This window comes from Mucilaginibacter galii (genome assembly GCF_014635825.1).
In the GTDB taxonomy this organism is placed as follows: Bacteria; Bacteroidota; Bacteroidia; order Sphingobacteriales; family Sphingobacteriaceae; genus Mucilaginibacter; species Mucilaginibacter galii.
This window is the reverse complement of sequence record NZ_BMDO01000001.1, coordinates 634129-691799: the sequence shown is the minus strand read 5'-3', so window position 1 is coordinate 691799 and position 57671 is coordinate 634129. Positions and strand designations below refer to the sequence as shown.

Annotated in this window: 41 protein-coding genes (2 of these 41 only partly in view); 22 read left to right on the top strand and 19 right to left on the bottom strand. The window is 45.2% G+C overall.

The genetic code is table 11. The features are described 5' to 3' along the window. From IEV61_RS02985 to IEV61_RS02950, 8 genes are all read left to right on the top strand, one after another. Nucleotides 1-734, top strand: the 3' portion of a protein-coding gene (locus IEV61_RS02985; RefSeq protein ID WP_188413627.1) for a lactate utilization protein B. 643 nt of this gene lie to the left of the window's left edge; the window shows 734 of its 1377 coding nt (coding positions 644-1377); its start codon lies off the left edge, out of view; it ends in the stop codon at nucleotides 732-734. A 104-nt stretch (nucleotides 735-838) separates the two neighbouring features. Then, on the top strand, nucleotides 839-1435 hold the full coding sequence (locus tag IEV61_RS02980) for a LutC/YkgG family protein (RefSeq protein WP_188413625.1): 597 nt from the start codon (nucleotides 839-841) through the stop codon (nucleotides 1433-1435). A gap of 545 nt (nucleotides 1436-1980) precedes the next feature. Continuing rightward, nucleotides 1981-2862 (top strand): transporter, encoded by an 882-nt coding sequence (locus tag IEV61_RS02975; protein WP_188413623.1) that lies wholly within the window; start codon nucleotides 1981-1983, stop codon nucleotides 2860-2862. A 17-nt stretch (nucleotides 2863-2879) separates the two neighbouring features. Next, nucleotides 2880-3317 carry a hypothetical protein gene (locus IEV61_RS02970; protein ID WP_188413621.1) on the top strand — a complete coding sequence of 146 codons (438 nt, stop codon included), beginning with the start codon at nucleotides 2880-2882 and terminating at the stop codon, nucleotides 3315-3317. 170 nt (nucleotides 3318-3487) lie between these two features. Next, a complete protein-coding gene (locus tag IEV61_RS02965) occupies nucleotides 3488-6190 on the top strand; it encodes a glycoside hydrolase family 2 TIM barrel-domain containing protein (RefSeq protein ID WP_188413619.1) in 2703 nt (900 codons plus the stop codon). Between the two features lie 63 nt (nucleotides 6191-6253). Continuing rightward, nucleotides 6254-6427, top strand: coding sequence for a DUF3606 domain-containing protein (locus tag IEV61_RS02960; protein WP_188413617.1), 174 nt, complete (start codon nucleotides 6254-6256; stop codon nucleotides 6425-6427). Nucleotides 6428-6478: 51 nt separating this feature from the next. Then, the gene (gene ligD, locus IEV61_RS02955; RefSeq protein WP_188413615.1) at nucleotides 6479-8569 is read left to right on the top strand and encodes a DNA ligase D; all 2091 of its coding nucleotides are present in this window, start codon (nucleotides 6479-6481) and stop codon (nucleotides 8567-8569) included. A 342-nt stretch (nucleotides 8570-8911) separates the two neighbouring features. Next, nucleotides 8912-10501: an ABC-F family ATP-binding cassette domain-containing protein gene (locus IEV61_RS02950; RefSeq protein ID WP_188413613.1), complete on the top strand. Its 1590-nt coding sequence runs from the start codon at nucleotides 8912-8914 to the stop codon at nucleotides 10499-10501. 34 nt (nucleotides 10502-10535) lie between these two features. On the opposite strand, the gene IEV61_RS02945 is transcribed toward IEV61_RS02950, so the two are convergent. The 6 genes from IEV61_RS02945 to IEV61_RS02920 form a co-directional block, all read right to left on the bottom strand. Next, complete coding sequence (locus IEV61_RS02945; RefSeq protein ID WP_188413612.1) at nucleotides 10536-11561, bottom strand: LacI family DNA-binding transcriptional regulator; 1026 nt, start codon at nucleotides 11559-11561, stop codon at nucleotides 10536-10538. Between the two features lie 120 nt (nucleotides 11562-11681). After that, complete coding sequence (locus IEV61_RS02940; protein ID WP_188413610.1) at nucleotides 11682-13361, bottom strand: endo-1,4-beta-xylanase; 1680 nt, start codon at nucleotides 13359-13361, stop codon at nucleotides 11682-11684. Between the two features lie 65 nt (nucleotides 13362-13426). Further along, complete coding sequence (locus tag IEV61_RS02935) at nucleotides 13427-14575, bottom strand: IPT/TIG domain-containing protein (protein ID WP_188413608.1); 1149 nt, start codon at nucleotides 14573-14575, stop codon at nucleotides 13427-13429. An 18-nt stretch (nucleotides 14576-14593) separates the two neighbouring features. Next, nucleotides 14594-16264, bottom strand: a complete 1671-nt coding sequence (locus IEV61_RS02930; RefSeq protein WP_188413606.1) for a RagB/SusD family nutrient uptake outer membrane protein — start codon at nucleotides 16262-16264, stop codon at nucleotides 14594-14596. Nucleotides 16265-16282: 18 nt separating this feature from the next. Beyond that, entirely contained in the window at nucleotides 16283-19684 is a 3402-nt protein-coding gene (locus tag IEV61_RS02925) for a TonB-dependent receptor (protein ID WP_188413605.1), read from the bottom strand. Between the two features lie 205 nt (nucleotides 19685-19889). Continuing rightward, nucleotides 19890-21041 (bottom strand): FecR family protein, encoded by a 1152-nt coding sequence (locus IEV61_RS02920; protein ID WP_188413604.1) that lies wholly within the window; start codon nucleotides 21039-21041, stop codon nucleotides 19890-19892. Nucleotides 21042-21186: 145 nt separating this feature from the next. Here IEV61_RS02920 and IEV61_RS02915 point away from each other — a divergent pair, with 145 nt between their 5' ends. The 3 genes from IEV61_RS02915 (at nucleotide 21187) to IEV61_RS02905 (ending at nucleotide 27430) form a co-directional block, all read left to right on the top strand. Then, nucleotides 21187-21777, top strand: coding sequence for a sigma-70 family RNA polymerase sigma factor (locus IEV61_RS02915; protein ID WP_188413603.1), 591 nt, complete (start codon nucleotides 21187-21189; stop codon nucleotides 21775-21777). Between the two features lie 291 nt (nucleotides 21778-22068). Then, nucleotides 22069-24990, top strand: coding sequence for an exo-beta-1,4-galactosidase (locus tag IEV61_RS02910; RefSeq protein ID WP_229747012.1), 2922 nt, complete (start codon nucleotides 22069-22071; stop codon nucleotides 24988-24990). Continuing rightward, nucleotides 24980-27430: a beta-galactosidase gene (locus IEV61_RS02905; RefSeq protein ID WP_188413602.1), complete on the top strand. Its 2451-nt coding sequence runs from the start codon at nucleotides 24980-24982 to the stop codon at nucleotides 27428-27430. The genes IEV61_RS02910 and IEV61_RS02905 overlap by 11 nt, the downstream gene beginning before the upstream one ends. Before the next feature lie 91 nt (nucleotides 27431-27521). Here IEV61_RS02905 and IEV61_RS02900 read toward each other — a convergent pair whose 3' ends face one another. The 8 genes from IEV61_RS02900 to IEV61_RS02865 all read right to left on the bottom strand — a co-directional run bounded on the left by IEV61_RS02900 (nucleotide 27522) and on the right by IEV61_RS02865 (nucleotide 39754). Continuing rightward, nucleotides 27522-28961, bottom strand: coding sequence for a hypothetical protein (locus IEV61_RS02900; RefSeq protein ID WP_188413601.1), 1440 nt, complete (start codon nucleotides 28959-28961; stop codon nucleotides 27522-27524). A 234-nt stretch (nucleotides 28962-29195) separates the two neighbouring features. Next, nucleotides 29196-30527: a TldD/PmbA family protein gene (locus IEV61_RS02895; RefSeq protein ID WP_188413600.1), complete on the bottom strand. Its 1332-nt coding sequence runs from the start codon at nucleotides 30525-30527 to the stop codon at nucleotides 29196-29198. A gap of 7 nt (nucleotides 30528-30534) precedes the next feature. Then, nucleotides 30535-32172: a TldD/PmbA family protein gene (locus IEV61_RS02890; protein WP_188413599.1), complete on the bottom strand. Its 1638-nt coding sequence runs from the start codon at nucleotides 32170-32172 to the stop codon at nucleotides 30535-30537. Between the two features lie 55 nt (nucleotides 32173-32227). Continuing rightward, nucleotides 32228-34012 (bottom strand): hypothetical protein, encoded by a 1785-nt coding sequence (locus IEV61_RS02885; protein ID WP_188413598.1) that lies wholly within the window; start codon nucleotides 34010-34012, stop codon nucleotides 32228-32230. 9 nt (nucleotides 34013-34021) lie between these two features. Then, entirely contained in the window at nucleotides 34022-36136 is a 2115-nt protein-coding gene (locus IEV61_RS02880; RefSeq protein WP_188413597.1) for a hypothetical protein, read from the bottom strand. Next, nucleotides 36133-37671, bottom strand: a complete 1539-nt coding sequence (locus IEV61_RS02875; protein WP_188413596.1) for a BatA domain-containing protein — start codon at nucleotides 37669-37671, stop codon at nucleotides 36133-36135. Before IEV61_RS02875 ends, IEV61_RS02880 begins: the two co-directional genes overlap by 4 nt. A 121-nt stretch (nucleotides 37672-37792) precedes the next feature. Further along, nucleotides 37793-38659, bottom strand: a complete 867-nt coding sequence (locus tag IEV61_RS02870) for a DUF58 domain-containing protein (RefSeq protein WP_229747011.1) — start codon at nucleotides 38657-38659, stop codon at nucleotides 37793-37795. 108 nt (nucleotides 38660-38767) lie between these two features. After that, nucleotides 38768-39754 (bottom strand): AAA family ATPase, encoded by a 987-nt coding sequence (locus tag IEV61_RS02865; RefSeq protein WP_188413595.1) that lies wholly within the window; start codon nucleotides 39752-39754, stop codon nucleotides 38768-38770. Nucleotides 39755-39950: 196 nt separating this feature from the next. On the opposite strand from IEV61_RS02865, the gene IEV61_RS02860 reads away from it, so the two are divergent. The 4 genes from IEV61_RS02860 (at nucleotide 39951) to ispG (ending at nucleotide 44147) form a co-directional block, all read left to right on the top strand. Beyond that, on the top strand, nucleotides 39951-40577 hold the full coding sequence (locus tag IEV61_RS02860) for a DUF4159 domain-containing protein (protein WP_188413593.1): 627 nt from the start codon (nucleotides 39951-39953) through the stop codon (nucleotides 40575-40577). A gap of 64 nt (nucleotides 40578-40641) precedes the next feature. Beyond that, on the top strand, nucleotides 40642-41295 hold the full coding sequence (locus IEV61_RS02855) for an RDD family protein (protein WP_188413591.1): 654 nt from the start codon (nucleotides 40642-40644) through the stop codon (nucleotides 41293-41295). A 44-nt stretch (nucleotides 41296-41339) separates the two neighbouring features. Continuing rightward, nucleotides 41340-41891 carry an AAA family ATPase gene (locus IEV61_RS02850; RefSeq protein WP_188413589.1) on the top strand — a complete coding sequence of 184 codons (552 nt, stop codon included), beginning with the start codon at nucleotides 41340-41342 and terminating at the stop codon, nucleotides 41889-41891. Nucleotides 41892-41969: 78 nt separating this feature from the next. After that, on the top strand, nucleotides 41970-44147 hold the full coding sequence (ispG, locus tag IEV61_RS02845) for a (E)-4-hydroxy-3-methylbut-2-enyl-diphosphate synthase (protein WP_188414420.1): 2178 nt from the start codon (nucleotides 41970-41972) through the stop codon (nucleotides 44145-44147). Here ispG and IEV61_RS02840 read toward each other — a convergent pair. After that, nucleotides 44095-44580, bottom strand: coding sequence for an energy transducer TonB (locus tag IEV61_RS02840; protein WP_229747010.1), 486 nt, complete (start codon nucleotides 44578-44580; stop codon nucleotides 44095-44097). The genes ispG and IEV61_RS02840 overlap by 53 nt on opposite strands. Nucleotides 44581-44642: 62 nt before the next feature. Next, on the bottom strand, nucleotides 44643-45098 hold the full coding sequence (locus IEV61_RS02835) for an energy transducer TonB (RefSeq protein ID WP_188413585.1): 456 nt from the start codon (nucleotides 45096-45098) through the stop codon (nucleotides 44643-44645). Nucleotides 45099-45199: 101 nt separating this feature from the next. Between IEV61_RS02835 and IEV61_RS02830 the strand changes: the two genes are divergently transcribed. Then, the gene (locus tag IEV61_RS02830; RefSeq protein ID WP_188413583.1) at nucleotides 45200-46939 is read left to right on the top strand and encodes a thiamine pyrophosphate-dependent enzyme; all 1740 of its coding nucleotides are present in this window, start codon (nucleotides 45200-45202) and stop codon (nucleotides 46937-46939) included. A 101-nt stretch (nucleotides 46940-47040) separates the two neighbouring features. Here the strand turns inward: IEV61_RS02830 and IEV61_RS02825 are convergent, their stop codons facing one another. The 3 genes from IEV61_RS02825 to IEV61_RS02815 all read right to left on the bottom strand — a co-directional run bounded on the left by IEV61_RS02825 (nucleotide 47041) and on the right by IEV61_RS02815 (nucleotide 49465). After that, entirely contained in the window at nucleotides 47041-48039 is a 999-nt protein-coding gene (locus IEV61_RS02825; RefSeq protein ID WP_188413580.1) for an MBL fold metallo-hydrolase, read from the bottom strand. Nucleotides 48040-48231: 192 nt separating this feature from the next. Beyond that, nucleotides 48232-49062, bottom strand: a complete 831-nt coding sequence (locus IEV61_RS02820) for an alpha/beta hydrolase family protein (protein ID WP_188413579.1) — start codon at nucleotides 49060-49062, stop codon at nucleotides 48232-48234. A 10-nt stretch (nucleotides 49063-49072) separates the two neighbouring features. Further along, nucleotides 49073-49465, bottom strand: a complete 393-nt coding sequence (locus IEV61_RS02815) for a DoxX family protein (RefSeq protein WP_188413577.1) — start codon at nucleotides 49463-49465, stop codon at nucleotides 49073-49075. Between the two features lie 271 nt (nucleotides 49466-49736). Between IEV61_RS02815 and hemA the strand changes: the two genes are divergently transcribed. The 6 genes from hemA to IEV61_RS02785 form a co-directional block, all read left to right on the top strand. Next, nucleotides 49737-50963 carry a glutamyl-tRNA reductase gene (hemA, locus tag IEV61_RS02810; RefSeq protein ID WP_188413575.1) on the top strand — a complete coding sequence of 409 codons (1227 nt, stop codon included), beginning with the start codon at nucleotides 49737-49739 and terminating at the stop codon, nucleotides 50961-50963. A 927-nt stretch (nucleotides 50964-51890) separates the two neighbouring features. Next, complete coding sequence (gene hemC / locus IEV61_RS02805; RefSeq protein ID WP_188413574.1) at nucleotides 51891-53465, top strand: hydroxymethylbilane synthase; 1575 nt, start codon at nucleotides 51891-51893, stop codon at nucleotides 53463-53465. A gap of 109 nt (nucleotides 53466-53574) precedes the next feature. Beyond that, nucleotides 53575-54546, top strand: coding sequence for a porphobilinogen synthase (gene hemB, locus IEV61_RS02800; RefSeq protein WP_188413571.1), 972 nt, complete (start codon nucleotides 53575-53577; stop codon nucleotides 54544-54546). A gap of 262 nt (nucleotides 54547-54808) precedes the next feature. After that, nucleotides 54809-56194, top strand: coding sequence for a glutamate-1-semialdehyde 2,1-aminomutase (hemL, locus tag IEV61_RS02795; RefSeq protein WP_188413569.1), 1386 nt, complete (start codon nucleotides 54809-54811; stop codon nucleotides 56192-56194). 61 nt (nucleotides 56195-56255) lie between these two features. Continuing rightward, nucleotides 56256-57125: a sensor histidine kinase gene (locus tag IEV61_RS02790; RefSeq protein ID WP_188413567.1), complete on the top strand. Its 870-nt coding sequence runs from the start codon at nucleotides 56256-56258 to the stop codon at nucleotides 57123-57125. Nucleotides 57126-57146: 21 nt separating this feature from the next. Beyond that, on the top strand, nucleotides 57147-57671 hold the 5' portion of the coding sequence (locus IEV61_RS02785; protein ID WP_188413565.1) for a response regulator transcription factor. 183 nt of this gene lie beyond the right edge of the window; 525 of the gene's 708 nt are visible here — the first part of the coding sequence; it begins with the start codon at nucleotides 57147-57149; the stop codon falls past the right edge of the window.

Sequence of the window (57671 nt, the reverse complement as noted above, 5' to 3'; positions counted from 1 at the left end):
TTGTAGTGTGCACTAATGAGGGTAACGCCGATATGGGCGCCCATTTGGCCGATGTACATATCGCCTGCATGGGAATAGAAAAGTTGATCCCTAAGCGTGAGCATCTGGGCGTATTTTTGCGCCTGCTTACCCGCAGTGCCACAGGTCAACCCATCACTACCTACAGCAGTCATTTCAAAAAACCACGCGCAGGACAGCAAATGCACCTGGTACTGGTAGATAATGGTAGAAGCATACAATTGGGTCGCGAGGATTTTCGCAACTCGTTAAAGTGCATCCGTTGCGGCGCCTGTATGAACACCTGCCCGGTATACCGCCGCAGTGGTGGCCACAGTTACCATACCGCCGTAGCAGGCCCTATAGGTTCTATTTTAGCACCAAACTTAGACATGCGTAAGTATGCCGATCTGCCTTTTGCTTCCACGCTTTGCGGCTCATGCTCTAACGTTTGCCCGGTCAAAATTGATATTCACGATCAGCTATATAAATGGCGACAGGTACTGGTGAAAGAAGGCTATGCACCAACAGGCAAAAAGATAGCCATGCAGGTAATGGCTAAAACTTTAGCCTCGCCCACGCTGTACCATGCAGCAGGTAAAATGGGTAGGTTAACTATTAAATACGCACCTTTTGCAGTAAGCAATAAGCTTAACCCCTGGTACAAGCAACGCGAAATGCCCTCCTCTCCCGAGCAATCATTTGGAGAGTGGTACGCGAAGAACAGGAAGAAGTAAAATGACTTCTTGGTTCATAGTCGATAGTTCATGGTTTGAAAGTAACACGTAAAGCCAACTATTTTGAACCATCGATTATGAACTAATAACTATGAACTAACAGAATGAGCAGCAGAGAACAAATATTAGCAGCGGTAAAGCAGAACCAGCCCGATTTATTGCCTTTGCCCAACGTAACTCCATTTCAGGAAATTACTTATGAGGATGCTTTGGCGCAATACGAAGCTGTACTTACTGCTATAGGAGGTAAAATGTACCGCGTAAACAGCATGGAGGAGGTGAAAGCTATCATTAAAGGCAGCTACAACTCACTCGAAAAACGAGTGCTGAGCTTGGTACCCGAACTGGACGACATTGCTACCGCAGCTTATGAAATTAACCCTGCTGCGCACCATCTGGCCGATGTAGAACTGGCTATCATTAGTGCCCACTTTGCCGTGGCCGAAAACGGTTCTGTTTGGGTGACCGAAGAACTGCTGGGGCACCGTGCAGTACCTTTCATTTGCCAGCATTTGGCAACTGTGGTAAGTGCTAAAAATATTGAACCCACCATGCACCGGGCCTATACCCGTATAGGTGCCGCTGAGTATGGCTGGGGAGCATTCATTGCAGGCCCATCTAAAACGGCCGATATTGAGCAGTCGCTGGTATTGGGCGCGCATGGGCCGCGCAGTATGACGGTGTTTGTGTTGAATGATTGATTAAATAATTCATTATAATTCAAACTTATCATCTCGAACGATAGTGAGAGATCTTATTGATGCTTGCATGTTGCCTTTTAGCAGGAGTAACAGAATTTATCATTGGCACTCAAAATTATAAAATATGAGGCCAATAAGTTGATATTTGAAGTCCAGCATACAATAATTCCTGCAACTCTTTAGGCATAACTGTTAATTGCCCTACCTTTGGCAGTCTGCGGGTAAGTTCGCGTCAGTTGGCATGTTTGGCGTAAATGGGTTTCAGCATAATCGATGCCTATTTTACCCTTTATTGTTAGCCAACTTAATGGCGTGCCAGTACTGCATTTCTAAATTAGCCGGGAACATTATTTCGGCGGCAGTGTAATCAGCCATTGCTTTAGGCATATTTCCTTTTTTCTACTTGTAAAATCACCGTTGTTATGTGCTGGCAGGCGTGTTGCAGTTTAAGCAGGCGTGCCAGCATGTAAATTATACAATACAACTCATGGGAGTGAAACAGTTTGGCGTTTGCGCAGTTGCACAATAAAGAGACGCTTATGATAATGACGATTACTAAGAATGATAATACTAAGGGACTTTGGCGTACGGTAACTTTACTGATAATTGTGGCGCTGCTACAAGTTTTTTGTAATAATGCCCATGCGCAGGATACAAGCCGCAAAGGCTATACATTATTTAAACCTCTGCCAAAGGCGCTGATGCGTGAGGACATGGAAACTGACCGCCCCAATGTTACCGAAACGCCGCATACCGTAGAGGCAGGTCACTTTCAATACGAGGCCGATCTGTTTAAATTTCAACGTGAACGCACTGAAGATGAGCGGCAGCACAGCTGGCTGGCAAATCAGGCAAATTTAAAATTGGGTATATTGAGGAATACAGCCTTGCAGGTAATTGTACAAACTTACGGCAAGGAAATTAATCATGAAATTACCACCGGCGAAAAGGAGTCGGCATCGGGTTTTGGCGACATTACCGTGCGTATAAAGCAAAGCCTGTATGGCAATTATGATGGTAACTTTAGCATAGCAGTAATGCCTTATATAAAGTTCCCAACCAATACCTACACTGATAATAAAATTTATGAGGAAGGCCTTATGATACCTATGCTGCTCAAACTGCCCCATGAGTGGAAAATAGGGATGCAGCTTGAAGGCGACTATTTAAAAGATGATGAAGCACCTGCCAGGCATGCCGAACTATTGCAATCTGTAACGCTGAGCCATGTGTTATTCAAGAAACTGGAAGTGTTTAGCGAGAGCTTTTACACCTACAATTTTAAAGATCATAAAATGAACAACTTTTTAGATGCGGCGCTGGAATACGAAGTAACACACGACCTGAAGATAGACGTAGGCATTAATTACGGACTGCAAACCATGGCACATAAAGATTATTTTGCCGGTATTGCATTCAGGTATTAAAAATAATACAAAACGCTATGGACACTAAAAAAGTAATAGCAGCGGCTTTAACAAGTACCAGTTTGATGGACCTGTTCAGCGAGGCTGTATCGAAAGTTAAGGGTAGCAATTACAACGAAGCCCAAATCTTAGGTGAGTTACTTAACCGTATCACTCCTTTAAATAAAAAGCAGGCACAGGCGGCAGGGTGGGCCGGACATTATGCAGTAGGTGTGGGCTTTGCAGCCGTTTATGCGGCTTATTTAAAAGAAACCCGCCGTAAACCCATGCTGCTAAACGGCGTAATTTATGGTGCATTAAGCGGATTAGAAGGCGCGGCTATTTGGCGTGCTACATTCAAAGCACACCCTAATCCGCCGGGGGTAGATCTTAAAAATTACTACAGGCAATTAGTGTTAGCACACGTGGTTTTTGGCGTTGCGGCAGCAGCAACCCTGCGTAAAATGGGTAAGTAACCAAGCTTTTACCGAGTAATGCAAACGGATTTTTCTTGCATTTGAATTTTAAAAATCGTCTTTTTACAGGCGGAACGGGTGTTTATCCCTTCCTTGCTACAGGGTTCAAATCCTTAACATCTTTTTAAGATGTTCCTAATAAGCCGGTTGAAAATTCAATTATATATTCCATGTCTGCATTAATTAAACGCATCTTATTATTGGTGTTGAGCATGCCTGTATGCTTAAGCTTTGCACAGCAACGTATTAAAACATCGGTTAATACCAACTGGCAGTTTTACAAAGGCGATATAGCCGGTTATCCTGAAAAAGCCGCTAACGTAAAATGGGAAGCCGTAAACATTCCGCACAGCTGGAACACGGCCGATGTTACCGACGATGAAAAAGGTTACTACCGGGGCACGGGCTGGTATACCAAGGGTTTAAGTATCCCTATGACCTGGCAGGAAAAAGAGGTGAGTCTTTATTTTGAAGGAGCATCGCAAACGGCAGAGGTTTATGTGAATGGCCATAAGGCAGGTTCGCATATTGGCGGTTATACAGCGTTTAATGTGCCTATTAAAAAGTTTTTAAAGTTTGGTGCCGATGCCGTGAACACCGTTGCCATTAAGGTTGACAATAAATACGACGAAAGCATACCACCACTCACGGCCGACTTTACCTTTTTCGGAGGCATTTACCGCGATGTTTATTTGGTAGCCACGGATGCGGTTCATTTTGATACCGATAATAATGCATCTGACGGTGTATTTGTAAGCACGCCTAAGGTGTCGGCCGCAGCAGCCAATGTTAACGTGGCAGGGTCTTTTGTCAACCAATCGGGCAAGGCCAAAACCGTACAGCTAATTACGCAGATTACTGATAAGGAAGGTAAACTTATTATCCAAAAGCAGAGTAAGCTTAAAGCCGGAGCAGGGCAGAAGGTAAATTTTCAGCAGTTAATTACCGGTGTGAATAAGCCAAATTTGTGGTCGCCCGAGAGTCCTTATTTATATAAGGTTACCTCTGTTTTGGTTGATACCGATACTGGTAAGCCGGTAGACGAAGTGAGTAATCCGCTTGGTTTCCGCTGGTTCAATTTTGATGCCGCTAAAGGCTTTTTTTTAAATGGTAAGCATTACAAACTAATGGGCGCCAGTCGTCACCAAGATTATAAAGACATGGCCAACGCCCTGCCCGATGCCATGCATGTGAACGATGTGGAATTACTTAAAAATATGGGTGCCAACTTTTTGCGCGTGGCCCATTACCCGCAAGACCCAGCCGTATTGCAGGCTTGCGATAGACTGGGCATACTGGCATCGGTAGAAACACCCATTGTAAACCAAATTACTGAGAGTGAAGTCTTTGCCCAAAACTGCAAAAACATGCAGGTAGAAATGATCAAGCAAAGCTTTAACCATCCCAGTGTGGTCATTTGGGCTTATATGAACGAGGTATTGCTGCGCCTGCCTTATGCCAGCGAGCCCGAAAAGCGCAAAACTTACCTGCACAGTGTCGCTGCACTGGCTCAGCAACTCGAAGATATTACCCGTAAAGAAGATTCCTCGCGCTATACCATGATTCCTAACCATGGAGCATTTGAACTGTACAACAATGCCGGTTTAACTAAAATTCCCAAAATAGTAGGCTGGAACCTGTACCAAGGCTGGTACGGCGGCGGGTTGGAAGGCTTTGCCAAGTATCTTGACGAGCATCACCGCGTACTGCCGAACACACCCATGATCGTTACTGAATACGGTGCTGATGCCGATCCACGGGTGCATAGCCTGCAGCCGGTACGCTTTGATAAGTCTAATGAGTATGCGGTGCTCTATCATAAGGCATACATCAAAGCCGTAAACGAGCGGCCTTTTGTGATGGGTGCCGCCATATGGAATTTGGCCGATTTTAACTCCGAAACCCGCGCCGAGAGTATGCCCCATATTAACAATAAGGGCATTACCACTATTGACCGACAACCTAAAGACAGCTACCGCCTTTATAAAGCAGCCATGTGGCAGCAGCCTTATGTGGCCATAGCATCCAAGCAATGGACGTTAAGGAGCGGCATTGCTGAAGCCGACGACCGTTTGCAATGCACCCAGCCAGTAGAGGTCTTCAGTAATCAGCCTGAGGTGACCTTGATTGTTAATGGCGTACAATTGAGTACTGCCAAAACGGTAGAGCATGCCGCGTTGTTCAATGTCCCCTTCGTTAACGGCGAAAATAAGTTGCAAGCAACCACCGTAGTGAATGGAAAGACCTATACTGATGAAGCTGTTATCAACTTCAAACTCATCCCGCATACGCTGAAAAGTGAAACGATGCCCTTTACCGAATTGAACGTAAGCCTGGGCGATAAGCGCTACATTGTAGATGAAAAGCTGCAGCAAATTTGGGTACCCGAACAGCCTTACGAGTCAGGTAGCTGGGGTTATATTGGTGGCGAAGTGTATAGCATGAAAGGCAACGGCCGCATACCTTACGGCTCCGACAAGGATATTTTAGGTACGGATAATGACCCAGTGTATGAAACTCAGCGGGTTGGTATAGAGCAGTTTAAGTTGGATGTTCCTGATGGTGCTTACGAAGTTACCCTGCATTTTGCCGAATTGGTGTCTGCCAAAAAGGGGGAGGAGTTGGTTTATAATTTATCATCGGGCAGCAATGCACAGCCAAAAATGGAGGCTGCAGATAGGGCGTTCGATGTCATGATTAATGGAACCACGGTGGTGAGCGACTTGAATAATAAGAACTACCTCGAGCCTGAAAAGGCGTATAGCAGCAAGGTGGTGGTTAATGTAACTGCGGGTAAAGGTATTACTATTGGTTTTAAGCCCGTTACCGGCAAAACCATATTGAATGGCTTGCAGGTACGCAAGGTTTATTGATGCCGCTATTAACTTAAACTTTCTGCATATTAAGCTGTTCTTAATTTAATCAATTATTAGGTTATGGACAATAAGAAAGACATCGGCAGCCCCGACAGAGATCGCATTAATGTGCATGAAGAATACGAATTGCAAGATTGGGCAACATCATTAGGTGTAACCAAAGAGCAAATTAAAGAAGCTGTTGAAGCCGTAGGTACCTCGGCCCAAAAAGTACGCGAATACTTAAAAAAGTAGGAAAAACTTACGAAAAACTTCATTAATCCTCACTTTTCCCTTTTTGCAGTTATGGAAAAAAAAGTAGCCGACTCTTTAGATAAAATTGATGAGAAGCAGGGCCAATCATCTCCCGATGTTGATGTAAAGGAGCTGCTCAAACAGGTGCCAAAATCAAAAATTCCAAGAGGTATGAAACCCATGCTGGCTACTTTGGTGGATGAACCTTTTGATGACCCCGAGTGGCAGTACGAGGTGAAGTGGGACGGCTTTCGCACCATGGCATTTTTAGAGGAGGGCAAGGTGGAGTTGCTGTCGCGCAACAATAAAAGCTTCAGCGAAAAATTTTATCCCATACAGCAATTGTTAGAAAGCTGGGAATTTAACGCCGTGCTCGATGGCGAGATCCTGGTGCTGAACGAAAAAGGTGTATCCAAGTTTGGCGACTTGCAAAACTGGCGCAGCGAAGCCGATGGTGCCCTGGTGTACTACGTGTTCGATATTATGTGGTACGAGGGCAAAAATGTGATGGGCTTACCGCTTAACGAACGACAGGCCATTCTCCAAAGCATTTTGCCTCATGATGATGACCGCGTACGTGTAGGCCAGGTGTTTATAACTAAAGGGAAGGACTTTTACCACGATGCTGAAAAACTGGGGCTGGAAGGCATCATGGCCAAAAAGATCAACAGCGTTTACACGCCCGACCTACGCTCTAACGAATGGTTAAAGATCAAGGTGCATCAGCGGCAGGAGGTCATTATAGCAGGTTATACCAAAAATGAGAATACCACCAAGCTGTTCAGTTCGCTGCTGTTAGGCGTTTACCAGGGTGGAGAATTGCAGTTTGTGGGCAAGGTAGGTACCGGCTTTACCAAAAAGGTACAGGAAGAATTGATGGACGCTTTCAAGCCCTACATCGCCAAAAAGAGCGCTTTCAAGGAGATTCCGGATATCAATAAGCCGTCGCGCTTTCGGCCCGATCCGCCTAAGGCAGAGGCTACCTGGTTAAAACCCGAACTGGTGGGCGAGGTGGCATTCAGCGAAATTACCAACGATGGCATATTTCGCCAGCCATCATTCAAAGGCTTGCGACCCGATAAGGCAGCTACCGAGATAGTACGCGAAATACCGGTACATACGGCTAAAACTATAAAAGCATCGCCTGCCATCCCGAAGGAAGCGCATGCCAGTGCCTTACGCCCGCCGGAGGTTAGAGATAGGGGAACCTTACTTAACCCCAAAGATGCCAGCCAGGTACGCCCGGTTTGCGGTCACGATATTAAATTTAATAACCTGAGCAAAGTGTATTGGCCCGAAGACGGGGTAACCAAGCGCGATATGCTCAATTACTATTACCAGATAGCCGAGTATATTTTGCCTTACCTCAAAGACCGGCCGCTATCGCTCAACCGTTTTCCGGGTGGCATACATGGCCCCAGCTTTTACCAAAAGGATGTTAAGGGCAAGGCTCCTGATTGGGCTATAACTTACCCTTATACCACCAGCGATGGCAAGCACAAAGAATTTTTAGTTGGAGATGATGAAGCCACCTTGTTATGGGCCGCCACTTTGGGCTGTATTGAAATGAACCCTTGGTTTAGCCGCATACAATTGCCCGACAACCCCGACTATTGCGTTATAGACCTCGACCCCGATAAAAACACTTTTGACCAGGTGATAGAGGCGGCACTCAAAGTAAAAGAAGTGCTTGATGCGCTTGGCCTGCTCTCGTACCCTAAAACATCAGGTTCTACAGGGCTACATATTTATATCCCGCTGGCGGCGCAGTACACGTATGACGAGTCGCAGGACTTTGCCCGTAAGCTGGTGCACATTGTGAATGAACAACTGCCCGAGTATACCAGTGTGGAGCGCATGATTGCCAATCGCCATGGTAAAATGTATCTGGACTTTTTACAGAATCGCCCCGGCGCCACCATTGCCGGTCCGTACTCGCTACGCCCAAAACCGGGTGCCACGGTTTCTATGCCCCTGCATTGGGACGAGGTAAAGCCCGGTTTAACTATGAAAGATTTTACCATTTCTAACACCGTTGCCCGGTTAAAAAAAGAAGGAGACCTGTTTAAGGGTGTATTAGGCGAGGGGATTGACTTGGAGAGAACTTTAAAGAAAGCGGATAGCTTGTTTAAGAAGAAATAGATGGATGAATTTAGGTGTTGTCATTTGAAGCGATAGCGAGAAATCTGATACGAGCAGTTTGTAGCCGACCTTTCTTTCGAAGAATATCTCTCGCTATCGTTCGAGATGACAGCTTGGTATTATGTCCCTCTTAGCTTGTCGAAGACTTAGCCAATCGCACGGGTCTTCGATAGGCTCAGACAGACAACACGCCTACATCAGCCGCTATATTGCTAAATATTTTCTATATTTGCACCGGTAATTAATCCCTTTCTTTATGTGATTCATCATTTCTTTCAGGCATAAATAACGCTGTGCTGCTTCGGGCGGTCAGGCAATTATTAACCTTTTAAAGAAATACAGATGGTCACTCTACACGATCTCTCTTATATACATCCCAACAAAGATCTGTTGTTAGCCGGTATTAACCTGGTTATTAACAAAAATGATAAAGCGGCCTTAGTTGGCCATAACGGCACAGGAAAGTCAACCTTATTAAAATTGATAGCAGGCCGGCTTGAGCCTGCATGTGGGCAGGTAAAAACGGAATCGAAGCCTTATTACGTGCCTCAGCACTTTGGCCAGTTTAATAACTTTACCGTTGCGCAAGCCCTGGGTATTGCCCAAAAGTTAAACGCCCTAGAGGCTATTATCAATGGTGACGTAACCGAGGAAAACCTTGTTCTGCTAAACGATGATTGGACCATTGACGAACGCTGCAAAGAAGCTTTGGCTTACTGGGAACTTGATCATATCGATTTGCTACAGCCCATGCAAACCCTTAGCGGCGGGCAAAAAACCAAGGTGTTCCTGGCCGGTATCGCTATCCATCGGCCCGCTATTGTTTTGCTGGATGAGCCGAGCAATCACTTGGATGCGCAAAGCCGAAAGCTGCTTTACCGTTATATTGGCTCCACAAACCAAACTTTTTTAGTAGTTAGTCATGACCGTGCCTTACTTAACCTGCTTAACGTAACTTATGAAATAGGGGAGAGAGGCATTACTGCGTATGGCGGCAATTACGACTTTTACGCGGAACAGAAAGGCGTGGAGAGCGATGCCTTTAACCATGCCTTAAAGAGCAAAGAAAAGTTGTTAAAGAAAGCAAGAGACGTAGAACGCGAGGCTTTAGAGCGGCAGCAAAAGCTGGATGCCCGCGGTAAGAAACTCAAGGAAAAGGCCGGGCTACCTAAAATTTTAATGAACACGCTGAAGAATAATGCGGAGCAGAGCACCTCGCGATTGAAAGGCATTCATGCCGATAAGGTGGGGTCGCTTTCGCAGGAACTGACGCAGTTGCGTGCTGCATTGCCCGATGCCGATAAAATGAAGGTTGATCTTAACCATTCTAAGCTTCATACCGGCAAAGTGCTGGCAACTGCCGTTGGTGTAAATTTTAAGTACAACCATGAATGGCTGTGGCCGCAAAACCTCGATTTTAAAATAACCAGTGGGCAGCGTATTGCCATTAAAGGGCCAAACGGCTCGGGTAAAACTACGCTCATTAAAATGATACTTGGTGCTTTGCAACCGCAGCAAGGAGGGATGGAAAGAGCAGAGGTGAAATCTGTTTATATAGATCAGGATTACTCCTTAATAAACGATGCTTTGACCGTTTATGAGCAGGCTCAGCATTTTAACGCGGGCAACCTGCAGGAGCATGATATTAAGATACGCCTCAACCGCTTCCTGTTTACGCAAGCACATTGGAACAAGCCCTGTAAGGCCTTAAGCGGCGGCGAAAAAATGAGGCTGATGCTTTGTTCGTTAACCATCATGAATCAATCGCCCGATGTGATTGCCTTGGATGAACCTACCAATAACCTGGATATGCAGAATGTGGAGATATTAACCAATGCCATCAATCAATATGAAGGTACGCTGCTGGTGGTATCGCACGATGAATATTTTTTGGAGCAGATTAGGATAACCGATAACCTTATTGTGGCGTAATATGGGGATGGGAAAGTTTGTTGCCTGAAATTGGTCAGTTTTTCTTTACGGAAGACTCGCGTACAACCAGTTCATGAGCCATTACAATGTTGCTTTTGGCGTTTATCTTTTCGGTGAGTTTGTTCAGGAGCGTGCGTGCGGCAAGCTGTCCTATTTTTACACCGTCGTAGTTTACGGTGGTTAGCGAGGGGGTTACCAATTTGCTAATGGGGTCATTATTAAAACCAGCAAAGGCAATATCCCGGGGCACGCTTATTCCCATTTTTTGAAGCGCTTTCATGCAGGTCACCGCAAGAAAATCGTTCACGGTAAATACAGCGTCGGGACGGGCTTTCATGTTCATAATATAATTAGCCGCTTCAACTCCGTATTCGGGGTTAAGGTCTGTTACAAGTACAAGGTCTTTGTTAAAGGCAATATTTGAATCTTGCAGGGCCTGTTTATAACCGGCAAGGCGGTCGGCGTATACATCACGGCGCTGGCTGGCCGTAATGTGTAAAATGCGTTTATAGCCTTGCCTAATTAAATGCATGGTCATCTCATAGGCCGCTTTAAAATTATCTATTTTCACATGATCATATTCGCCATTAATGGGCGTGCGGTCAAAAAATACCACAGGTACGCCCTGGTTTATCAATTCGTCAAAATGCCTGGTGGTATCGTTATCATAGCACAGCGAAACCAGTAGGCCGTCTACCCGGTTTTTTAACATGGCTTTGGTTGCCTTAATTTCTGCAGCTACAGATTCATGACTCTGGCTAATGATCATGTGATAGCCGGCCATATTAAGGCTCTTTTCAATACCCGCAAGGGTTTCGGCTAAAAAGTGACTGTTGAGCCTGTGTACAATAACGCCTATCATCTTGCTCTGCTTCTTTCTTAAATTGCTTGCAAAGTTGTTAGAACTGTAGCCCATGTTACTCGCCGCATTCAGGATCTTTTCGCGCGTGTCAGACTTTACGTCAACGTTACCTGTGAGCGCCCTGCTTACGGTAGCCGCAGAAATGTTTAACGTTTTGGCTATATCGTAAATAGTAACTTGTTTAGCTTTCTTGATCATAGGTTGGTTAACTTGCTCTTTAAAGCATTTATATTGGCTATGTAAAGTAGTATTTATTTTACAATAAAAGGGGCAAGCTCAGTAATGAACTTGCCCCGTTAAGGATAATGGTGATAAGGTTTATTTTAATCCCTGGATAAAGCCTGAGAAGGTGACTTTCTTTTTAAAGTTCTTGTCAAATAATAGCGGTACATCCGGTGCGGCAGCGGTGTTTAACCAGCTGTCTGTATCGGCTACGCCCCAAACGGTTATGCCATAACGCTGTGCGGCAGGTACGTTTTTAAGGTACGACTGTACAATGTATTTATACATATCGGCCTGTAAGCTGGGTATAGTAACGCTGGGAACGTAAGTAGCCGAGCGTGCGGTGTTGGCAATAACATCCAGCTCCGAAATACGGATCTTTAAACCTGTAGAAGCCAGGGTTTTAAAAGCATAATCAATACCTGTACGGGTGGTGTTATAGGCTACATGCATTTGTGTGCCCAAGCCATCTACCAACGCACCTTTAGAATTGATGAACATAACCAGCGCTTTCATCGAATCTACTTTAGCTTTTGAGGTTTCGAGGTTATAATCATTAATGAATCTTAACGCGGTTGGATCAGCTGCTTTAGCATACTGAAATGCTTTCAGGATGTAGTTATTATTGTCATACTTAGTACCAATGTACGGGCCGTATAAAAACTCGTTAGTGGTATTGGCTGTTGGTATGGTGTAATTGGTATTGGTACGCAATTGTCCATTGTTTACAAAGGCCTCGTTCACTACATCCCAGGCTTTAATTTTACCTGCATAACGTTGCATGGTGGTGGTAATGTAACGTTTCATCTCGTTTTCAATAGCGGCAGCTTTTTGAGCCGGAGTTTGTTCAACGCTTCCGCTGCCCACGGCCGGGCCGGTTACGGTCACATCATCAACAAAATAAGTATTGGCAACGTACCCCATATCAAAGTACACGCGGGTTTGTGCATCCTTAGCCGGGAAGGTAAAGGTGTACGGAGCCCAATCGGTAGTAATGTTATAGTCGGCAGAGTATTGCGCGGTGGTGCCTGTTGAAATACGCATTCTGCCGCCGGCTGACGCTGCTTTCATGTAAAACGTCATGGTATAGTTAGTACCCACCGTAGTGTTAAACAGGTCGCTTGTTATTTGTACCTGGTAAGGCTGAACGGGTGCAGCTACGGCAACCTTGAGCGCTCTTGTACCACTGCGCACTTCGTTAGCAGCAGTAGTTGATGAAAACGAGGCGGGGCTATTATAAACCGACCAGTTGCTTATGGTTGTACCACTTACGGTTTCAAAACCGCCGTTAACCAGCACATTGGTTAATACTGGCGCAGTAACAATAGGTGCAATTAACGAGTTTAAATACGTAGCACTTTGTTGCGAGTGCCAAACCAGGGTATGGCCAAACACTTGCAGGCCGTTATTTGCACAAATGTTATACAAATTATCGGCCGTGGTATAATTGTAAGTTCCGTTAGTTGATACTACCGAACCTTCTTTGAGTTCGTTGCCAAAAGTAATGTTATTTGCTTGTGCTTTTACCGTAGCCAGGTAAGGGCTACCCGCCAGCATAGAATTGGCCGTTATGGCCATACCCATATTAGGGAAGCTTGCAGCGGTTAAGGCTTTAAGCGTACCAATACTATCGGCAGGGTTTACGTTACCGGTGGTAGTAACCAAAGGCACATCGGGTACGGTTATATCATCGTAGTTCTCTTTTTTACAAGAGGTGGCATATATCAGTAGTAATCCTGTAGCGGCAAAGCGCAGCGGATGTAATATTTTTTTCATAAATTTTTATTTGAAAATTAAGTTGAGCGTCGCCCTCGCGGCAGCGTTCAACAATCAATTATAAATTACATAATCCCTAAATCGTCAACCCACCAGGTAAGCGGCGGGGCACCGCCTGCTTCTTGGATGGCAATTTCGGTGATCACTTTAACGCCGGTGAACGAGCTTAGAGGTACTGTAATGTCTACGTATTTGCCGCCCACTATAGTGGCCTGAACAGAGGTATTAAAGTTACCATTCACATATACCTGCACCTTTTTTCCATCTGATGCAGCATCGCCATAAAGTGAATATTTGATGGATGTAGCACCCAGGGCACTTACATCCAAACCATTGCCATTGGCATCTTTGTAAGTCATTACAAAACCTCCGTACGCTCCTGTAGCTGTGATTTTGATAGCTGCCTGGCCTCTTTTTGTATGCTCTTTATTAGCCAGATCGCGGTCGGTGTTGTAGCCGCCTGCTGCCCAGTTCGCGGCAAACTTATCATCATAGATCAAAGCCTTAAAAGCCGGGGCAGGTATACCGAACGAATCGATAGATTTGGTGGTACCACCCGGGGTAGTTACATAAATAAATGCATTTTGCACACCAGCGGGCACTTTAACCTGAATTTGGGTTTTAGTTGGCGTACCTTGTATTTGCCCCGGAATGTCGTTAAAACGTACCACGGTGGCGTTATCTAGATTAGTACCTGTAATGGTTATAACATCGCCTGCACTGCCTGCCGCTGGTGTAAAGCTGGTAATAATGGCCGGTGGTTGAATTACAGAAAAATCGAAGTTTACCGTACCATGCGCCGTAGTAATAACCAGTTTGTTAGGCTGTGTGCTTCCGTAAGGCACATTATTGGGCACTGTTAAAATGATGCTGTTATCGGTTATTAATCCTGGGTTAAAATAAATGGAAATACCATTTAATACCACGGTTTTAGTAGTAAGCAGGTTGCTGCCCAGTATGGCGTATTGAGTATTAAGGCGTCCGGCAGTTACGGTAGAGTCAAAAGCCCTAAGGCGGGTTTGATCGTACACGCTTATTGAATCGAGCGTAATGGTATGAATTACATCTCTTACCGTATCTGTTTTACTGAGCAGGCGTACACGGGTAACCGTTGGCGCGCCCTTGCCGCCCTCCTCATTTTTTTTACAGGAGGCCAAACCTGCTACCATCAATACCGATAGCAGGAGGCTGAAAAGTTTTAAATTAAGTTTCATTATCTTTTATTTAAAAAGTTATTTAAAAACATAAGGTACCGGTGCTTCCAGCAATTTAGTATCGGCGGCAGTTTCGGTAGCCGGTATAGGAAACACAAAGCTTGCGCTGGTAATATTGGTTAAATAGCCATTACCGTAACGGGCAGGAGGGGTAGCATTATCTGATGCACCTTTATCCTGTTGTTTAATAATTTGCAGGGCAATGGGGTGGTCTGTTTTGTTGAAACCATCCAGGCGCATCAAATCAAAAAAGTAATCGTTCTCAAAGGCAAACTCGCGGCGGCGCTCATCAAGCAGGTCATCCTGGTAATTGGTTGGCCAGCGTTGTCCTTTAAGGTTACTGCCCTGAACGTAGTTAGGGTTAGTAACAAAGCCCGAGCGGTCGATAACGGTTAAATTAGGTAAACCAGCACGACGCCTGATCATGTTAATAGCCGCTAAAGCAGTAGGATCGCTGCTGGTTTTAGCACCGGCCATAATAGCTTCGGCCTCTATAAGGTAAACCTCAGCGTAACGCATCAAATACGTGTTATTGGCCGATGATTGTGCCCCGCCCGAACCGCCGTTATCGGCAGGGGTACCTACAATGTACTTTTTAACCTGTGCATGTGTACCTTGTGAGCTTGCATCGGCAGGCAGGGTATAACCACCTTTAGACTGGTTAATCTCCGGATAAAAATCGCCCGGCAGCATGTAGGTTGCTTTTCTGCGCAGATCGGCAGGGTCAAACTTATCTTGCAGGTCGAAAGTTGGCGCAATTTGTCCGTAACCATCGCCGGTACCAGTAATCTGGCTGTTGTAAGCGGCTGCGGCCTGGAAAGGGTTGCCACGGCCATAACCACCGTTACCTGCCCATTGCAACGCTACTATTGATTCTTCGTTGTTATTATTGGCGGTCAGGAATAAATCGGCAAAGGTTTTACCGGCTACATCAATTCCATATAGTTTAAACTCCTTGCTATTAATTACCTTTTCGGCCTCAGCACGTGCGTTAGGATAATCTTGCATGTACAAATAAACCTTGGCTAAAAGCGCAGAAGCCGAGCCGCTGGATACACGCGCATTTGCCGGAGAAGCACTACCACGAACAGCAGGAGCCAAATTGGCCTCGGCAAACTGGAGATCTCTTACAATGAATTTATAAACATCGGCAATCTGGTGGCGCGGCACCTGGTAATCGGCTATGTAATCGAAAGTGTTTTCGATAATAGGTACCGCTCCAAAAATGCGAACCAAATGGAAGTAGGCAAGCGCTCTCCATAAGCGTGCCTCACCTAAGGCGTTTGTCAACACCGAAGGGTTTACAGATGCAGGCACTGCCGTAGGTAAGCTGTTAATTAAAGCATTAGCCTGTGCTATCTCTATGTATAAGGAGTTCCAGGCAGCCGAAATTTCAAAGTTGGTATTGGTTACCGTAAAATCCTGAAAGTTGATAATATCAGCAGAATAGGTACGGCCATTGCCACCGCTTAACTCGGTGATAGACCAACCGCTTTTACCGCAATAGCCAAACCAGGGTGCACTGTAAAGCAGTAAGGTAGCGGCCTGTACCTGCTCGGCATTCTGGTAAAAGTTATCTACCGTAATGGTGCTTTTTGGCGGGCGGTTAAAGTAATCTTTTTTGCAACTGGAAGACATTACCGCGGTAAGCGCTGTAATGGCCACGAATAATTTTTTATATGTTGTCATATCTAATAATCCTATAAATTAAAACTCGGCGTTAATACCAAACACAATGGTTCTTGGTATAGGGTACCGTCCTAAATCAACATTGGTTAAAAATACGTTTTGGTTAACCGAGCCAATTTCAGGGTCTAAGCCTTTGTATGGGGTAAACACATAAAGGTTTTGTCCGCTGGCGTAAACCCTTAAGCGGTTAAGCATAGCACGCTTGGCAAGCTTAGCCGGCAAAGTATAGCCCACTGAAACGGTTTGCAGTCTTAAGAAAGATCCGTTTTCAACAAAGCGGTTAGAGTTTACCAGGTTGGGGTTATCGCCGGCAACAGGGCGTGGTGTGTCGGCATTAGGATTGGTTGGCGTCCAGAAGTTTGCTGCGTAAGCTACCTGGTTTTGGTAAAGGCTGCCCAGGCTGGCTATCTGGTAATTTAATACGTTAAATATTTTAGCACCGTAAGAACCGTTCAGGAATATTTTAAGGTCGAAGGCTTTGTAGCTAAAATCGTTGGTGATACCGTACGTAAGCTTAGGGTTAGGGTTGCCTATAAAGGTTTGATCGCTGGCATCAATTTTACCATCGTTGTTTAAATCTTCATACTGCACATCGCCCAAAAAAGTACCGCCGCTACCGCTGGCTACCGGGCGGCCAAACTGTATAGGTGCGTTACGCAACTGATCGGCCGTGCGGAACAGATCTTTCATCTTGTAACCATAAAACTCGCCCACAGCCGAACCTACCTGCGTACGTGTAACCGGTAAGTTTAAGAAACTGGTGGTTACATTTTGGCTGATGTAAGGGATGCCGTTGTATAAAGAGGCTACTTTAGTACTGTAATGGCCGGCAATAAAGTTAGAGCTCCACCTGAAGTTTTTGCCCACAATGTTGCGGGTGGCAATCGTCAAATCGAAACCGTTAGACTTTAATTCGCCACCGTTTACATAAGGCGGACTAATTACACCTGTACCTGAATATTCTGCCGCTTGGCCTAACAAAAAGGCCGGAAGCGGTGCTTGGAACAGGAAGTTTTTAGAGCTTTTTCTCCAAATCTCTACGGTAGATTCTATACGACCGTTAAACAGGCTGAAATCTAAACCTAAGTTTGATTGGATGGCGGTTTCCCAGGTGAGGTTAGGGTTCGCAATTTTATCAATGGCAAAACCGTTGCCTAAACCGGTTGGTACCGCAAGCAGGGCAGAACCGTACAAGTAGTTTGGAACAGCCTGATTACCGGTTTGTCCGTAACCTAACCTGATCTTCACATTATCGGCAACAGATTTAAGCGGAGCCCAAAACGGTTCTTCTGAAATGCGCCAGAAAGCACCGAACGACGGGAAGAAGCCGGTTTGGTTGCCTTGTGCAAATTTTGAAGAACGGTCGGAACGCAGCGTAGCCGTTAAGTTGTAACGGTTGTTATAAGTATAAACCGCACGTGCAAAAGCAGACTCAATAACTTCTATAGGGCCTATAAACTCGCCAACTGTAGCTGTTTTAGGATCGCCCAAACCCAAGGCCGGTAAATCGTTGCTTAAAAAGCTTTGTACCGTTGCCGAGTTGTCATTATAACGGGTGTTAATTAACTCGTGGCCTAAAGTGGCGTTTAACACATGCTTTTTAGCAAAGGTGTGGTTATAGGTCAAGTATTCTTTCCAGGTCCAGTAGTACGAGTTTGAATTATACTCTTGCAACGATGCCGTTGGGTTACTAAAACGCGGACCGTTATTGTAAGTAGGGCGGAAGAGCTTGGCGTACGAAAAGTTTAGATCGCCGTTTGCTTCAGACCGTAAAGACAGGTCTTTGTAAAGCCTGATATCGGCATACAAACTACCTTGAACGTTATAACGCGTAAGTGTGTTGGTAATGTTTAAGGCTTGTTGTACCGGGTTATTTTGTCCTCCGATTTGATCAGCCTGCGGGCCGCTGAACGAGCCATCGGCATTGTATACTACCTGGTCAGGCGCACTTAACAAAGCCGTGTAAATAATACCCGTGTTATTACTTAATGAGGTATTTTGGAAACTGTAAGCGCCAGACATGGTGGTACCCACCTTAAGCCATGGTTTTACTTGTGAGTTTAAGTTGGTGCGTATGTTGTAACGTTTATAATCGTTACCCAACACGGTACCATCCTGGTTAACTATACCGGTGGAGATATAATAATCGGTATTTTCTTTAGCTCCCGAAAAGCTTAGCTGATGGCTTTGCTGCGTAGCGGTCTTGAAAATTTCATTTTGCCAGTCGGTTCCCTGTCCTAATAGTTCGGGGTTGGCAAACTCGCCTCTGCGGCCTATATTAATAATATCGGCCAGGGCATTTTGCAAGCCTGCGTATTGCTTCAGATTCATCATCGGCAAAAATTTGCCTTGTTCCTGGAAACCATAATAACCATCATAGCCAATACGAAACGCGCCGTTCTTACCACGTTTGGTGGTAATAATAATTACACCGTTAGAGCCACGGCTACCGTAAATGGCAGTTGCCGATGCATCCTTAAGTACGTCGATAGATTCTATATCACTTGGGTTAAGGTAGGATAGGGGACTAACGCCAGATTCACCATTGTTTGGCGATAACTGTTGCGAGCGGCCGCTGCTGGTGCGGTTATTGGCATCGCCCGATACAGGCACACCATCAATTACATATAAGGGTTCGTTAGATAAACTTAACGACGTAATACCACGAATGTGTACCGAAGTAGCACTACCCGGGCCACCAGAGTTTTGGGTAATGGTTAAACCGGCTGCCTTACCTTGTAATAGCTGATCTACACTTATCTGCGGCGTATTGGCAATATCAGCAGCTTTTACCGATGATATGGCGCCGCTAAGGTCGCCGCGGCGTGCACTACCATAACCTATAGATACTACCTCTACCTGCGCCAGTGCCGTGGCGCTTTCGGTCATGGTTACATTGAGCTGGGTACGGTTGTTTACCGCTACTTCCTGCGAGGCAAAGCCAATAGAGCTAAATACCAGGGTTGGGTTACCCTCGGACACGCTAATGCTGTAGCGGCCGTTCACATCGGTAATGGTTACTTTTTTTACCCCTTTTAAGGTAACGGTTACACCCGGAAGGGGTTCGCCTTTGTTATCGGTTACGATACCGGTTACATTTATGTCCTGCACCGCAACCGGCGTAAGGTCTTTTTTCTTTATAACAACGGTGTTGCCATTAATCACATAATCGAGCGGTTGATTTTTGAAGCACTCTTCGAGCACATCTTTTATAGGTTCGTTGGTAGCGTTTACGCTTACCGGTTTTGCATTTTTTATCATGCCCGAATTGTACACGAAATTGTACCCGCTTTGCTGGCTCAGGCTGTTTAAAACCTGGTCTAACGATGAGTTACGGACATTTAATGTAACTTTTTGTGCATAGGTAGATGCGCTTACCTGCATAAGAGCAACTACCCACAAAACAATGGTCAGCTTCATTATTCGAATGAATTTAGGTGAAAAGCAGGAAAAAGCCCCGCAAATAATTGCAGTAAAAATTTTATACATTTGAATGTTAGGTTTTTAATAATTGGTTTAACGGCTGGTATATTGAGTTACCCGACACAGTTTTTTTCAAGAAAACTGCTAAGATCAGGGACGTTCGCAGCGTTCCTGATTATTTGCGTAACTACTATGAATAAGTTTATTCCATAACAGTTACCCTCCTTCCATCTACTTTAAAGTGAATAGTGCCGGTAAGCTCCAGGTTTTTTAAGATCTCAGACAGGTTTTTTGATTTGGATACCCGCCCGCCAAATTCCTGGTTGGCTAATGTGCCCTGGTAATACACATCAATGTTATACCACCTGGCAATTTTTTTCATAATGCTCCTGATGTTCTCATTACGGAACAGGAATAAACCGTTTTTCCAGGCTACGGCTTCTTCGGTGCTTACCTCTTTTATGCTAAAGCCATTGGTTTGCAAGCCGCCAATGGCTTGCTGCCCCGGCACAAGCACTCTTTTAACATTATTTTTGCTGATGCTTACCGACCCTTCTAACAAAGTGGTGCGGGTAACTGCATCATCCTGATAAGCCATAATGTTAAAGTGCGTACCCAAAACTTCTACTTCCTCATTATTGAATTTTACCTTAAAAGGTTTGTGCTTATTCTTGGCTATCTCAAAATAGCCCTCACCGGTAAGTTCAACACGCCTTTCGGTGCCGTTAAATGCCGTAGGGAATTTTAAAGAAGATGCTGAATTAAGCCAAACCTTCGAACCATCGGGCAGCACTACTGAGTATTCTCCGCCTACGGGGGTAGATATAGTATTGTACTTTATAGGCAAATTTTGAGCGCTGCCGGCGTTCGATGTAACCTGGTACTGTAGCAGGCCGTTCTTTTGTTTAACCACCGCAATGTGCCCCTGCTTTAAAATAGTGCCGGTGCTCATATCGTTCAGGGCTATTTGTTTGCCGTTTTCCAGCGTCAGGAGCGCTTTGTTGGTGCCGGGCTTAACATCATGCAATATGCTGGTTTTGGCAGCAACCTTTTGAGGGGTGGCAGGCTGGTAGTCTTTTAAAAATAAAAGGCCAATGCTTGTTATGGTAAGTATTACAGCGGCTGCCAGCCATAAATGGTTAAACTTAGAAGCCGAATTTTGTTTTGCAATGGTATTTGAAATTTGATGAAGTATGCGCTGCCCCCGGAGCTGCTGTTCAGTATCATCAGTGCTCACGGCCGAATCTGCTAGGTCGAAATCGTCCTGGTAAGACATGATTTTTTCTACTTCATCTGGCGTGGCATTACCTGCCAAAAACTTTTGGAAAAGTTGCAGGTATTCGTCTCGGGTCATGTTATAATTGGTTTACATCTGTATAGAGGATGATAGATATGACGCACACACATGGAGTTTGAAAATTATTATTGCAATCGATTGCAATAATAATTTTGCAATATGCTTTTTTACCCGTAGTTTTAACTTTATAACCAATTATAATATGGCACTCAGCTCCCTAAGCGACGCCGAACTCTGGAACTTAATTTTAACTGATGATTATCGTGCATTCACTGCATTATATGAACGTTATTGGCTAAAAATGTACAATACTGCTTTGAAGTATTTACATGATGAACAAGCCAGTGAAGAGGTAGTGCACGATCTGTTTCTGAACATTTGGAACAGGAAAAGGCATTTAGAAATTAAAGAGTTTGACAAATATTTTAAAGCGGCCACCCGTTACCAGGTGTTTGCCTACCTGAAAAAGCATAAGCATACCCCGGTTGTTTATATGGAAACGGTTACCGAAAGCTACGATGCGTACGATTACAATACGGCCGATAAAAGTATTGCTTACAAGGAACTTGAATTGCGGTTAAACAGCCATTTGCAGTTGCTGCCGTTACGGTGTAAAGAGATCTTTTTGCTGAGCCGCATGCACCACTATACCAATTTTGAAATTGCCCAAAAATTAGGCATCAATAAACGCACGGTTGAAAACCAGCTCACCCATGCACTGCAATCCATCAGGGGTAATATGAAAGATATCCTCTTTTCGATCTGCGTTTTATTTACTTTTCTCTTAAAGTAAAATTTGGCTTGCCGGCTTCTATTGGCAAGCGTTTAACCGGGTATTTAAGTGTTGTTATGACACTTGTTCCGAGGTAATTACATCGAATATTCTTACTACCAATAGATACTTTAAGGTACTATCGTACACTTACACGTATATTGAATGCCTTACTTTTCCCTTACTGTACAGGATGGTGCATTGCAGTTGTTTTACAAAATGCCCTTAACTTAGCCACAGGTATGTTTAAGGGTATGACTTTGAACAGCACGTACATTAACCTGTAGAACCATCAAGACCTATAATATTATTATGCGTAAAATACTTTTCAGTTTCTGGACTTTAGCCTGCTTTGTAATGCTCTCGGCTTTTAAAGAACCCGCCACTACCATCTCTTTACAAGGTGTATGGCAATTTAAAATTGACCGCGACGACAAAGGCATTACCGAAAAATGGTACCTGCAAAAGCTGGATGACCAAATTAAACTGCCGGGCTCTATGGCTCAAAATCTAAAGGGTGATGATATTACCCTGCAAACCAAATGGACCGGCAGTATTTACGATAGCTCGTTTTACTTTAACCCGCATTTAGCCAAGTACCGCAAACCGGGCAATATTAAAATTCCGTTTTGGTTAACCCCGGCAAAGCATTATGTAGGCGCTGCCTGGTACCAGCGCGAGGTAACTATTCCTAAAACCTGGGCGGGTAAGCGTGTGGTTTTGTTTTTAGAGCGTGCGCATATTCAAACCCGGGTTTGGGTAGACGGGCAGGAAGCCGGTATGCAAAACAGCCTGGTAGCACCGCATGAGTATGACCTCACGGCATTGCTTTCGCCCGGAACGCACCGTATTTCTATCCGTATAGATAACCGCATTAAAGAGATCAACGTTGGGCCCGATTCACACAGCGTTACCGACCATACACAGGGTAACTGGAACGGCATTATCGGCAAAATGCAGCTCAACGCCACAGCACAGGTTTACCTGGAAGATGTGCAGGTATATCCAGATTTGAAAAGCAAGACCGCCAAGGTAAAACTGCTAATTCAAAACAATAGTAAAAGTAAGATGAGCGGGCAGGTGGAATTATCTGCCAAAAGTTTCAACATCAAAATAGTGCATCAAACGGCCGTTGTTAAAATGGCTTACAACCTCGCCGCAGGCAGCCACCAGCAACTGGAGGTTACACTGCCCATGGGCAAAGGCATGCAAACCTGGGACGAATTTTCGCCTGCGTTATATGATTTAACAGCAGGTCTGGTTGCCAACGGACAAACGATGAACCAGCAGCACACGCAGTTTGGTATGCGCGAGTTTACCATTAAAGGCACGCAGTTTTTAATAAATGGCCGTCCGGTATTTTTACGCGGAACGGTTAACAACTGTGAGTTTCCGCTTACGGGCTACCCGGCTACTACGGTTAGTGAATGGAAACGGATATTTAACGTTGCCAGGGCACACGGCTTAAACCACATGCGTTTTCACTCCTGGTGCCCGCCCGAAGAAGCATTTATAGCCGCCGACTTAACCGGCTTTTACCTGCAACCCGAAGGCCCAAGCTGGCCTAATCATGGTGTATCTATAGGCAGAGGGTTACCTATTGACCAGTTTTTGTATGACGAAACCAACCGCATGGCCAAAAGGTATGGCAATTACGCGTCGTTCACCATGCTATCGGCCGGTAACGAGCCTGCGGGCAACCAGGTGCAATACCTTAATGCGTTTATTGACTACTGGAAAAAGAAAGACACCCGCCGGGTATATACAGGCATGTCGGTAGGGGGTAGCTGGCCTGTAGTGCCTAATGCCGAGTACCAGGTGCGCGGAGGCGTTCGCGGTTTAGATTGGGATAAACGCCCTGAATCCATGTCGGATTTTAGCGCCGGCATTGCCAAGTTCAGCGTACCCTTTGTAGCGCATGAAATGGGACAATGGTGTGTGTTTCCCGATTTTACAGAGATTAAAGAATATACAGGCGTTTACCGTGCCCGTAACTTTGAGTTATTCCAGGAAGATTTAAAAGACCAGGGCATGGCCGATCAGGCTCATGATTTTTTGATGGCATCGGGTAAATTGCAGGTGCTTTGCTATAAGAATGAGATAGAAAAAACCTTACGTACGCCCAATTATGCAGGCTTCCAGTTACTGGGTCTGCAGGATTTTCCTGGTCAGGGAACGGCTTTGGTAGGCGTGCTTAATGCGTTTTTTAAAGAGAAAGGCTACATCAGCCCAAAAGAATACGCGCGGTTTTGCAATACCACCGTGCCCCTGGCCCGGTTGCCTAAATTTGTGTACACCAATAACGAAACCTTAGAGGCCGGCATTGAAGTAGAACATTCAGGTGCAGCACCATTATCTAACGCTGTATTTAACTGGACCATTAAAAACGAAGAGGGTGCCATTTTAGCTAAAGGTGTTTTCAATAAGAAAACGGTAGAAAACGGCAATGGTATCCCGGTAGGTACTATTAAGTTCCCGCTCACCGGCATCGCCAAAGCAAGTAAACTGAATATAGAAGTAACAATTGCCAATACCACCTTTGCCAACGATTGGAATGTTTGGGTTTACCCCGCTAAAATGGAAGAGCCAAAATCGGAGGTTTACTACACCACGGTATTTGATGAGAAAGCCAAATCGATTCTGGATAAAGGCGGTAAGGTATTCTTTAATGCAGCCGGTCAGGTGGTAAAAGGTAAAGAGGTTTCTATGTATTTCTTGCCGGTTTTCTGGAATACATCCTGGTTCAAAATGCGTCCGCCGCACGTTACGGGTATGCTTATTCAATCAAAAAGTCCGGCATTTGCTGCTTTTCCTACAGATTTTCACAGCGATCTGCAATGGTGGGAAATTGCCAACCGCTCGCAGGTCATGATACTTGAAGATTTTCCGGCAGGCTTTAAGCCCCTGGTGCAGCCTATAGATACCTGGTTTTTGAACCGTCGTTTAGGATTAATATTGGAAGTTAGGGTAGGCAAGGGTAAGCTCATTGTGTCGAGCGCTAATCTGAATCCTGCTATCGGGGCCGATAAACCGGCCGCAAGGCAGTTGTTCAATAGCCTGATACAGTATATGGACAGCGATAAATTTAACCCCACCGGCGAAGTAAGCTTTGACGTGGTGAAAGATATTTTGGTTAGTCCGTCAAAATACCAGTTCAATACCTACACCAAGGATAGCCCCGACGAGTTGAAACCAAATTCCAATCAAAACAAGCCTAAAACCAATGAGAAATAAACTTTGGCTGTTAGCTGCCTGCGGTAGTTTATTATTTAAAACCGCAGTTGGGCAGGTCTACACTGCGGATATCAGTAAAACGCAAGCGCCCATTGTTTCGGGTCACCTTAAATTAGGAACTCATGCCAACGCGGCAGGCCATACGGTAGATGCCAATAGCCTGTATTTTACTAAGGATGGTAAACCCTGGTACCCCGTGATGGGCGAATTCCACTTTTCGCGCTATCCTAAGCAGCGCTGGGAAGAATCTATCCTGAAGATGAAAGCCGCCGGGATAGATGTAATTGCTACTTATGTGTTCTGGATCTACCATGAAGAAGAGGAGGGGAAGTTTAACTGGGAAGGCAATAATGATTTTCGTGCATTTCTGGAGCTTTGTAAAAAACATAACGTTTTCGTGGTAGCCCGTATTGGTCCCTGGTGCCATGGCGAGGTACGCAACGGTGCTTTTCCCGATTGGATTGTGAAACGTGGCAACATGCGCAAAAACAATCCGGGGTATTTGGCTTCGGTACAAAAGCTTTTTAATGCCATTGCCGGTCAAACCAAAGGCTTGTATTTTAAAGATGGTGGCCCTATTATCGGCGCACAAATAGAGAACGAATACCGCTTTAATAACCCAGCAGGTTTAGAGCATATCCTCACCCTGAAACAGATGGCGGTTAAGGCGGGAATGGATGTGCCCTTTTACACCGCCACGGGCTGGCCCGGCTCCAACCTCAAACAAACCGAACTGGTGCCGGTATGGGGCGGTTACCCCGAAGCGCCGTGGGATAAGCGTACCGCCAAAATACCACTATCAGAAAATTACCTGTTCAGCCTCCTGCGCAGCGACCCAGGCATAGGTAGCGACCTGCTGGGCAAACACCAGGAAGATACCACCGGCTACAAAGGCTACCTTTACCCATACGCCACTGCTGAAATGGGTGGCGGCATACAAGTCACTTATCACCGTCGGCCTGTTATAGCCGCTGATGACGTAACGGCCATAGCCTATGTTAAAATAGGTGCCGGCGCTAATTTAATGGGCTATTATATGTTTCATGGCGGCAGCGATCCTATAGGTAAACTCACTACCCTGCAAGAATCAAAGGCCACTAATTACCCTAATGATTATCCCATCATTAGTTACGATTTCCAGGCGCCTATTGGTCAGTACGGCCAAATACGTTCATCTTACCGGGGCTTTAAGGTGCTGCACAGCTTTTTGAACAACTTTGGCGAAAGGCTGGTTCAGTACTATCCAACTTTTGCCAATGTAAAACCTACAAGTGCGGCAGATAGTACCACCTTGCGTTTCGCCGTTCGTTCTAAAGAGAAAAGTGGTTTTGTGTTCATCAGCAATTTTCAAAGGCAGGTTAATATTAAACACCAGCCGGGTGTACAGTTTGATTTTAAATTGCCCGGTGCGCAAAATATAAAATTCCCAGAAAGACCATTGAGTGTACCATCGGGTACACAGGCCATCTTGCCTTTTAATATGGATATAGATGGTTGCAATTTAAAGTATGCCACCGTGCAGCCGCTGATGGTAATTGCGGGTGATATACCTACCTATGTGTTTTTTGCTCCTAATGGCGTAAGGCCGGAGTATGTATTTGAGAAGAACTATATTGATAAAATACTGCCGTTGCAAGCCGGTTTAAGTGCCAGTGGCGATAGCTACACACTCACCTCAATTAAACCCGGAACAGGTTGTGTAACTACATTAAAACTGCGCAACGGTAAGCAGGTTAAAATACTAACCCTAACGCAGGAGCAGGCGTTAAACAGTTGGAAAGGTAACATAAACGATAAGGAGTGTTTGGTTATTTCCAAGCAAGATCTTACGTTTTCAGCACATGCGATAACCTTACAATCGGCAGGCAATCCTGCTATTTCCCTAAGCGTTTACCCGGCGTTGAAGGGGTTACCAGGCCAATCGATTTATCAACGGGCTACGGATGGACAGTTTAGCCGCTTTAGCATCAGGATGCCTGCTCAAACTACAAATGTTACGGTCAAGCCGGTTAAAGATATCAGCAATTACCTTAACCATGACACTCAATTGCCTTTAGACGACCGTAACAGCAAAAACACACCGGCCAGTCCGGGCCCGCAGTACCAAACCAACCTAACACCTGTTGTCGGGGCTCAGTATTGGGAAATAAGCGTGCCTGCAACCTCCGTTAACAGTGTTCTTGATATTAACTACACCGGTGATACCGGTTCGCTTTACGAAAACGGTAAACTGGTGAACGATGATTTTAATTTTGGTAAAACCATGCAAACCAGCCTGGATCAGCAAAAGCAACGCAAGTTCTTATTGCAGGTAGTGCCGCTAACCGCCGAACGTCAAATTTACTTTGAAGACCGTGTTAAGCCAGCCATGAAGACAGGCATTGCCGAACTTAAAGGAGCCAAAGTAATTAATTGGTATAAGGCCGTTATATCGTGGTAAAACATAACGGATCAACCGTAGTATCAGCTTAATGCTTCTACCACGGTTGATCTGTTTAAAATTCCGTTAACAATTCAAAAGAAGAACAATTTTACAGTCGAAACAGGTAGCCAAAAGAAATGAAGCCTCCGGCCTTTAGTTTGGATACCATAACGGGTTCAGGTTTTACGTACACTGCCCGTTCGTTAGCGGCGGCGCTCAACCGGTCAACATAGCCGGCTATAAGGCCTCCATCTACAGTAAACATATGCATTTTTCCAAAGGAGAGGCCAGCACCTAACAGCATACGTGGTTTAACCTTTGTTGAAATCGAAATGCCCGAGCCAATGCTTGCATGTATTCCGTAAAATTCTTTATCATCTAATTTGGTGCCGAAACGTAGTAAAGCCGCCACACCAATTTCTTGTTTACTTGCGTTCTCATTCACCAGAGTGTAATTGGTCACCGAATCGTTCACCGGTGTGCCCAGTGTTGAGTAAACCTCGTCGTGTAAACCGGCGCCATAAAAAGAGATACCCACGGCCGTATAGCTTTTTTGAACGAACGGAATCATCAGGTTGGATGTATAGGTTTGCAGCAAATAGTCGTCTTTTCGTGGACTAACAATAAGACTGATCTTGGCACGCTCGACCGTAAATTGAATAGGGAAGGTAGTGTACTCGGTAGCGCTGTTGTTCTGAGCAATAAGCATACGCGAAAGCAGTTCCCTCGTTTTATCAGCGTTAATAGCAGCCAGTGTTTCGGCGGTTGCTGTAATTAATCCGGTGTAGGCTGCTTTGACCTCCTTATCGACATCTGCATAGTCTTTCTCAATATCATTGGCATTTACCTCCGAAAAAGACAAATATTCTTTTTGCGATGCTTTTAGCTGTGCATTTAATCCATCAATATCTCTTCTGATCGCTAAAATATCTTGCAAAGCTGTACAATAATCAGTGGTGGGTTTGCAATTGTTGTGAGTATCTAGTAGCAGCGCATTTAACTCAAACTGGTATACCGATAATTGAATTAAATCTATACTTGCTTTTATGTGTTGAAGATTTGAAAGATAGTTTTTAAGTAAATTTTGATGCCGTTCTAATTGTGGCTTAATGCTCTTATTTAGGGGAGCTTTAGCCATCGTTTTCAAGCCCTCCATACTACTGTATAATTCTTCCATTTGATATTGACTTTTAACAATAGAAGTCGAAAGCGGACTTAAACCGCCTATGAGTTTGGTGATGGCGTCAATTTCAAAGTTACCAAAGGTTGGTGTTTGCAGGGCTTTGCTAATCACAGTGTCGACCGACTGAAAAGATACTTTGTACAGGCTTTGGTTAATGTTTTTTACTTTGATCTGGTAAAAGTCGTTCCTGGTTAACTTCTTAAATTTCTTCTTGTTGCTAATATCTATGGTTTTTGTGGCCATATCATAAGTTATGGTGAGTGTACTGTCCCCTCCATAAGAAACGTTTTGAGCAAAGAGCGAATGTGCGGTAAACAATGCCGGCAGCATCAGTAGCACGAGGCGTAATAAGTTTTTGTGTTGCATAAGATTTTGATTTACCATAAATATCGGGGGATAGTTACGCGGTTATTCGGCATGTTTTACCCTTTATGTAAGGGTATAATTACCCTATTACCTCGCTTAATTGGAGGAAATACAAATACTTATGCAGGCACTCAACAGAAACAAAGAAGCCGTCTCATAATTTCTTATGAGACGGCTTCTTTGTTATAAAAAACTCCGTTATTGCTTCGTTCCTTGCAATGAAGCTTTGCCGATCTACACCGCGTCTGATAATGACGAGAACGTAAAGTCGCGTATCTTCATCGGTGGGATGAGGTAACTGCGATAGCTTTCTACGCTAATGGCGCGTTCGGGTTTACCTAAGGCTTCTACGTTATTGAGCATAATAATAGGACTTTCGTTAAAACGCATGTTTTTGATCGGGAATTTGATTTTTCCGTTTTCGATGTAAAACGTACCATCGCGGGTTAAGCCGGTAAGGGCCAACACCTGCGGGTCAACCATACGTATGTACCAAAGGCGGGTAACCAAAATGCCGCGCTCGGTGCTTTTGATCATCTCATCAAGGCTCATGGTGCCACCTTCCATAATAATGTTGCTTGGGCCGGGCTGTGGTTGTACACCTTTCTTTTGCGCCCAGTAGCGCGAGTAACTCAGGTTTTTTACCACGCCTTTATCAAACCACATCGTCTTTTCTAAAGGCATTCCGTCACCGTTCCATGTACCTGAGGGTAGTTCCGGGTTAAAAGGATCGGAGTAGATGGTCACTTTTTCGTCCAGCAGTTTTTCGCCTAATCGAGTGCCACCACCTTTTTTGCTTAAAAAGCTGCGGCCTTCATCAGCGCTGCGGGCATCAAACCTGAACATGTTTTCCATCATGTAGGTAGCCGCAATTGGCTCCAATATAACGGTGTATTTGCCGGGCTCAATGGCGCGTGCACCAACAGAGCTTAACGCTTTTTGCGTAGCAATTTTGGTAGCCGAATAGGTATCTAATTTTGATGCATCGGTAAAGCCACGAGAAGCGTATCCTGAGCCTGTACCCTCGGCATTACGGGTAGTTACCGAGAAGGTAACATCAGTTGATTTATTGTAGGCAAACATGCCCTTAGAGTTCATTACCGCTCTAAAGTCGGTAGAGTTCTCTAAAAATCCTGCGGCGCTTAACTTGGCTTCCTTGGTTACCTGTAAACTTTTAGCTACCAGGTCGGCACGGCTTTCTGGCGTCATGGCAGCCGTGTTTGCATTGTAGGTAATAGCCTCCTTAAACGTTTGCGGACCTAAAGGTGGCATATATTCCGGGTTGGCCGGGGCCAGTTGCGCTAATTCTTCCGAACGGCGCACTACTTTTTCTAACGAGGCATCATCGAACTCGTTAATGGTGGCTGTGCCGGTTTTTTGCCCGAAGGTTGAACTTACGGCTAAACTCAGGGTGCCTATATCGCCCGCGGTAGACACAGCGTTTAACGCATAGCGAATGTTACCACCCTCACTGCCGCCTAAACTAATTTCGCAGGCATCGGCTTTTGAATAATTGAGCACCTTCTTTAATAAAGACTGTGCTTCTTCTTTGCTAAGTATTGGCATATCGTAATTATCCGATTCTTCTTTTAGTATTGATTACATTAACTCCCTTGAACAGCGCAGTAGACGAGCCGTGCGATACCGCGTTCGACTGGCCAGGCTGGCCTTTACCATCGTTGAAAGCGCCGCCTAAACGGTAATCGCGCTCGTCGCAAACGGCGGTAAGCGAGTTCCAGAACTCTTGGTTGGTGGCCTGGTAGGCTACATCGTTCAACATACCTACAATTTTACCATCCTTAATTTCGTAGAACAGTTTACCGCCAAACTGGAAGTTATAACGCTGCTGATCGATAGAAAAAGAGCCATCACCAATAATGTAAATACCTTTTTCTACTTTTTTGATCATATCATCAACGCTCAAAGGCGTTTTGCCGGGACGTAAACTTACGTTAGGCATCCGCTGAAATTGTACATCGGCCCAGGTTTGGGCGTAGCAGCAGCCTTGCGACTCTTTCAGCCCGATCATATGTGCCTGGTCACGAATGGCCTGGAAGTTGGTGAGCACACCATCTTTTACAATGTCCCATTCTTTAGGTTTAACACCCTCGTCATCATAACCAACGGCACCTAACGAACCTTTTTGGTTCTTATCGGCCATTACGTTCATGTTAGGGCTGCCAAATTTGAAGGTGCCCGATTTTAGTTTATCTAACGATAGGAAACTGGTACCCGCATAATTGGCTTCGTAACCCAATACGCGGTCTAACTCGGTAGGGTGAGCCACCGATTCGTGAATGGTTAGCCACAAGTGCGAAGGATCGAGCACCAGGTCATATTTGCCCGGCTCAACCGATTTTGATGCTACTTTTTCGGCCGCATTTTTAGTGGCATTCTTTACATCTTCCAGCATATCGTACCGGTTTTTGTAACGGGTTACAATGCCCTGTACTTTTTCAGATTCTGATGGGATTAAGTACTCGTAACCCATACCCACTGGCGAACTTAAACTGCCGCGGGTTTCAAAGGCGCCCTTGGCCGAATCAATTTTGGTTACGCTGAAATTAGGGTAAAGGCGGTGAATGTCCTGATCTATGTAAGAACCATCAGTTGACGCGAAATACTTTTGCTCATTAATAGCCAGTATGGTAGAGTTTACAAAGTTTGCCCCGCCAGCCAAGGCCGCGCCATTAACCGACATCAGCAGGTCTACTTTTTCTTTGATAGGAATCTCGAAAGCATTTTTCTCGATAGGGGTTTTCCAGGTTACCTCGCCATAGCCTTTTTGCTCGGCCAGTTGTACCGGGGTACCGCCAATTTTGCTGTTGGCCTTGGCTACAGCCACGGCACGTTCGGCGGTTTTGGCCATGCCGTCTTTGGTTACGTTGTTGGTAGCGGCAAAGCCCCAGCAGCCGTTCACAATTACCCGGATACCTACACCGTAACTTTCGGCATTAGCCACGTTCAATACGCGGGTTTCGCGGGTTACTACGGCTTGATTAAGGTAGCGGCCAATACGCACGTCGGCGTAGGTTGCCCCTTTAGATTTGGCAGTGTTTAGTGCTACATCGGCCAGTTCTTTTTTAATGCGTGCATCTACCTGCTCTAACGACTGCAGCGGATCAATGGGCGTACCAAAGGCCGGCAGGTTGGGTAGCATGATAGCGCCGGCACCCACGCCCGACAGATAAATAAAATTTCTACGTTTCAAGGTTTAATCCTCCTTTAGTAATTAGTTATAGTTTGAGTTTAGTTTTGCGAGTGTTTTAGGTAGTAAACTTGCGTTCTACCCATAAGAATGTACAAGATGCCAATAAAATTAAATAAAACCAGATTTTTGATACCTCAATTTTGACCTTTTGCTGTATTTGTTTTGTTACAGTGTCTTTTTGTGACTGATTAGCGACGAAAATATGGGTAGTTGCTGCTTTTTTTAATTTTTTTAGGCTTGACCAGCTCTTTTTTGTGTTTACATACCACCACGCTTGGCCTCTACCTCCCCATTTGGCTTGTTGCCAGCCGGTTTTTTGAGGAAAGTAAGTGCTTTGCCACTCATAGGGTGTAGCCGCATTTTGCGCTGGGGATACCGGTTGGTCATTAATAGCAATACTTGAAGGTGCTACCGAACTTTGCAGTGTTAAGATTACCGGCTCATTAACGTTTGGAAAAGGGGAATCCACTTTCCAGTTATCTGAAGGTGGTAGCTTGCGTGCCGATTGATTGATGAGCAGCGACCAAAGCGAGGCATAGTCTTGCTTGTTACCGGCCAGCATCCAGGTGTAGGTGTGGTTAAGTGTAGTGAATACCAGTTTTCCGGCACCTGCCAACGTGGTAGCGGCCAGCTCGTGGTTTTGAGCATCGGTCACTAAGCTTTGCGTGTTGTTGCGGTAGCCGATGTAAGTTGGGTCGATGTTTAAGCGCGCGGTTTTGGTTTTGCTATTTTGCAATATGAGGGGTACCGAAAGCTGTTCTTTAACAGCCACGGTATTCACCGGAAAACTGCTTTGCAACCAGGAAGCCGCCTTGCCCGAGCTATCGGCCCTGATAATTACACCCAAGCCTTTCTGCGTTACCTGTTGCTTAAGCGCACCGCCCTCGGCAGGGGTCAGTGATTTTAAGGCTGATAAATCGCCAATTATTACATCAAATTTATCGAGCAGGGTAGTAGTAATGTGTTGCAGGTTCAGCTTTTCGAGGTTGAAATATTCCTCGCTTGCTTTATCCTTGCTAATGCTGGCACGCGCAGCCACGGCATAGCCGTTTTCGCCCAGCCAGTTCTTCAGAAAGCGGTCTTCAAAATTGGGAGATGCGCTTAACAATAATACTTTTATAGGTTTAGTAGGCTCGATCTCTAATGGGATACTTTCGTTGGCTAAGGTATCTTTACCCGATAAGGAAAGGAGCTGGTAAACCACGCGCCCGGTTAGCTTAGGCAATGCGGCTAACTGAAAGTTGCTGGTTTTGCCTGAGGGGATGATTACGGAGTCGAGCGTGGTGTTCAACCCTTTTAATATTAGTTTTACAGGGCTACCCTCATTGTTCTTGAACTTGCCTTGCAGGTTTAGGGCTTCACCAGTTTTGAGCTTGGCGGGCCAGCTAATGCTTTGTATGCCGCTGGGTGCGGGTGCGGGGGTATAGCTTACGGGTATATTTTTTAACTGCTTTAGCTCATAATCTTCCAAGCCGTAACCCAGTATTTTAATCTGTTTAAGGGCAGGTTTGCGGTTAGTGAGTTCTTGCAGACTGTTTATCAATTGTGCTTTTGCGTAGTTTTTTTGAATGGCTTTATCTAAGGTAAATACAGGTGAACCGACGGGTATGCTGTCTTTATTAAAACCTTCGGTCAGGAGTATGCCAGTACTTTGATCTGCCACAGGGATTTGTCCGCGGTAGCTTAAAGGCAGTGCAAGGCAGGCCAGTGCCGCAACGGCCAAAACTATAGCCAGCAAGCGCCAGCTTAAACGTCGGCGATCAGCGCGTTTAATTTCCTGCCAGCCGAATAGCAGTAGGAGGATGATACAAATGATGATAACCGATAGTGTCCAGTTCATTATGATTCGTTACCGGTTTAAATTTTTATAATACCGCTGGCCCAGGCCCATATCGGGCGATGAAGCCATCGGCGATGGTGTTGTTTTACTGCCCGGCAGGCTTGCCTGTATAGCTTTTTCTACCACGGCACGGTCGGCATTTCTTATTGATGCAGGGGTAGCCAGTATGCGGCGTATAGCGCTCACCGCTTTAAGGTAAGTACCGGGCTGGGCGGTGGCTTTTGCGGCCAGTTGCTGTGCTGCAATTTGCAATACCTGTTTATCGGCAGGGCTGATAGCCTGATGTCTGGATTGTTCTAATACCATTGCCGCTTTTTTGAGACTTACAAATTGATCGGCAGGTGCTTTGGCATTTTGGCTGTTAATTGGCTGACCAATTTTGCTCAGATCACCGCTCAAACGCTTTTCGGGCTTAGTAGGTGGCGGGTTGTAGCTGGTTTTAGCCACGAAAGAACGTGATTTTTGCTGCAAATCTTTTAACAGGCGCAGAGCTTTATATTCAAATGGCAATGCTTCCTGTGGTTTATAAAGGCGCAGGCGCAGTTCGGCCTTCCACATTTCGTTCAGGGTGGCTTTGAGTTGTGCTTTGGCGGCGGGTTCTAAAAAGGTGGCATCTTCGGCATTGTCGTGCTTATCGGTATAGGCATCCATTACCACCTTGGCGTTACCAAAGTTTTCGGCTTTGCCTACATCTTCGTTGCCATCGGCTTCTTGTCCGCTTTCATCTTCTTCGCCTAAAAACTTACCATAACGCAGGCGCAGCATTTTTTGGTCGGCTCCTACATCGTTACAACGGTTTTTGAATACAGTTGCACTGATGCTGTCTTTATCTTTCAATAATTTCTCGGTATCAAGAATGATCTGGCGCTCGCTGCGGAAAAATTCGGGTTTAATGTTGGCGGCCGCCACAATGCCATCCATACTTAATAACTGAGCGGTATCCTGGATAGATACGATCAGTACATCGGTACGTGTTTTTTGCTGATGATTATCTTGCGCCTGTATGTAAAAGTACAGCTCATCGCCCGGTTCCATACCTAATTTAGGCAGGTCGATGGTGCGTTGAAGATTGTAGGTTTTTCCACCAGTAACAGGTGTATTAAAAGCAAAGGAGGTATCCTTAAACTTAACTGCTTCGCCGCTGCCCTTGGCTACCGTAGCAAAAATATGCGCGTCGCTAAGGCCGTAATCATCGGTAACGGTCGTATTGATGGTAACTCGCTGCGCTTCTCCGGCATCAATATGTGTATACTGTTTAGGCGTTTTAATACGGATAACCGGCAGGGCATCTTTAATGACCTGTATTTGATAAAGGTCGGATAGTTTGCCGTCAATACTTACCTGGTAAAAGCCCGGTTTACTAATTGCTTTGCTTGCATGCCATTCAGTAGCATTTGCACCTGTAAGCGGCATGCGTTCGTGCCCGTTAAAAATTAGCCATGTCTTGCCAATGGGTACGTTGGTGGTTATCTTCCACGTTGCAACAGCGCCTTCTTCGGCCATAATGGTAAACTTATCCTGCGTGCGCTGGCCTTTGCCGGTGTAGGCAGGCGGTGTGATGGTGAGCGCAACGCCATCTACTTGGGGTAGTGTTTTTTCGGGTGGGGCATTGGTTGAACCGTTCGTGACAGCGTTGTTGTGTTGGCTGGGTTTGCTAAGGTTCCAGCGTTGATGTGTTTTAGCGATGGCCAGGCTGGCGGCGAGTGTCAACAGCAAAAATAGACTGGCTTTTTGCAGCCGGGCATTAAAGCCCGGCGGTTGTGCAGGAACGGTTTGTAAAGCCTGCTCAACCTTATGTAGCTGCAACTGCTCTAATAAATTGAGACTTGCTACTGGTTTGAGTACCAACTCGCTGCTTTCTTCCAGTTGCGGATAATGCAGGTTTAAGCTGCTGCAAACGCTTTGCAGTGTTAGCTTCCAGGGGTGGTTAATTGCAAATATAACGATGCAAGCTATAATGAAAACGCCAAGTGCCCACCACATAGATAGCCCCAATAAATAATGCAGTATACAGCCCACCAGTATGGCTATACCTGCTGCCTTTAAAGTATCGGTAAGTAGTTGCAGGCTAATCCACCGTTGGCGTAAGGCCTGTATTTTTTGTGCCCCTTCCTGTACCATCATGCGCTTAAAGTTTTAGGTGTGCGATGAGCCAGCCAGCGTTCGGCCGCAAAAACAATGATCAACGTCAGCCAGAAATAACGGGTCAGGCTTTTATTTTCGAACGGCTTGGTAGTTGCTGCGGTATGTGTTTGGGTAATGTTTTGCGGCAGGTATTGCTGTGCCGTTAAGACACGTTTATCATACGGCGAGGTATCAAGTCCCGAAGGTTTATTCAGCAGTTTTAGCATCCATGCAGGGAAAGCATCGCTCCAAACTAAATTGTTCCAAGCCGGGTTAAAGCGGCTGTAGTAATGGTAAATGCGCTGTGTGCCGCTATGTTGCAAGCCTAAAAGCATGTTGCCAAAACCATCATTCCAAACAGATATGTAAATTGGGTTTGCGGCAATGCTCTTATAAAGATTCACCTTCTCCTGATCTGGCAAAGCCGTGGCAAACTGCCCTGCATTACTCATCCAGCTACTTACAGTAGCAGGTTTGCCGCTTTGGTAGGTTAGGATGTTTTTGCAGTTCTTGCTTGCTGCTTTACTTAGTGGTTTATCAGACAACCAGAATAACCATGAAGTATTTGCCGGAATTTGTGCTGGATTACTTACAGTTTTAACGACAGTTTGCCTTTGGTTAAACTGTACTACGGCTTGTAATGCTGCTTTGAGATAGAAGGCGTCGGTAGTGTTATTGTCAGCATAAATAATTAAGCTTTGCACAGCGGTATCTACAGTTACAGCTTCCTGCTTACCGCCCGCTAAGCTGATCTGGGCTTTACCTTCAGTAGTGTTAATATTGAACGTGGTATTTGCCTTATCCTTCGCCCGCAAATTACTGTAGGTATACGTAGTGCCCGAGGGTTTACTGGCGCCTTGTACTACCCGCACATCACCCGAAGGTGTAAACCAGGCATCTTGAATGTAAGTGACGGCAGAATCGGCCGGAGTATAGGTTTGCCAGTGCAGGTTTAAAGCTACCTGTGGTTTGCTGCCCTGAAAGTATGTAGCCTGATTGGGAGTAAATACATAAACCGGAAGTGTAGAGGATACTTTACTGTTCAGTTCCTTTACCAAATCCCAGTAGTTATGTTGCGTGTTTTTGGGAGCGGAGAGTGGGGTTTTTAGGGAATCTTTAGCGTTCAGAAAAATTTTTGTCAAGTTGGATTTGGCAAAGCCCGGATTAAAATAATGGAACTCGTAACCTGCTTTGGTCAATGAATCGATAGTTGGTTTGAAGGTTTGATAAGTACTGGTAAAAGTTTCTTTGGGGAAAATTACCCAGCCTTTCACCTTAGCTACTTCCATTTTCTTTTGCCATACCGGCAGTGCCAGCAACAAGGCCAGTATTAACAGCAACAAGCAACGCAATATAAACAAGGGTATATCTAACAGCTTAAAGCTGCGGCTACTTTTGCGCGAAGCGGCATCTATGAGCGAAATGCTGCCTACTTTTAATACCTTGCCCGAACGGATATTCCATAAGTGTAACAGCACCGGTATAAGTAACGCGGCGGCACCAAAGAACCATATGGGGTTTAAAAATTGAAACATAAGCCCCTCCTAAATTCTCCCCGGGAGGGAGGACTTTTGATTTGCAATTTTGCTGTTTGATTGTGTGTTCCTCATTTTTCTTTTCTTAACTCCCTCCCTCCCGGGGAGGGCTGGGGAGGGGCTATTTATTCCTTTGCACTAAAAAGTCTCTCAACGCCACATCCAGCGGTTCACTGGTGTTGAGCATGCGGTGGATAATGTGTTTACCTAATAGCTGCATTTTAATCTCTTGCTGATGTTTTTCTAAAGCTTCTTTATACTGTTGTTTGGCTTGCGGGCCTACTTGTACTACTTCCCCGGTTTCCAGGTCTTGTAAAGAGGAATAGCCTTTAAAATCAAAGTCAAGTTCGTTTTGGCCCATCAGCTGAAACACTATGATCTCATGCCTTAATGCCGCCAGCGAGTCCAACAGTTTCATGATCTCGCCCTCGGGCTGGTACATATCGGTAATGAAAACCAGCAGTTCTTTTCGGCCGCTGCCTGCAAATAACTCTTTGTAATGCACCGACTGGGTAAATGTGCCTGCCGGCTTAATGTTCTCTAACTGATGATAGAACCGCTTTAAATGCTGCGGATCGGGCCGCGAAGCCAGCGAAAATAATCCGCTATCGTTAAATACATATAAGCCTACGGCATCTCCCTGTAAATTGGCCAGGTAAGCCAATGATGCTGCCAAAAAACGTGCATATTCAATTTTGGTGAGCGTACCATCATCATGATTCATCGAAGCACTGGCATCTACCAAAAAACGCACGGAGATGCTGGTTTCTATCTCCGATTCGCGGATGTAGTAGCGGTCGCTTCGGGCATACATGCGCCAGTCCAGCCAGCGCAAATCATCGCCCGGTTGGTAGCTGCGATATTGGCTAAACTCCAGCCCGGGGCCTTTTACGGTACTTTTATTAAAGCCATTCATAAACCCATCAATTACCGTTTTAGCCAGTAAGGGCAGGTTTTTTATGGTCATGAGTACTTTAGGGTCGAGCATATTCGGGGAGCGGGGGTTTGAGGTGCGGGGATTTATAGGTGCGGGGAGCGGGGTTTTGAGGTCGGGCAGCAAGATTCTCTTCGCTCCTCGCAACTCCATACCGCGCAACTACTTCCTCGGTATCAATTTAATTAATTCTGCTGTCGCTTTATCGGCAGTAATGCCTTCGGCTTCTGCTTTAAAGTTCATGAGTACGCGGTGGCGCAATACCGGGGTGGCCATGGCGTGTATATCTTCCATCAACACCGCGTAGCGGCCTTTGAGTAATGCTCTTGCTTTTGCGGTTAATATCAAAGCTTGCCCCGCCCGCGGACCGGCGCCCCAGCGTACCCATTCTTTAACGTAACTCAAGGTGGTGGTATCGGGCCGTGTGGCGCGGATGAGTTCGCTTACATAACGTACCAGATCTTCGCTAATGGTAACCTGGCGCACCAGGGCCTGCGCTTGTTGTATTTCCTCGGCACTAATGACCGGGTTAATGGTGGCTTTGCTTGTGCCGGTAGTGCGATTTAAGATAGCAAATTCTTCCTCGGCGGTTGGGTAGCCTATTTGTACTAATAATAAAAAACGATCTAATTGTGCCTCGGGCAGGGGGTAGGTACCTGCCTGTTCAATTGGGTTTTGGGTAGCCAGGATGAAAAACGGCTTATCAAGCGGGTAGGTTTGTCCGCCATAGGTTACCTCAAATTCCTGCATGGCTTCTAACAGCGCCGATTGCGTTTTAGGGGGGGTACGGTTAATTTCATCGGCCAAAATAATGTTGGCAAACAAGGGGCCTTTGTTGAATTTGAAAAAACGTTTACCCGTTACGTGATCCTCCTCCAAAATTTCGGTACCTACAATGTCGGTAGGCATTAAATCGGGCGTAAACTGTATACGGCGGAACGACAGGTGCAGCGCCTGCGACATGGTTTTCACCAGCAGGGTTTTGGCCAAACCGGGCACACCTTCCAGCAAACAATGGCCGCCCGCCAAAAATGCTACCAGCAGTTCGTCTAAAATATGTTCCTGCCCTACAATAACCTTTTGTATTTCGGTTTTCAACTGCGGCAACTTAGCCAGCAGCGTTTTTACATCAGTTTCTGTTAGTTCCAAAGTTAAGCCCTTTTAAAGCCCTCCCTCCCGGGGAGGGTTTGGGAGGGCTGTTTCGCATCACAAGATATTGTGATTTGATTTAAATGCCGTAACATTTTGCAAAAAATTGAATTAAGTATTTAAAAAATTACAAAGACGGCGGTTAAATTCTGTCATCCTCAATAAATTTTATACTACTTTTAATTTTTTAACCCGAATGTCTTTAAATTCTAAGTTTACATTTACACGTTTTAGCTACCACTCGGGCGATTGGGACACCGATCAGCGTATGCCATCCAATATTTTAAATTCTTTGCTGGAATATACAACTATTCCTATCGATACAAAGGAGAAAGTAGTGGCTTTAAGCAGTCCTGATATATTTAACTCGCCATTTAGTTATATGAGCGGCCACAAACTGGTACAATTTGATACGCAGGAACGGGCCAATTTCAAGAAATATGTGCAAAACGGTGGGTTTGTATTTGTAGACGACTGCAACCACGATATCGATGGCTTGTTTGCCAAAAGTTTCGAAGCACAAATGGCTATGCTCTTCGGGCCGCAGGCGTTGAAGAAGATCCCTAACAATCATGAACTATACCGTTCCTTTTTCACTTTTGAAAAAGGGCCACCCAATACCGCCTTCGAACTCAATGGCTGGGGCGACGACCTGGTGCACGATTACCTGAAAGCCATTACCATTAATGGGCGCATTGCTGTTTTATATAGCAACAAAGATTACGGCTGCGAATGGGATTACGATTTTAGAAACAAACGCTTTTTGGCCGAAGATAATACCAAATTCGGCGTAAATATTGTGGTGTATGCCATGAGTTCGTAGCGGGCAGCGTTATTCAATTTAAAACAGCTACTTTTGCCCCGCTGCTTAGGTCAGTATAATATACATGGATGAGTTTTTTGTAAAAGACGGTGAAGTAGAAAAAGGTCCGTTCACTTTTGAAGAGTTGACCGATGGTCGCCTCGAACCTGATGATTTGGTACGCACCAACTTTAGCCAGTGGGAAAAGGCCAGTAATATTCTCGATTTTGCAGAATATTTTCAATACGAAGGCTATTACTTTCCAACCGAAGCTAATTTAGCCACATTTTGGCAGCGTTTACTGGCTTTTATTATCGATTATCTACTTATGGTAATCATAGTTGTAGTGGGCTGCTATAACTTTGACCAGTACCTGCCTTTCCGCATGGCCAATTTAGATATTGATAATATGCGGCAGCGGGAAGTATTACAAGTTGTTTTCAGTGCTGTATTCTTTCTTTACCATTTCCTGTTTTACCTATCTCCTTTAAAAGGTACGCTTGGCCAATACCTGTTTAAGTTAATTGTGGTAGATGCCGAAGGAAAGCCGATCTCATTTGGAAAAGCAATTATCAGGAGCGTGTGCAAAGTGCTATCATTCAATATATTCTTTTTAGGTTTCATCAGCGTTATCTTTAGCAAGTACAGGCAATCTTTTCACGATGCTTTGGCTAAAACGTACGTAGTGAGTAAGGATGCAGGTCTTATAGCAGAAGAGGAAGATAATGGTACCTATTAAGTAACGTAAACCGTAGCGGAAATAAACTATTTGGGCAACACCTTATGAAGATACTCATCATGGGTGCATCTTGCGCCGGTTCTACCACGCTAGGTAAGGCATTAGCAGCGCGGCTCCATTTTCCATATTTCGATAGCGACTATTACTTTTGGGAGCAAACTAATCCTCCGTTTACCGTAAAGCGTGACAGGGATGAGCGTATTACTATGCTTAAAAACGCAGTTGAACCACATAATGATTATATCATCGGCGGATCGCTGGTAAGTTGGGGTGATGAATGGCTTTCTGCTTTCGACCTCGTGGTGTTTCTTTATCTCCCTCCCGAAATAAGGTTGCAAAGATTAAAAGACCGTGAATTTGAACGCTATGGAGAAGTGATTTATAATGATGCGGAGAGAGCCAAAGCTTATCAGAAATTTATAGACTGGGCTGTTGCCTATGACACCAACGCCATAAGCGGCCGTACCCGGCAGGTACATGTAGATTGGCTGAATAAAATTAAATGCCCTGTACTCCAGATCAGGGGCGATACTACAGTAGAGCAACGCATTGAACTTATCGTAACTCAATTATCCGGCGGTTTAAACCCCTTATAAATTAACATTACCTTGAAACAAGCTTAGGTTAATAATCCTTAACTTTGCTTTTGTAAATAAGTCATGCTACTCCATATGATGAATGCTGAAGCCATTAAGGCCCTGCCCGGAAGTTATTGTAATTCGTTAACCGAGTACTCGCGTTTTGTAACCCGCGAAGTCACCATTGGCGATGTGCCTATGGGCGGCCATAATCCCATCCGCATTCAAAGCATGACCACTACCGATACCATGGATACCCTGGGTACGGTAGAGCAAACCATCCGCATGGTGAATGCAGGCTGCGAGTATGTGCGTATTACCGCGCCCAGCATTAAAGAAGCCAACAATTTAGCCGAGATAAAAAAGCAGTTGCGTGCCCGTGGTTACACAGTACCCCTGGTGGCCGATATTCACTTTACCCCTAACGCGGCCGAAGTAGCGGCCCGCATTGTAGAAAAAGTGCGCGTTAACCCCGGTAACTATGCTGATAAAAAGAAATTTGACGAAATAGACTATACCGACCTTGAATACCAGGGCGAATTGGACCGCATTTTTTCTAAGTTTACCCCGCTGGTAAATATTTGTAAAGAATATGGTACCGCCATGCGTATAGGTACCAATCACGGTTCGTTGAGCGACCGTATTATGAGCCGTTACGGCGATACCCCGCAGGGTATGGTAGAGTCGGCCATGGAATTCATTCGCATGTGTGAGGCGCTGAACTATGATAATTTATGCATCAGCATGAAGAGCAGCAACCCGCAGGTAATGGTGCAGGCCTACCGCTTACTGGTACAAACCATGGTAGCCGAAGGCATGAACTACCCGCTGCACCTGGGCGTAACCGAAGCCGGCGATGGAGAAGACGGTCGTATTAAATCGGCCGTGGGTATTGGTACTTTGCTCGAAGACGGCCTGGGCGATACCGTCCGTGTATCTTTAACCGAAGAACCCGAAGCCGAAGCACCGGTGGCTATTGCATTGGTGAACAGGTATTCGGAGCGAGGTACTAAGAGGAGCGGGGAAGCTGCCGGTATTAAGATTGAGGAAGCTACAAGTTTTAGGAGCGAAGAGGCCTCCGCACCCCGCACCTCGAACTCCGCACCTCAACATTCTCCCTACGAATACCAAAAACGCCTAACCGACGAAGCCAACGCTTTTATAGGTGGGCACATGGTGCCGCGGGTGGTGTTGGATTTGAGCAACCGTAATCTTAAAGATCCATCTATTTTGAACGATGCCGGTTACCTATATTCGCCCATCTTAGATAAATATAACATGGCCGATCAGTCGGTAGATTTTGTATACCTGGGTAGCAACCTGCCATCGTTTACCTTTCCGGGTAACTTAAAGCAGTTGTATAATTATGCTACGTGGTCAACTTTAGCTAACAAAAAGAATTGCCATCCGGTATTTAACCTGGCCGAATATTTAGCTGCTGAGGACCGTACATCGCCCTTAAACTTAGTGAACGTAACATTGGCTGACTTTGATGCTGTCCAATTCATCAAATTAGCTCATGACGATAAAGGCTTAGTATTTGTTTTAGAAACCAGCGCTTTACATGGCATGGCCGAGCAGCGCACCTTCTTCTTTGAACTTAATAAGGCGAATATCACCACACCCGTAATTATAAAACGCAGTTACGATTTTGGAGGAGTAGAAGCTACAGGTGTGAAGAGGAGTGAAGATGCTCCAGGTATTGAGGGAAGTACAATTAAGGTAAGCGAAAGTTCACCATCTATAGTGAGTGCCAACAATTCAGAAATTTTAATACCGGCTACCGAACACACACCTCCGGCCACCCAACTCCAGCTTTATGCCGCTACAGATATGGGCGCGTTGCTTGTGGATGGTTTTGGCGATGGGGTATGGATAGATGCTCCGCATATGCCGCCAGCAGTAATTACTTCTACTGCCTTTGGTGTTTTACAAGCTACGCGCTCGCGTATCTCTAAAACAGAGTACATTAGCTGCCCAAGCTGCGGTCGTACGCTGTTCGATTTGCAGGAAACTACGCAGATGATCCGTAGCCGTACCAGTCATTTAAAAGGGCTGAAAATTGGCATTATGGGTTGCATCGTAAATGGTCCAGGCGAAATGGCCGATGCCGATTACGGTTATGTAGGCTCAGGTCCCGGAAAAATTACTTTGTATCGCGGTAAAGAAGTAGTGAAAAAGAACGTGAATGCCGTAAACGCACTTAATGAACTGATTGGGATTATACAGGGCGATGGTAATTGGGTAGAGCCTGCGGCTTCTGAAATAGGATAGGTACGGTATAGTGTGTTCTCACTGCTTTGCCTTTAATTTTACCGGATACCCATTTTGGTGATTTTTTCACAACGCGTAAAGCTTCGTTTTCAAATAAAGAATTTTGCCGGTGTCCGGCAACTTCTATGTCCGAAAGGCTACCATCTTGGTTTACTACAAAAGTTATGATAACGCGGTCAACAACTTCTTTAGTTCCGGCTGGATACATAAGGTTAGCATTTACATACTTGAGAAACTTTTCATATCCTCCTGGATATTCCGGAAGTATATCAACCGAAATATGTACGTTTCCCTTGATGATCTTGTTTCTTGAGGGTGTACAAACAGGTTCGTCTATCCTGACAAGTTGATTAGTTGCAGCATTGTCGGGATTACTTTGATTTGGCACACGCTTACAGCTCAGGCAATTCACGCTAAGAACGATTATTGCCATAATTAGTGACTTCGACCAATCTATCTCACTAAAGTATGGCATTACTTGTTACCGGCTTAGGCTTAACTAAAAACAATAGGAACAGTATACTGCACTCTTACAGGCTTGCCATTTTGCTTTCCGGGATTCCATTTAGGCGATAATTTTAACACCCTAATGGCTTCGTTGGCCGCCTCTTGGTCAAAAATGCGGCCAATAGCCCTTAAATCGCTTAAGCTGCCATCTTTTTCTACAACAAAAGTGATGATAATCCTTCCGGTTTTTTCTGTTTTAGATTTATTCAGGTTTTTATTTATAAAAGGTAACAACTTCTGATATCCACCCGGAAACTCAGGTAATTCTTCAACAGAAGTAAAGACAGCTGTATCAGCTTCTTTTTTGCTTAACTTTTTGTCAACAGGCTTTGTAATGGGCTCGTCAATTCTAATAACCTGCGCTTTAACAATACTGCTGATAAGGCTAAAACAAATGGTTGCTGTAATAAAGCTAAATGCCAGGGATAATTGATGTTTTTTCATTTCTTAAATTTCCTCACTCATTTGTAATAAAGATAGCGCTTTCTGTAATAAATAAAAACAGGCATCTGTCTGTAAGGTTATCAAATAAAACAAAGAGCAACATGGCTAAAAACGTAGCAGAACAACTGGTAGATATGCTGATAGCTGCCGGTGTTAAAAGAATATATGCCGTTACCGGCGATAGTTTAAACGAGGTAAACGATGCCGTGCGCCGCACCGATGGCAAAATACAATGGGTACATGTGCGTCACGAGGAAGCCGGTGCCTACGCCGCAGCTGCCGAAGCAGAACTGATGGGGTTGGCTTGTTGTGCGGGTAGCAGCGGCCCCGGCCATGTACATTTAATTAACGGTTTATATGATGCCCATCGCGCGGGTGCCCCAGTTATTGCCATTGCATCTACCTGTGCTACTATAGAGTTTGGTTCAGAATACTTCCAGGAAACCAATACCATTAAACTGTTTGACGATTGCAGTCATTACAATCAAATTGCCACCACCGCTGCCCAGTTGCCAAAAATGCTGCAGGCCGGTATTCAAAGTGCATTGAGCAAAAAAGGTGTTGCTGTAATTGGTTTGCCGGGTGATGTAACTAAACTGGATGCCGAGGAAATTACAACTTCAGTAATTAATTATGCGCCCACCCCAATAATCCGTCCTGCCGACCGCGACCTGCAAAACATGGCGGCCTTGCTCAACGAGAGCGAAAAGATCACCATATTTTGTGGAATAGGCTGTTCCAACGCACATGATGAAGTTGTGGAACTGGCCCAACGCCTTCATGCTACTGTAGGTTATTCTTTCCGCGGAAAAATGAGCATTCAGTATGATAACCCTAACGAAATTGGCATGACCGGTTTACTTGGCTTACCTTCTGCCTACCACAGTATGCATGAGTCGGACCTGATCGTTTTGCTCGGTACCGATTTCCCATATACGCAATTCATCCCGCAAGATTGTAAGATCATTCAGGTGGATACCAAGCCCGAACGCATTGGCCGGCGTGCCAAGGTAGATATGGGTTTATGCGGAACCATAGAAGATACCCTGCAAGCTTTACTACCACTCATCCCGCAAAAAACTGACGATAGCTTTTTAAAGAAGCAGTTGGAACTGTACGATAAAGTGAAAGATAACCTGCAAACTTATGTAGACGATCATGGTACCAAAAACCAGATCCACCCTGAGTTTGTAGCCGCCACGCTGGATAAACTGGCCACCCATGATGCCATTTTTACGGTTGACACCGGTATGTGCTGTGTTTGGGGCGCGCGTTATATCAGGGCTACCGGTAAACGGAGCATGTTAGGGTCATTCAACCATGGCTCTATGGCCAACGCTATGCCGCATGCTATTGGTGCCGCACTGGCTTGTCCCGATAGGCAGGTAATTGCCTTGGCTGGCGATGGTGGGATCTCTATGTTGTTAGGTGATTTAGCAACTATAGCCCAATATAAGCTGCCTATCAAGATTGTAGTGTTCAATAACCGCTCGTTAGGTATGGTGAAGTTGGAAATGGAAGTAGCCGGCCTGCCCGATTGGCAAACCGAAATGCACAACCCCGATTTTGCCATGGTGGCGCAAGCCATGGGCATTAAAGGTGTCACTATTAGCGACCCCGAAATGGTAGAACAAGCCCTGCGCGAAGCGCTAATGTTTAATGGACCGGTGCTTTTAAACGTAATGACTGACCCTAACGCCCTCGCCATGCCACCTAAAATAGAATTTGAACAGGTAAAAGGCATGACCGTAGCCATGAGCAAACTTATGCTTAACGGTCAGATGGGTGAGGTTTGGGATACGATAAAATCAAATTACAAGCATATAAAGGATGTAATTTAAAGCCCCTCCCTAACCCTCCCCGGGAGGGAGGGAACATTATAAAAAATTTAGTAGCAATTCGTCTTAAAGCCCTCCCTCCCGGGGAGGGTTGGGTGGGGCTGTTATCTATACTTCTCCCACCACTCCGAATTGTAACTCTCGCCCGTCACTTCCGTAGGCATCCCAGGCTCGGGCGCAAAAAGCGTTAGGTTTTCTTTAGCAGCTAATTCCAGTAAAATATCAACGGGTTCGTGCCAGGCATGCAAAGCCAGGTTAAATGTACCCCAGTGTATGGGCATCATTTGTTTGCCTTTAAGTGCTAAATGGGCGTTAACGGCGCTTAGCGGACCCATGTGGATATCGGGCCAGTTTTTGCCGTAAGCACCAATTTCCAGCATGGTTAAATCAAAAGGGCCATAAGCCTCTCCAATATCGGCAAAGCCATTGAACCAGCCCGAATCGGCACCGAAAAAGATATTATGCGTGTGCCCTTTAATTACAAAGGCACTCCATAAGGTTTCATTGCGATGGGTGATTCCACGGCCCGAAAAGTGGCGGGTAGGAGCGGTGGTAATGGTTAGGTCACCACCTATTGTAACAGTATCTCCCCAATCCATCTCATGAATGAGATCTGCCCTGACGCCCCATTTTTTAAGGTATTGCCCTACACCCAGCGAAGTATAAAAAGGTATATTTTCAGGTGCCAGGGTACGAATGGTAGCCTCATCAAAATGGTCGTAATGGTCGTGTGAAATAATGATGCCATCCAGTTGGGGCAACTCATTTAAAGGCAAGGGAGCCGGAAAAAACCGTTTTGGTCCAAAATATTGAGTGAACGAACAGCGCTTGCTCCAAACCGGATCGGTCAGAAAACGCTTGCCATCAATTTCAATTAACAAGCCCGAATGCCCCATCCAGGTAATGCGCAAACCGCTTTGAGGTGGGGTTTGATAAATAGTGGCATCGGTATTAAAAGGACCCAACGGTTTAAGCGGTGTGCTTTCGGCCTTGTTGGTCATGTATTCCCACATAATCGGCAGCATCTTGTCGAAGCCGGCTTCGTCTGTTGGAATGGGGTTTTGGTACTTATTGCCTATTTTGGTGGAGCCTTTTAATTGCATGTTTAGTGTTGAATATTGAGCCAATATACGCTTGAAAAGCCTATGTGACGGTAACCGATCAAAAGTTTACAAAATTTCGTTATTTCTTCAAAAAACCTCAAAAATCTTCATTTAAATTCATGAAGTCTTTTGAGGTAAAAAACAGGTGAAATAGATCTAACTTGTCTGTTGAGTCGCCGGAAAATATTAAAATTAACCGTTCAAAAACTGGAGCGCTTCATCACACAGTTCTTGTAATGCCGGCGGTAGCTTGGCCTCGGTCCAGGGGTGTGCCGAGCCAAACACATGATCGGTGTTAGGCAGCAAAAGTAATTGGGCATTGGGCTGCATGGCCTTTAGCTCATGCGCCTGGCTAATGTTCACAACACTATCGGCCGTGCCATGCACAAGCAGCCAAGGTTGTTGCACATGGGCCGCCTGCGCCAGCACGTTTAACCGGCCGGCGTTGCGTTCCAGGTCTGTTAATAGGCTGGCTTTAACCGGCATTTCCTGCCCGGTACGTTTGTTGGGGAAATATAGTACCCCGGCCAGCTTCCATTGCTTTTCAATTTCCTTAGGCCAAAGGTTGCGGAAAGATGCTACCGATGCCATGGTGATCAGCTTGTTTACGCGTTTATCTTCGGCAGCCTTAATAATGCTGATGCCGCCGCCCATGCTATGGCCAATGAGTATCACTTGCGTGGCTGCCCTCATCACCGAGCCGCTGCATGCCCAGTCTATCACCAGTTGCAGATCATCTAACTCGGTAGAAAAAGTATTTTCACTAAAGGCAATCATGTCGGTTAGTTCATGAGGCTGTTCGGGCGTGCTGCCATTGTGCGAAAAATTAAATTTCAAAAAGCGATAGCCATTCGCAGCAAAGTAACGGGCTATGAGGTGATGCGAGCCCCAGTCTTTAAAGCCCTTAAAGCCATGTACAAAAATGATGAGCGGTGCGCCGGGCTGTGCATCATCATAAGTAAGATCGGCCAGCATATTGCGGCCTTTATAGCCGGGTAGGGTATATTGTTCGGTGGTAATCATGGTTATGTTATTAAGCGTGGCTTACCCGTTTTGTTTGCCAATGCCAGGCCAGCCACAGCATTAACACTGGTTGGAAAACTAATCTGATCCAGGCTATCAAAGGCGTTACGTACAAATTACCCAATTGTAAAGGAGCTTGTTGTAACATGGTAATATGAACAGGCAAAAAGGCCGCCAGCATCAAAATAAGTAATACGATACCTGCGTTTCTGCTTGCCGGAAAAATGAGCATTACTCCAAAAATAATTTCGCAGGCACCGGCTATATAATTTAATGCATGGTGATAGGGCAGGTAATCGGGGATGATCTTAATATAGCCATCCGGATGTATAAAATGATTTATCCCGGCAGCTATATAGGCTATAATTAAAATAACAAGGCTGATCTTCTTTAAATTCGACATAGGTACATTAAGCGTAGAAAATGTTTTTGTTAATTAATTATTTTGAAGGGCTGTTAAGCAGAATGAACGGGCTTAAGAACTGTTTAAATATAAATCATTTGATTAAGGTTGACTAAGCGTATTTGATAAACTCCATTTCAGCCATTTAAGAGGTGATTATGTATTTATTTATACTCATTCTAAATTGCTGTGTTTGACAAAGCCTTGACATAGCAACCTCAATTTACATAGTACTTTTGTGGGATAGGAATTGCTAAAATTATAGAGGGCTTTGAAGTATTTAAAAGTTATAGCTTTTACGCATAAACAGATTGAACTGAAGGATCTCGGGAAGTTGGTGATATGTCAGGAAAATTTGGCTGATAAACTGCAGCAGGTAAAAGCACAGTTTCAAATCCCTGAGATATTTTACCTGGCTACCTGTAACCGGGTAGAGTTTGTAATGGCTTCCGCTGAGCCGGTAGATAAAGATTTTACACAGAAATTTATCCAGGCCCTTCATATTGATCTTTGTCCCATGCACCTGAACACCTTTATTGAAGGTGCCTCTATTTATGAAGATCAGGAAGCATTAAATCATTTGCTAAGAACCTCGTGTTCCTTAGAAAGTTTGGTAGTTGGCGAAAAAGAAATTTTAGCCCAATTACGTAAAGCTTATGAAAGCTGTCGCGCTGCCGGTTTAACAGGCGATTACCTGCGCATGGTGATGAACACCGTGGTTAAAACCGCTAAAGAGGTTTACACGCATACCAATATCTCGCGTCACCCTATATCGGTGGTATCCTTAGCTTACCGCAAGCTTAAGGATCTGAAGCAATGTTCTAACGCCCGCGTACTTATTATTGGTGCAGGCGAAACTAACCGCAATATTTCCAAATACCTGCAAAAACATAAGTTTTCGAACTTCGCCGTGTTTAACCGCACTTTGGCCAATGCCGAAAAGCTGGCAGCCGACTTAAACGGTGAGGCTTACGACCTGGAAGCATTGAAAACTTACAATAAAGGTTTCGATGTGATCATCACTTGTACATCGGCTACATTGCCCGTGATCACTACAGAAATTTACGCATCATTATTGCAAGGCGATACCAGCCGCAAAACCATTGTTGATTTAGCCGTACCTAACGATACTGCTGCCGAAGTACTGGAGCAATTCTCGGTAAACTACATCGAAGTAAATTCATTAAACGAAGTAGCCAAAAAGAACCTGCAAGAACGTTACCAGGAACTGGTACACGCCGAAAGAATTATCGAGCAAAACATAGACGAGTTTTTACCCCTGTTAAAGCAACGCCGCGTAGAGGTGGCTATGCGCCAGGTGCCTGAAAAAATAAAGGAGATTAAGCACGCAGCCCTTCATACGGTATTTGCCGATGAAGTGCAATCTTTAGACGAACAATCTCGCCTCGTACTCGAAAAGGTAATTAATTATATGGAGAAGAAGTACATTAGCGTACCTATGGTAATGGCTAAAGAGATCATGATCAATAATAATTAGACTTGCTCTTATAAGATATTTGAAAGACACTTTAGGGTGTCTTTTTTTGGTTTAGGACTATATAGCATTAGTCTAAGTGATTTCGAACGATAGTGAGAAATCCTGTTCGAGCAGTTAGCTAATGTGTTTTGAACTTAGTTTTTGCTAATGAACTTACCTCGTCTCGCTCATTGCCGCGAGAGGCTACTTCTTTTGTCTTAGCCACAAAGCAAAAATTCAAGGCTGTTTATTTTTGCCCTTTGGCTTTGCCCACACTTAGGCCACCGCTACATGCAAATCTACAAGACCGTTGTCCACCACCCAAGGCCACTGTTTTTTGCCCCGCTTTCTGCCGAAGCTGACAATCCCTCCTTAACCCACCCCAAGGATGGAATAATAACGTTTATTACAATTCCCTCCTTGGGGAGGGGTGTGGTTGCATTGTGTGGTGGCAGGGAGGGGTTTGACACGCATGGTTGATGAACCGCTTTATTAAACCCCTCCCTGCCCTCCCGAGGGAGGGAATTAAAAAAAAGCAAATGACTTTGCATACAATAGGCTACTGTTCAAAAGAAGCGTGGGCCTCTGCCAGCGCACCCGGCCGGGAGTGGGCCTTGTGTAGTGGCAGGGATTGCGGTGGCTTGATTTTTTTGTTACTTTTTGTATCAAGACAAAAAGTAGTAGCCACTCGCGGCAACGAGCGAGACGAAAGAAGGTCTTAGCACTAACTAAAGTTCAATGCGCATTAACTGATTGTATCAACACCAGCTTACCGCTCGAACAGTATTTCTTACTATCGTTCGAATGACATAACTAATTAAAAGCTGAGGTTACAGCCCTCTTTAAACTGCCTTAAACCATTAACCGTCAATTAATCCTCACATTCTCATAAAAATTCCTTAACAACCTGTGTAAAAGTTAAATTTGTGCTGCAAATCTTAAATACCCTTGGACAGAACAGTTATTATAGGCACCCGCGGCAGTGAATTGGCTTTATGGCAAGCCAACTTTGTAAAAGATAGTTTGGCCGCTATTGGTGTAACCGCCACATTGAAAATCATTAAAACACAGGGCGATCGTATCCTGAACCTCAGTTTGGATAAACTGGAAGGCAAAGGCTTTTTTACCAAGGAGCTGGAAGAAGAACTAATAGCAGGCACTATTGATGTAGCAGTACATTCGCACAAAGATCTGCCTACTGAGCATCCGCCCGGGTTAACTATTGCAGCTGTATCGGAGCGTGAAGATCCGTCTGAATTATTGATCATCCTGAAAGACTGTGTAGATGTTCACCAAAAGCTGTCGGTTAAGTTTGCCGGTACCGTGGGTACTTCCTCTAACCGTCGCAAAGCACAACTGCGTGCCTTGAGGCCCGATCTGGAAATGGACGACCTTCGTGGTAACGTGCCTACCCGCATAGGTAAACTGCGTAGCGAAAAATATGATGCCATTATGCTGGCCAAGGCTGGTGTGGTGCGTTTGGGTATAGACCTGAGCGAGTTTCATGTAGAAGAACTAACTCCTACCGAATTTGTGCCTGCACCTGCGCAAGGTGCTTTGGCTATACAAATACGCGAAAAAGATACCGCGCTGCATGCCATTTTACAGCAGCTTCATCACCCCGAGGTGGCCGAAGCATTGGCCATTGAGCGTACCGTGTTAAAGCAATTTGGCGGCGGCTGCCACATGCCGTTAGGCTGTTATTGCCGTAAGCATGAGGGTGTATACCAGGTGTTTACCTCTAAGGCCGATACGGAAGATGATTTGCCCGACCGTATGTTTATTACCTCGCCTACAACAGAGGGATTGATAGACAAGATTTTAGCCAAGTTTGATAAAAGCCGGAAGATAGCCAATAAGGTATTTATATCGCGCGAGTTGCCGGCCTCAAGCTATTTTAGGCGTGTGCTCGAAAAGCATGATATAGAGGTAGAAGCCCGTTCATTAATACGCACGGTGCCCGTCATGACCATTTTAAATCCACATATTCTGCAAAATGTTGACTGGGTGTTTTTTACCAGCAAGAACGCAGTAGAATATTTTTTCCAGCTAAAGCCTCAGTTTGCTAAACCTGTAAAATTTGGTGTAATGGGCAGCGGCAGCGAAGATATGCTGCGCCGCAACGGCCACTTTGCCGATTACGTAGGCGAAAGTGTTGACACTGCCGAGGTAGCGCAGGAATTTGCTAAAATAGCCAATGGCTTAACCGTGTTGTTCCCCGGTGCCGAAAGCCCGATGAGGAGCATTCACAAAGCACTGTCGGCCGAAACCAAGATCATCGATCTGCCGGTTTATGCCACCATGCGCGAAGAAAGTGCATCGGGCACCATTGCCGATATTTTGGTATTTACCAGCCCGTCTAACGCCGAGGCTTATTTTAAAGATAATTTATTGGATAATAACCAGCAGGTAATTGCCATTGGCAAATCCACTGGTAAAACCCTAAACGATCTTAATATTAACCATACCCTGCCTTTCTCACCCGACGAAGTTGGACTGGCCGAGGCGGTGTTTGGACTATAGGCTCCTCCCAAACCCTCCCCGGGAGGGAGGGCTTTAAGTAACATAGGGGTTTAATAGAATAGATTTTTACAAAAGTCCTCCCTCCCGGGGAGGATTTAGGAGGGGCTTTATGCTACAACGACCAAGAAGAAATAGAAAGAGTGAAGTGATTCGGCAAATGGTGCAGGAAACACATGTGAGTGCGGCAAATTTGATTTTTCCATTATTTATTATTGAGGGCGAAAATCAAAAGACAGAAGTTTCTTCAATGCCCGGCATTTTTCGTTACTCGGTAGATAATTTACTGCGCGAGGTAGAAAGCTGCATGAATTTGGGATTAAAATCGTTCGATTTGTTCCCCAACATCGACGAATCTTTAAAAGATAAAATGGCTACCGAAAGCTACCGCGAGGAAAGCTTGTACCTGCGTGCCATTCGCGAAGTAAAGAAAGAGTTTCCTGAAGCCTGTTTAATTACCGACGTGGCCATGGATCCGTACAGCAGCGACGGACATGATGGCGTGGTAGATAACGGCGAGATCTTGAACGATGAAACTTTAGAGGTTTTAGGCAAAATGGCTTTGGCCCATGCCCGTGCCGGTGCCGATATTATTGCCCCGTCGGATATGATGGATGGCCGTGTAGGTTACATTCGTAAAACGCTGGATGAGCATGGGTATAGCGGTGTTTCTATTATGTCTTATTCCGCCAAATATGCCAGTGCTTTTTATGGTCCTTTCAGGGATGCCCTTAACTCGGCCCCTAAATTTGGCGATAAAAAAACTTACCAGATGAACCCGGCCAATCAGCGCGAAGCGCTGATTGAAGCCAACCTGGACGAGATAGAAGGCGCCGATTTCCTGATGGTAAAACCGGCCTTGCCGTATCTCGACGTTATAAAATTACTGAAAGACAATACCGAACTGCCCATAGCAGCCTACAACGTAAGCGGCGAGTATGCCATGATCAAAGCTGCTGTACAAAACGGCTGGTTAAACGAGCAGCGCGCCATTACCGAGGTGCTCACCAGTATCCGCAGGGCAGGCGCTACGGCTATTTTGACGTACCACGCCAAAGAGGTGTTGTTGAATAAGTGGTTATAGAGGATAGAATATAGAGTACAGCGTCAAGAATACAGACAATACCAAGAGTACAGATATACAACATGTCATTGTGAGCGTAGCGTGGCAATCGCACGCGTTCAGATTTGCATCCTTGGGGTTGCCGCATCGCTATTGCTCCTCGTAATGACATTAGAATAACGAACTGTCATGCTGAGCTTGTCGAAGCATTGCCGCGTGCTAAGTCTTCGACAGGCTCAGACTGACAAGCGGCCACCAGGCAGTGGCATAAACAAACAAGAAAATGATCGAATCAAAAGATAAAATCAGCAAACCCGATATCAGCCGTGCAAAATCGACTGAATTATATAACAAGGCTAAAACCTATTTTCCGGGTGGGGTAAACTCACCGGTGAGGGCTTTTAAATCAGTTTATGGTACGCCGTTGTTCATCAAAAAAGGTGATGGCGCTTACCTGTGGGATGCTGACGACAACCAGTTTATTGATTTTTGCTGTAGCTGGGGACCGCTTATTTTAGGCCATAACCACCCTGCTATCCGCGAAAAGGTGATCGAGGTAATGCAAAACGGCATGTCGTTCGGTGCGCCAACGGCGCTGGAAAACGAATTGGCCGAATTGATCATCAGCAATAATCCTTTTATTGAGAAGATACGCTTCAACAGTTCGGGCACCGAGGCTGTCATGTCGGCCATCCGTTTAGCACGTGGCTATACCAAGCGCGATAAGATCTTAAAATTTGAAGGTTGCTACCATGGTCACGTAGATGCTTTACTTGTTAAAGCAGGTTCGGGTTTGGTTACCTTCGGCGAAACCTCATCTGCAGGTGTGCCTAAAGCCTTTGCCGATGAAACCATTGTAGTTGCGCTGAACGATAAAGAAGCTTTAGCTAAAGCCTTTGAAGATTTTAAAGACCAGATAGCCGCCGTAATTATGGAGCCTATCCCGGCTAATAACGGCCTATTACTGCAACACACCGAGTTTTTACAATACCTGCGGGAGATTTGTACCGCTAACGGCACCTTGTTAATTTTTGATGAGGTAATTTCCGGTTTCCGCGTAGGTTTTGCCGGTGCGGCCGGCTTGTACCAAATTAAGCCTGACATTATTACTTACGGTAAAATTATTGGTGGTGGTTTGCCGGTAGGCGCCTATGGTGCATCGGCTCAAATCATGAGCAGTGTATCGCCCGAAGGTCCGGTTTACCAGGCGGGTACGCTATCGGGTAACCCGGTGGCCATGGCTGCGGGTATTGCTCAATTGACTGAATTGCTGAAGCCTGGTTTCTACGAAGACCAAAACCAACGCACCAAAGACTTTGTGAATGATATTGTGGAGTATGCCAGCCAGCGTAATTATCCGCTGGTTATCTCACGTGTCGGTTCCATCTTCTGGCTCGCGTTCGATACCAACGCGGTTATCCGCAAGGCCGAAGATATCGACCCCAAAAGCATGGATCACTTCAAAAAACTGCATTTGGAACTATTAAACCGTGGTGTTTACATGGGCCCATCAGGCTACGAAGTTGGCTTCGTATCGGCTGCCCATACTACCGCGATACTTGATACCGCAAAACAAGCTATATTTGAGAGCCTGGATGTGGTGTTCAGCCCCTCCCAACCCTCCCCGGGAGGGAGGGCTTTAAATGAGCAAGCTGATTTCAGGGAATAATATTTATCTATAAATTGATTAACCAAAAGTCCTCCCCTTTGGGGAGGGTTGGGAGGGGTTTATGAAAAGACCATTTGTAATATTCTACGCGCTCATTACTTACGCCTTAATGGAGTTGGTTTGGTGGGGGTATATGCTCATTTCACTTCAGCCGTTGCGTACAGGCATGATCTTGGGCGAGGGCTTTATGTTTTTGGCCATTATACTGGGTGGCGCTATGCTATTCCATAAATCGCTGAACAAGGAGCGTAAACTGGTAGAGCAGAAAAAAAACTTTTTGCTTTCGGTTACGCATGAGCTGAAATCGCCGCTGGCCTCTATCAAACTATATTTGGAAACCATTCAAAAGCGCAACCTCAGCAAAGAACAGGTGACTGACTTTGTGGGCAAATGCCTTTTAGACGTGGATCGCCTGAACGATATGGTAGAAAATATGCTGCTGGCTGCCAAGATCGAGAACCAGTCGTATACTTTCCCTAAGCAACAGTTCGACCTGTCGATGTTGGTGGACAACATAGTAAACCGCCTGCAGATCAATAAATGCGACCTCACGCAGCAACTCATCAACGCCGAAATTGAATCAAAAATAGAAGTAACCGGCGATAAATTTGCGCTTACCGCAGTGGTCACCAACCTGGTCGAAAACGCCATTAAATACTCTGGTCCGTGCGAAACTGTTGATGTGAAGCTTTACACCAGGGCAGGCAAGGTACATCTTGAAGTAGCCGATCAGGGCATTGGTATAGCAGATGCAGAAAAAAGCCGTATTTTTGACCGGTTTTACCGTGTAGGAAGCGAAGAAACCCGTAACACAAAAGGCACGGGTTTAGGTTTATACATAGTAAAACAAGTACTGGATAAACACGAGGCCATTATTAATGTACGCGATAACCGTCCGTCTGGCAGTGTTTTCGAAGTTATTTTGGGTTAAACCTGTTTCAACACAACCTATATGCAAGCAAAAAAAAGAATTTTATTAGCCGAGGATGAAGAGCATCTTTTAGAGGCTATCAAGTTAAACCTGGAGCTGGAAGGCTATAAGGTGACTACGGCCAATAACGGTAAAAAAGCCCTTCAAAAGTTTAAAGAAGAACGCTTTAACCTCGTTATACTGGATGTAATGATGCCCGAAGTTGATGGCTTTGTAGTAGCCGAAACTATCCGTTTAGAAAATTCGGAGGTGCCCATCATGTTCCTTACAGCTAAAAATACCAATGAAGATAAAATTCAGGGCCTCAAAAAAGGTGCTGATGATTATCTGACCAAACCTTTCAACCTCGAAGAGTTAATTCTTCGTGTAAATAACCTGGTTAAGCGGGGCTTAAAAGGTGAAGACCTGAAAGAGTTTAACAGCTATAAAATTGGTGAGAAAACTATCCACTTCAACTCATTTGAATTGATTAACGAGGATGGCTCGGTTACGCCGTTAACCAAGAAAGAAACCATGCTGTTGAAGCTGCTGATCGAGCGTCGTAAC

Bases quoted from the DNA above. Each gene is read 5' to 3' on its own strand.
- IEV61_RS02980 (WP_188413625.1), top strand. From the start codon at position 839: ATGAGCAGCAGAGAACAAATATTAGCAGCGGTAAAGCAGAACCAGCCC.
- IEV61_RS02975 (WP_188413623.1), top strand. From the start codon at position 1,981: ATGACGATTACTAAGAATGATAATACTAAGGGACTTTGGCGTACGGTA.
- IEV61_RS02970 (WP_188413621.1), top strand. From the start codon at position 2,880: ATGGACACTAAAAAAGTAATAGCAGCGGCTTTAACAAGTACCAGTTTG.
- IEV61_RS02965 (WP_188413619.1), top strand. From the start codon at position 3,488: ATGTCTGCATTAATTAAACGCATCTTATTATTGGTGTTGAGCATGCCT.
- IEV61_RS02960 (WP_188413617.1), top strand. From the start codon at position 6,254: ATGGACAATAAGAAAGACATCGGCAGCCCCGACAGAGATCGCATTAAT.
- ligD (WP_188413615.1), top strand. From the start codon at position 6,479: ATGGAAAAAAAAGTAGCCGACTCTTTAGATAAAATTGATGAGAAGCAG.
- IEV61_RS02950 (WP_188413613.1), top strand. From the start codon at position 8,912: ATGGTCACTCTACACGATCTCTCTTATATACATCCCAACAAAGATCTG.
- IEV61_RS02945 (WP_188413612.1), bottom strand. From the start codon at position 11,561: ATGATCAAGAAAGCTAAACAAGTTACTATTTACGATATAGCCAAAACG.
- IEV61_RS02940 (WP_188413610.1), bottom strand. From the start codon at position 13,361: ATGAAAAAAATATTACATCCGCTGCGCTTTGCCGCTACAGGATTACTA.
- IEV61_RS02935 (WP_188413608.1), bottom strand. From the start codon at position 14,575: ATGAAACTTAATTTAAAACTTTTCAGCCTCCTGCTATCGGTATTGATG.
- IEV61_RS02930 (WP_188413606.1), bottom strand. From the start codon at position 16,264: ATGACAACATATAAAAAATTATTCGTGGCCATTACAGCGCTTACCGCG.
- IEV61_RS02925 (WP_188413605.1), bottom strand. From the start codon at position 19,684: ATGAAGCTGACCATTGTTTTGTGGGTAGTTGCTCTTATGCAGGTAAGC.
- IEV61_RS02920 (WP_188413604.1), bottom strand. From the start codon at position 21,041: ATGACCCGAGACGAATACCTGCAACTTTTCCAAAAGTTTTTGGCAGGT.
- IEV61_RS02915 (WP_188413603.1), top strand. From the start codon at position 21,187: ATGGCACTCAGCTCCCTAAGCGACGCCGAACTCTGGAACTTAATTTTA.
- IEV61_RS02910 (WP_229747012.1), top strand. From the start codon at position 22,069: ATGCGTAAAATACTTTTCAGTTTCTGGACTTTAGCCTGCTTTGTAATG.
- IEV61_RS02905 (WP_188413602.1), top strand. From the start codon at position 24,980: ATGAGAAATAAACTTTGGCTGTTAGCTGCCTGCGGTAGTTTATTATTT.
- IEV61_RS02900 (WP_188413601.1), bottom strand. From the start codon at position 28,961: ATGCAACACAAAAACTTATTACGCCTCGTGCTACTGATGCTGCCGGCA.
- IEV61_RS02895 (WP_188413600.1), bottom strand. From the start codon at position 30,527: ATGCCAATACTTAGCAAAGAAGAAGCACAGTCTTTATTAAAGAAGGTG.
- IEV61_RS02885 (WP_188413598.1), bottom strand. From the start codon at position 34,012: ATGAACTGGACACTATCGGTTATCATCATTTGTATCATCCTCCTACTG.
- IEV61_RS02880 (WP_188413597.1), bottom strand. From the start codon at position 36,136: ATGATGGTACAGGAAGGGGCACAAAAAATACAGGCCTTACGCCAACGG.
- IEV61_RS02875 (WP_188413596.1), bottom strand. From the start codon at position 37,671: ATGTTTCAATTTTTAAACCCCATATGGTTCTTTGGTGCCGCCGCGTTA.
- IEV61_RS02870 (WP_229747011.1), bottom strand. From the start codon at position 38,659: ATGCTCGACCCTAAAGTACTCATGACCATAAAAAACCTGCCCTTACTG.
- IEV61_RS02860 (WP_188413593.1), top strand. From the start codon at position 39,951: ATGTCTTTAAATTCTAAGTTTACATTTACACGTTTTAGCTACCACTCG.
- IEV61_RS02855 (WP_188413591.1), top strand. From the start codon at position 40,642: ATGGATGAGTTTTTTGTAAAAGACGGTGAAGTAGAAAAAGGTCCGTTC.
- IEV61_RS02850 (WP_188413589.1), top strand. From the start codon at position 41,340: ATGAAGATACTCATCATGGGTGCATCTTGCGCCGGTTCTACCACGCTA.
- ispG (WP_188414420.1), top strand. From the start codon at position 41,970: ATGAATGCTGAAGCCATTAAGGCCCTGCCCGGAAGTTATTGTAATTCG.
- IEV61_RS02840 (WP_229747010.1), bottom strand. From the start codon at position 44,580: ATGGCAATAATCGTTCTTAGCGTGAATTGCCTGAGCTGTAAGCGTGTG.
- IEV61_RS02835 (WP_188413585.1), bottom strand. From the start codon at position 45,098: ATGAAAAAACATCAATTATCCCTGGCATTTAGCTTTATTACAGCAACC.
- IEV61_RS02830 (WP_188413583.1), top strand. From the start codon at position 45,200: ATGGCTAAAAACGTAGCAGAACAACTGGTAGATATGCTGATAGCTGCC.
- IEV61_RS02825 (WP_188413580.1), bottom strand. From the start codon at position 48,039: ATGCAATTAAAAGGCTCCACCAAAATAGGCAATAAGTACCAAAACCCC.
- IEV61_RS02820 (WP_188413579.1), bottom strand. From the start codon at position 49,062: ATGATTACCACCGAACAATATACCCTACCCGGCTATAAAGGCCGCAAT.
- IEV61_RS02815 (WP_188413577.1), bottom strand. From the start codon at position 49,465: ATGTCGAATTTAAAGAAGATCAGCCTTGTTATTTTAATTATAGCCTAT.
- hemB (WP_188413571.1), top strand. From the start codon at position 53,575: ATGCTACAACGACCAAGAAGAAATAGAAAGAGTGAAGTGATTCGGCAA.
- hemL (WP_188413569.1), top strand. From the start codon at position 54,809: ATGATCGAATCAAAAGATAAAATCAGCAAACCCGATATCAGCCGTGCA.
- IEV61_RS02790 (WP_188413567.1), top strand. From the start codon at position 56,256: ATGAAAAGACCATTTGTAATATTCTACGCGCTCATTACTTACGCCTTA.